The sequence below is a fragment of the Pseudomonas sp. WS 5532 genome (assembly GCF_012985445.1).
Classification (GTDB): Bacteria; Pseudomonadota; Gammaproteobacteria; order Pseudomonadales; family Pseudomonadaceae; genus Aquipseudomonas; species Aquipseudomonas edaphica.
On the sequence record NZ_JAAQWK010000012.1, the window covers coordinates 57,672 to 115,342 of the forward strand.

Sequence of the window (57,671 nt, forward strand, 5' to 3'; positions counted from 1 at the left end):
TGCGATAGCGGTGGGCCAGCAACCAATCAATACCTGACACGCCGCCATCGCAGGCAAGCCAGCTCCCACATTCCATCTGCGTCGCTTGGAATTCCGATAAATGGGATCCAATTCACAAAAACACCGCGAACTTTTCGCTATTCCCCTGCACTAACCTAACTCGGCAAGTAGTTGATGGCTAAATAATGGCATTTGCTAAATTGTTTGCCGAATTAATATCAAAAGAGTTGCCGCTGGTCGGAATAAAACTTCTAACGGCCGCCATTATCTCTTTGTGATAACTCTTTATTGTTAACAATCAATGTGTTGCGGATGTAATAAGCACGAATGTGCAACTGTCCCGGTTTCTTGGGCCAGCGCTAGTTCGATGGTAGTTTGCCGCCCCTTGATTTTCGATGGATCGAACATGTCTTTTTTATCGCCACGGACTCGGTACTTGCTGTGCACTTTCATGCTCGCCTGCCTGAGCCTGAATACGGCCACCGCCGCCCCCACGCCTGGGGATCAAGACCTGATCCGCGATCGGCAAAACCGCCTGCTGGAAGAGCAAAGCCGGCGCCTGCAAGAGCTTCAGGACCTGCCCGGCAAAGAAGCCAAGCCACAGGCACCGGCTACGCCTGCCGACACCCGCTGCTTCCCGATCAAAGACATCGAACTCAAAGGCGCCGACAGCCTGCCTGCCGGCGACCGCACGCTGCTGCTCAAACCCTATATAGGCCAATGCCTGGGCGTCTCGCAGCTCAATGAGTTGCTCAAGGTCATCACCGATTATTACATCGCCAAAGGCCGCGTCACCAGCCGCGCCTACTTGCCGCAACAAGACCTCTCCAGTGGCCATCTGCAGGTGTTGGTGGTCGAAGGCAAACTTGAAGCGGTGCGCAGCGCCGAAGGCAGCAACGTCACCGAGCGTGAACTGGCCATGGCGTTTCCCGGCAAAGTCGGCGAGGCGCTGAACCTGCGCGAAGTCGAGCAACTGGTGGACCAGCTCAACCGGTTGCCGTCCAAACAGGCGCAAATGGAGCTGACGCCCGGCAAGCAAGTGGGCGGCAGCGACGTGGTGGTCAAGAACACCCTGCAAAAGCCCTGGCGCGCCAGCCTGTCGCGCAACAACGACGGGCAACGCAGCACCGGCGAGCAACAGTGGGGCGCCGGCCTGGAGTGGGACAGCCCGCTCGGCCTGGCTGACCAATTGGTATTGCGCGGCGGCCACGACGCCATCAGCGACCACCAGAAAACCTCGAAAAACACCCTGCTCTACTACAACGTGCCGTGGGGCTGGTGGAACTTCACTTACACCTACAGCGAGAGCGATTACCGCGCCCTCGGCTATACCGACACCTTCAAGTTCAAGCAATCGGGCGACAACCAGAACCACCAGTTGCGCGCCGAACGTGTGATCCACCGCGATGACGTCAGCAAAACCTCGCTCAACGTCGGCCTGGCTCACCTGCGCACCAACAACTACATCAACGACGCCCAGCTCGAAATCAGCAGCAACCGCCTCAGTGAGTTGCAGTTTGGTATCAACCACGGCCGACGCATCGGCAATGCCTTCGTCAACATCGACCTCGGCGTACAGAACGGCATCGGCGCCTTTGACGCCCAGCGCGACGACCAGCACCGCGACCAGTTCGGCAACCTCACGCCCACCCCGGATTACCGTAAATACACTGCCACGGTCAGCTATTTGCAGCCGTTTCGCCTGTGGGGCGAGTCGTTCAGTTTCACCAGCCTGGCCACCGGTCAACGCAGTGAAGACGTGCTGTTCTCGCCGCAGCGCATCAGCCTCGGCGGCTCGTCGTCGGTGCGCGGTTTGAAGGACCAGCAACTGTCTGGCGACAGCGGCGGCTACTGGCGCAACGAAGTGCGCTGGGCGCGCCCGGTCACCCTCGAATGGCTGCGCCCGGCCTTCGCCGAATACGGCACCAGCCTCGGTTACGACCAGGGCGTGATCCGCAACGACCGTTACAACGGTGACAACCACGGCCGCGTTTCAAGCAACTCCGTGGAACTGTTCGCCCGTGGCAAATACGTCAGCACCAGTGTGACGTTTGCCCACTCGTTAGAAAGACCTGGAGTGGTGACGGAGCGTGAAGCGCCGATCTACTTCCGCATGGATTTCTTCCTGTAATTCAACGCCCCGCTGCAACGAGAATTTGACCATGGATGTTCGCCACTTTGCCTTTCTGGCCCGCCAACCTTCTGCTGCCTTGAAGCGCCGCGACGCGTTCTTCGGCCTGCCCAAGCGCGGCCTGGTGCTGATCCTGGTCAACGCGCTGTTCTGGCAGCCGTTGCTGGCCCAGGCCGAAGGCATTGTGGTGAGCAACCCGGCCACCAGCGTCGGCCAGGCCGGCAATGGCGTGCCGGTGGTGAACATCGCCACCCCCAATGGCAGTGGCTTGTCCCATAACCAGTTCAAGGACTACAACGTCGGCCCCAACGGCGTGATCCTCAACAACGCCACTGGCGCGCTGCAGAACACCCAGCTGGGCGGTTACATCGTCGGCAACCCCAACCTCAAGGGCGGCGCGGCCAACGTTATCCTCAACGAAGTCAACGGCGGCAGCCCGAGCCAGCTGCGCGGTTACACCGAAGTAGCGGGGCAGTCGGCCAAAGTCATCGTCGCCAACCCTTACGGCATCACGTGCAGCGGCTGCGGGTTTATCAACACGCCCAACGTGACCCTGACCACCGGCAAGCCGATGATGGACAACGTCGGTCGCCTGGACCACTACCAGGTTGACGGCGGCGCCGTGACCATCGACGGCGAAGGCCTGAACGCCAGCAACGTCGACCGCTTCGAAATCATTACCCGCACGGCCAAGATCAACGCGCAGATCAACGCCCGTGAACTGGCCGTGGTCGCCGGGCGCAACGACGTCGACGCCAAAAGCCTGAAAGCCACCGCCCGTGCCGACGACGGCAGCGCCAAGCCCGAGCTGGCCATCGACTCCAGTGCCTTGGGCGGCATGTACGCCGGTGCGATCAAACTGGTGGGCACCGAAGCCGGTGTGGGCGTGAAGCTCGACGGCACGTTGGCGGCCAGTGGTGGTGATATCCAACTCGATGCCAATGGGCATTTGAGCATGGCGCAAACCGCCGCCAGCGGCGCGGTCAACATCAACGCCGCAAGCCTGGACGCCAAAGGGCCGGTGTATGCCGGTACAGCCCTTAACGTGAACACCCAGGGCGACCTCACTAACCGCCAGAGCCTGGCCGCCCGTGACCGCATTGCGCTGTCCAGCGGCGGCACGCTGACCAACGGCGACATCATCGAAGCCGGCGTCAACGCCGACAACACCCGCAACGCCACAGGCGATGTGAGCCTGCGCGGCAAGGCCGTCACCAACACCGGCGCCAGTGTGATTGCCAGCCGCGCGTTGAGCGTGGATGCCCAAGCGTTGAACAACCAGGGCGGCACACTGGGTGCCAAACAACACACCCAAATTACCGCCGCCACCGTCGATAACCAGAACAAAGGCCGCATTCTCAGCAACGGCGGCCTGGCCATCACGGCCGATCGCCTGCAGAACACCCAAGGTGGGTTGGTCACCAGCAACGCGCCGCTGACCGCCGTCGTCGGTGAGGTGAATAACCAGGGCGGTGAACTCTCAAGCCTCGACACCGCAACGCTCACGGTCGCGACCCTCGATAACGTCGCGGGCCTTATCACAGCGGGCAATGCGCTCAGCCTCAACGTCGGCAGCCTCAATAACCAAGCCGGGCTGGTCACCAGCCAAGGCACGGTAAGCGTGGCCGGTAATAGCCTCGATAACCGCCAAAAAGGCTTGGTCGCAGGCGTGGGTGGTGTGCAGGTCAATGTCGCCAACATCGACAATCGCAACGGCGAGCTGTCCAGCCGTGCGGGCGTGCAGGTGACCGCTACGCAACTGGATAACAGCGACGGCGGGCTGCTGATTGCTGGCGCCGGTGCAGGTTTGAATGTCGACCAACTGCTCAACCGCAACCAGGGTTTGATCAGCAGCGAAGGGCTGCTGAGCATCACCGCGCGCACGCTGGCCAACGGCGGCGGCACGCTCTCCAGCGCCGGCCCGCTGACCCTCAGCGCACTCGGCGCGGTGGACAACCGAGGCGGGCGGCTGGTCACCGATGGCAGCCTGATACTCAACGCCGCAAGCGTCGACAACAGCCAGAACGGCACCCTGAGTACGCGCCAGGCCCTGTCCCTCGGCACCGCCGACCTCAACAACCAGCAAGGCGGCCAGATCACCAGCGCAGAGGCGCTGACGCTGGACCTGCACCGTGGCGAGTTCAACAACCAGGGCGGGCTGATCAACGCGCCGCTGCTGATGCTCAACAACCTCAAGAACGTGCATAACCAGGGCGGCGAAATCTCCAGCAGCCAGGCGTTCACACTCACCGCCGATAACCTCGACAACAGCAGCGGCAAACTGCTGAGCAACGCCGCGCTGACCCTGCGCATCGGCCAGGCCCTGGCCAACGTCAAAGGCATGATCGCTGCCGCCTCGGTTGACGCCCACGCCACCGACCTCGACAACAGCGGCGGCACCCTCACCAGCCGTGGCGACACGCTGCTCAACGTGGCTGGCCACCTGACCAACCGCGACCAGGGCCTGCTCAACGCGAGCAATACGCTGACGCTCAACAGCGCCGCGCTGGACAACCAGAACGGCTCGCTGCTCGGCAGCGCAATTGCCCTGGACTTCGGCACCGCCACCGGCGACCTCAACAACGCGGGTGGCCTGATCACTACCGCCGGCAACCTCACCATCAACCACCTGCGTGACCTCAACAACCAGGGTGGCGAACTCTCCAGCGCGCAAACCCTGAACCTTAGCGGCCGCACGTTGAACAACAGCAACGGCAAGCTGATCAGCAATAACCTGCTGGTGCTCAATGCCGAAAACCTGATCAACCAGAATGGCCTGATGTCCGGCTGGCAGGGCCTCACCGTCAGCGGCGCGAACCTCGACAACCGCAACAGCGGCACCTTGTCCAGCCGATACGGCGACCTTAATGCCACGCTGACCGCCAGCCTGCTCAACAGCGCAGGCGGGGCACTGGTGAGCCAGAAAGCGCTGACCGTTAATGCCGGCGAACTGGATAACAGCAACAAAGGCGTACTCTCCAGCGCGGCCGGGCAGACGCTTACCGTCGGCGGCTTGCTGAACAACGCCCAGGGCGGCGTGATCGACAGCGGCGCGGCCCTGAGCCTGACTACGCAAAACCTGGACAACAGCGCCGGCAGCATCAGTGGCGGCACCGCCACCACCCTTGACCTGCTCGCGACCCTGACCAACACCAACGGCAAACTGGCCAGCGGCGGCCCGCTGCTGATCAGCCGCGCGGCGCAGATCAACAACCAGGGCGGCCAGATCGCCAGCCAAGGTTTGTTGACCCTGCTGACTGTCGGCCTGGATAACCGCAACCGTGGCACCCTGGCCGCCAACGACCGCTTGAGCCTCACCGCCAGCGGCCTGGTACAGAACGGCAACGACGGCTTGATCTACAGCCAGAACGCCGACCTGCTGCTCACCGCCAGCCGCTTGGACAATGGCAAAGGCACCGTGCAAAGCCAGGGTGGCATGACCGCCAACGTGGCCGACACGCTGGATAACCAGAGCGGCAAACTGATCGCCCAGGCCGGTGACCTCAGCGTCAACGCCGCCAGCCTCGACAACCGTGGCGGCACCCTCGCCAGCCTCAAGGCCGCGCTGCAAACCCAAGTGATCGGCGTGCTGCGCAACGGTTACGACCTCAACAACAACCGCCAGGGCGGCGTGATGCAGGGGCAAAGCCTCAACCTGCAAGCCGGCAGCGTAGACAACTATGGCGGGCGCATCGCGGCGCAGGGCGGCAACGCACTGGTCACCACCGGCAATTTCGACAACCGCAACGGCGGGCTGTATGCCAAAGGCCTGATGCGCGTGGTCGGGCATGACTTCGATAACAGCGGCGACAACGACGGCCAGATCGCCGGCCAACAGATCGACCTGGACCTCAGCGGCGCGCTCAACAACCGCCTGGGCATCATCGAAAGCGAAAGCACCCTCAAGGTGCGCGCGGCCAGCCTCGATAACCAGACCGGGCGCCTGCGTGCGCTGGGCACGGCGGGCACCACCGAATTCGCCATCGGTGGCCTGTTCGACAACCGCAACGGCGTGCTGGAAACCGCCAACAACGACCTGACCCTCAACGCCGGTAGCTTCCAGAACCTGGGCGGCAACGTACTGCACGTGGGCACCGGCAACTTCGGCATTGCCCCGGCCAACCTCAACGACGTGGGCGGCAGCCTGGTCACCCGTGGCGACCTGACCATCACCCAGGGCAACTGGACCAACAGCAGCGTGATCCAGGCCGGGCAACTCACCGTTAACGTCGACAGCCTCGACCAGACCGCCACCGGCCAACTGCTCGGCGCGCGACGCTTTATCGGCAATGGCGCCAACTGGACCACCCACGGCCTGATCGCCAGCGACGGCGCGCTCGACCTGACCTTGAGCGGCGCGCTCAACAGCAGCGGGCGCATCAGCAGCCTGGGCAACCTCAACCTCAATGCCGCACAAGCCAGCCTGAGCGACACGGCCAGCATTGCCGGCGGCGGCGTCACCACCGCCAACATCGCCGGCACGCTCAACAACCGCGGGCGCCTCACCGCCGCTACCGACCTGGTGGTCAACGCGGGCACACTCAACAACTACGCGACCCTGGGCAGCGGCCAACGACTGGTCGCCACCACCGGCGCCTTGCTCAATGACCACGGCCTGATCTTCAGCGGCGGCGACATGAGCCTGCGTGTGGACGCGCTGAACAACAGCTACGCCGACGTCTACAGCCTGGGCAACCTCAGCGTCGACCGTGACGGCAAGGGCGGCCTGGCCAGCAGCATCCTCAACAGCTCATCCACGATCCAGAGTGACGGCAACCTCAGCCTGTCCGCCAACTCGATCAAAAACGAACGGGCGGTACTCGACGTCAACGATGCGGGTGTCTACACCGCCTCCGCCACCCAAGGCACGTGCATCGAGTACGTCAACGCCGGTGACTGCCACGCCGGTGGCACACCGCGCAACTACGTGTGGGAACTGGTGACACGCGACAAACTGGAAGTGACCGCCGCCAGTGCCGGTTCGAGCATCACCTCGGGCGGCAACATGACCCTGGCCGGCGGCGACCTGCTCAACAGCAGCAGCTCGATCGCGGCCGGCGGCAACTTCACCGCGCGCCTGAACAACCTGGTCAACATCGGCATTGAAACCGGCGAAACCGAGACCTATCGTCTTTTCACGTCAAAGCGCACCAAGCACCCTGAAGGCTGGTTCAGTGCCGCCGCCGCACTCACCAACAAATACTGGTACAAAAGCGCCGGTTACAACCCCAATGACCTCGGCGGCCTTGAAGCCACCGTGGCCAACTTCATCGGCATGATGGAGATCGAGCGCACCCAGTTCGGCAAAGTCACCAAAATTGCCAGCGATGACCAACGTTACGCCGCCGTGATTCAGGCAGGCGGCGCGGTAGACGTCAAAGCGCAAGCCGGCATCGACAACAGCGTGGTACGCCTGGGCTATAGCTACATCGGCGCAGGTGCCAAAACCACCACCGACGCCACCGGTGCCAGTGGCGCAGCCGGTTACTCCACCCGCGTGACCCTCAACCAGCAACTGCCGCCGGACCTGGCCCAACAGCAGATCAACCCGCTGAGCCTGCCCGGCTTCACCTTGCCCACCGGCCAGGGCGGGCTGTTCCGCCTCAGTGGCCAGAGCGCCAGCGCGCCTGCCAGCACCGGCCCGCAAGGCTGGACCTTGGGCGGCGGCAGCGTCGACCGCACGCCGGTTACCGGCCCGGTCGTGCCCGGCAGCGGCACCTCGGCCGACGGCGTGGTGATTAACCGCGTGCAAGGCCTGCCAGACAGCCAGTTCGTCTCCAACCCACAGAAATACCTGATCGAAACCAACCCGCTGCTGACCAACCTCAGCCAGTTCTTAAGCTCCGATTACATGCTGTCCAAACTGGGCTACGACCCGGACCAGGCACAAAAGCGCCTGGGTGACGGCCTGTATGAACAGCGCCTGATCCAGCAAGCCGTGATCGCCCGTACCGGCCAGCGCTTCATCGATGGCCAGACCAGCGACACAGCGATGTTCAAGTACCTGATGGACAACGCCATCGGAACCAAACAGGCGCTTAACCTGGCCGTAGGCGTGAGCCTCACCGCCGAGCAAGTGGCGGCCCTGACCCACGACATCGTGTGGATGGAAAACGCCACCGTCGCCGGCCAGCAAGTGCTGGTGCCCGTGCTCTACCTGGCCCAGGCCAACAACCGCCTGGCGCCCAACGGCGCACTCATCACCGGCAGCGACCTGAACCTGGTCAGCGGCACCGACCTCAACAACGTCGGCACCCTGCGCGCCACCAACAACCTCGCTGCCAGCGCCGGGCGCAACATGGTCAACGGCGGCCTCGTGCAAGCGGGCAACCGCCTCGACCTGCTCGCCGGCAACACCCTCACCAACCGCGCCGGCGGCATCATCGCCGGGCGCGACGTCAGCGTGCGCGCGGTAAATGGCGATGTGCTCAACGAACGCACCGTCACCAGCCACCAGAGCAGCAGCGGCTACCGCACCGAGCGCACCGACTTCGTTGACAACGCTGCGCGCATCGAGGCCGCCAACAGCCTGACCCTGCAAGCCGGCCGCGACGTCAACAGCACCGGCGGCGCCTTCAAAAGCGGCGCCGACCTGGGCGTTCAAGCCGGGCGCGATGTAAACCTGGCCACCGCCGAACAACGCAACGCCAATGCCGTCAGCACCTACATGCGCAGCAGCAGCGCAACCCAGTACGGCACCGAGATCGAGGCCGGTCGCGACTTCCAGGTGGTGGCTGCGCGGGACATCAGCGCCATTGGCAGCCAGTTGAATGCCACGCGTGATCTGGCGCTGGTAGCCAAGGGCAATGTGAACCTGGCGTCGGCGGCGAATGAACAGCATTCGGCGTTTAATTCCAAGAAGGTCACCAGTGTTGAAGACCATGTTCAGCAGGTATCGACCGTGCTCAAGGCTGGCGGTGACGCCACCCTGAGCGCCGGGCAGAACCTGCAACTGGTGGCCAGCCAAGTGGACGCGGGCAAAGAAGCGTACCTGGTTGCGGGTAACGACCTTGCCCTCAAGGCGGCTGAAAATCAGGACTACAGCTTCTACAGCAAAACCAAGAAGACCTCGTCCGGGAAGAAATTCCGTCTGGATGAGACATCCGCCATCAACAATGTCGGCAGCCTGGTCAGCGCGGGCACCAACAGCACCGTCGTGGCGGGTGCAAACCTGTTGCTGGCCGGCAGCGCCGTCACTGCCGACAAAGGCGCTGCGCAACTGGTCGCAGGCCAGGACGTCAGCATTCTTGCGGTCACTAACTCCGACAGCGCCCGTCACGAACGCAAAGAAAGCAAAAGCAGTTGGGGCGGCCTGAAGTCGAGCAAGGTTCAGGACAAAGTCGACGAAAAACGCACCACCGCCCTAGGCAGCATGGTCTCCGGCGAAACCGTCACCATCGCCGCCAATCGCGACGCCACAGTCACCGGTTCCAACCTTGTCAGCACCGGCGACCTCGCCATCCAGGCCGGCCGCGACCTGACCATCGACGCGGCGCAAAACACCTTCGCCCGCACCGACATGCACAAGGAGAAGAATCGCGACCTCACCGGCGTGCTGACCGGCAACAAGCTCGGTCTGGACGATGTGACAGGCAACCAGAAGCTGTACATCAACAGCTCGAAGCACAATGGCACGGCCAATGAAATGACCTTGACCGGCAGCACTATTGGCTCGAGTGCGGGCAATGTGTCGTTGACAGCGGGGCGTGAGTTGAAGGTGGTGGCCAGTGATCTGGTGAGCACCAAGAACATGGAGTTGAGTGGGGCTGATGTCACCGTTACTTCGGGGATGGAGACGGCCAGTCAGACCAGTAAGGACAGCTCCAAGAGCTTGGCGGTTGGGCGGGTGATCGCGGGCTCGGTGGTGGACACCGCCACCAGCATGCGCGATGCCGTCAAAGCGGCCCGTAGTGCTGATGACCCACGCCTCAAGGCAGTCAAAATCGCCCAGGCTGCCCTCGCCGCCTACAACCTGAACGGCCAGGCTTCGGACGCCAATGCGCAAAGCTCCGGTTTCAAAAATAAAGTCGGCGGCACGCCCGGCAACGGTTCGCTGATCAAAATCGGCACCGAACTGGCCAATAACCGCAGCAAGAACAGCATCGAATTCAACAGCGTCACCGCCAAGCAGAGCACGCTCAACGCAGGGCAAGACTTGTCGATCGTTGCCACGGGCGCTGCGGCGGGTACTCAGGGTGATATCCAGATCACCGGCAGCCGCTTGAAAGCCGCCAACACGTTGTTGTTAGCCAAAAACGATGTGTTGATGCAAAGCGCACAAAACACCACCGACCGCAAAAACGAAGGGTCGAAAAATAAAACCGCCATCGGAGCCAGCTTCAATATTGGCGAGCAAAACGGCTTCACCCTCGACCTCGGTGCGCAGGGTGCCAAGAACAATGGCAACGGTAACTCCGTCACTCAGGTCAATAGCACCCTCGATACGGGCAGCCTGTTGTTACAAAGCGGTGGCGATACCACCCTCAAAGGCGCCCAGGTTCGTGCGGACCGTATCAAGGCAGATATTGGCGGCAACCTCAATATCATCTCCCTCCAAGACACCGAGTCGTCGCGCAGCAAACAGAGCAGCGCAGGCTTCGGCGCGAGTATTTGCATCCCGCCGTTCTGCTACGGCTCTACCGTAGCGGGCTCGGCGAACCTTGCCGCCGCGAATATGAACAGCGACTACAAGGGCGTGACCGACCAGAGCGGTTTGTATGCGGGCACGGGCGGCTACGACATCAATGTCGGCAAGAACACCACCCTGCAAGGCGCGGTGATTGCCAGTGAGGCGTCAGCTGATAAGAACCACCTAAGCACTGACCGCCTGATCGTCAGCGACATCAAGAATGTCAGCGAAATCAAAAGTCAATCTGCCGGTATTTCGGTGTCTTCCAGCAGTACCAGCGGTGCGTCGATGGGCGGCAGCATCCCGATAGCGCTCAAGGAGAAAGACCATAGCTACACCCGTAGCGCGGTCAGCGAAGGCACGATTGTGGTTCGCAATGCCGAAGGTGCCAATGACCTGGTGGGGCTAAATCGCGATACCGACAACGCCAATCAGAAACTTGACCGGCCTGATGAAAAGGCGATGCAAGAGCGTATTGACCTGATCCAAAGCTCGGCGCAGTTGGCCAGTGGGGTGATCAGTGCGGTGGGGAAGGCGAAGGCGGATGAGGCGAAAGCACTGGCCGATAAAGCCAAAACCCAGACCGAAGCCGGTTCGCCGGATGCCACTGGAACGGTGCTCGCAGCGAATGCCGCTTATACGGAAGCCCAGCGCTGGCAGGTCGGTGGCGACAAACGCTTAATGGCCGATATCGCGTCCGGACTAATCGCCGCAGGGCTGGGTGGCGCGCCTGTAGGAACGACGGTTGGTATTGTCGCCAACACGGCCTCCAGCGATATCTTCAACAAGATTGGCGATTATGCCCAGTCGCGTGCGACTGATCCTAAGTCGGATGCGGCCACTCGGGCGGCTTGGGCTGAAGGCGGTGCGGCACGTGTGATGTTGCACGCGTTGGCGGGGGCGGCTATTGGGTTGTCCAGTGGCAATGTGCAAAGCGGCGCGTTGGGCGCGGGAACATCGGCTGCCTTGATGCCGACCATTGCCGACGCGCTGGGGAAAAATGGCATCAAGGGTGTGGATCAAGATGCAATGGCCGCCTTGATCGCGGCAGGCGCCGGGGCCGTGGTTGGCTCTGGGCGAGGTACCTCAGGTGCTGTTGTCGCGGGAGGAAACGCGATGTCGGTGGACGTCTATAATCGAGCAGCTCATGAGGCGGAGGTGGCGGCGATCAAGGCTGAGGCTCAGAAAGGTGACTTCACGGAAGCGAACCTGGAAAAGGCCATGTGTTACATCATCAAGTGCTGGGCTCATCTGGAGCGAGGGACCAAGGAGTATCACGATGCATACTTGAGTGAAGCCGATATGGTCGGGCTGAGTAATGAGCTTGAATGGGCAGATGCGCAGAGGGATAAAGGCCTGTTTAACTATTCGCTCACTGACTCGGTTTTTGATGCGGGAACGCGTGATGTCATTCCTGTGGTAGCTAACACCGCCAAGACTGTCACGGGAGGGGCAAGTGTTTACTCGGGGGGCACTCTATGCGGCACAGTGGCCGGGTGCTTTTTCGGTGGGCCTATGATTGTATTCGGATTAGGGAATATTGAGGAGGGCACCTCAGCCCTTTATAACCATGTTAATAATGAAGAGGGCAGTTATAATCATGTTAAACAAACTTTTGATCAGATTCCTGGCGGATATGGGCCGGTGATATATAGTGCCGCAGATTTCGCGTTATCAATTGGTTCGGGGTTTGTAAAGGTGCCTCTGAAGATGGGGTTGGCTGATGGTTTGAACAAGAAAAAATCAATATTTGATGTGACGGTCAGAAAGTTTGATAATAACCAATTTATTCTTGGTAAAAAGGCGCCGTATGGCGGTGCAATGTTGCTATATTTTCTGTCCGTGGGCGCGAAAGGCAATAGCCTTTACAATGAGGCGGTCGATGCGAGCAAGTAAACTTATAAATACCCTGCTGCTGATAGTTTCATTGTTGGCGGTGGTGTGTGGGGTGAGTACGTTTTTCGGCATGATGGTCGCCATAGTGGTTGGTATACTGCTTCGCACAGATTCGAACTGGGTGTTCATCTGGATTGGATTTCCCTTGTCAGGAATATTTGCTGTGTACTGGATAGTTACACGGTGGGATTATGTGAAATCCTTTATGTCCGGGCGTGGTGGGTGGTAGAGCGGGTAATCGAGGTCAGATCACGTTTGTATGTGGTCTTACTCCTGGCTGCGCTACTCAATGGCTTTCTACGATTTGACGGTAGCTGGAAGCGCTTTTTCCTCATGGTGCTGGTGCAGTTGTGGTTTGGCCAGGCGGTCTACAGCTATGCGCGAGGCGCCAGGGTGGCCATCGCGCCGGGCGGCATGAGTAAGGATGCCGACCCGGAGTGGCGAGCGGCGTTGGCCGGCTTCGCCCTGTTTTTATACGGGGTCGTATTTTTTTTGAGTTTTTGAACCTTGCATAGCCCATGTATGTATACGGAAAACCCTTATGAGAAAAGTTGCCTTTATCCTCTCGGCCCTGATCCTCGCGGGCTGTCACTCCAATGCGCGCGACTCGTCGTCCAGCCTGCTCAAAGACGGCGTGCAGTTGCAGCAGAACAAGGTCGTGGCCGATGCCGAGCAAGCCAAGGTGATCATGCGGGCCACCGGTTTTACCTACCCTGTGCAGTTCTCCGTGCGCCGTGGCGGTGATGCGGATCAGCGGCCGGAGATCCTCGGCACGGTGGTAGATTCAGGCCGTGGCAAGGTGTTCGGCTGGATCGCCAAGATGAGTGAGGTTGCCAACAGTGCGGCGGTCAAGCGCTTCCCGCAGTTGGAAGTGTTGGCCGATCCGGGGCAGACAATCGAGGTATTGGGCGAGTCGCGGGTGTATGACTCGAACTACTACCGCTACGCCGAAAAAATTGTCTACGCCTGCGGCCCTATGAGCTCGGCGTTCAAGCCGCAGAAGCAGAAGGTTTACCTGGTGGAGTTCGTAATCGTCGGCGCGGGCTGTGAGCAGCATGTGTATGACATCACCGATCCCGCGCAGCGTATTCCCGTCCTCGAGTGAAATAGGGGTCATGAAATAGGCAGAAATAGGGGTCAGACCACGTTTTTGTTTTTTAGAGTTGAGCAGAGTTGCTCTTTAAAAACATGATTTATTTTTTGTAATTATTCCACTCTGTTGGCCTGTTGAAGGGCGGCTAAGCTGTAAGCTCTTATCCAGTTAGGGGTTTATATGGCTCGCCGTCCTAGGGTTTTACTGCCGGATATCCCGTTGCATATTATTCAGCGGGGAAACAATCGGTCTGCGTGTTTTTACTCAGATGAAGACTATATTTTTTACATTGATACATTAGCCGTGCTTGCTGAATTGTATGGCTGTAAAGTTCACGCATTGTGCTTGATGACAAATCATGTTCATTTGTTGTTGACTCCCACCTGCTGCGCAGGGGCCGGCCTGCTTATGAAGGGACTGGGGCAGCGCTACGTTCAATATGTCAATCGAACATATCAACGAACGGGCACGTTGTGGGAAGGCCGTTTCCGCTCCTGTTTGGTTCAACAAGACAACTATGTTTTAGCTTGCTATCGATATATCGAAATGAACCCGGTCAGAGCCGGTATGGTTGCTCATCCGGGCGACTATCGCTGGACCAGCTATAGGGCAAACGCACAGGGCGAGCTATCAGGCTTTATAAGCCCGCATGCGGTTTATAGCGAATTAGGTAGCGGCACCGCGCAACGAGCCGAAGCTTACCGGTCTATATTCAATGATCGACTTTCACCTGGGCTGATAGAACAAATCCGATCTTCTACAAACGGTAATTATGTTTTGGGCGATCAGAAGTTTGCGTCCGAGATCGCGCAGGCATTAGGTAAAAGAGTTTCGCAGGGCGTGTCAGGACGCCCAAAAAAGTATGAGTTAAAAGAATAGTGGTCTGACCCCTATTTTCTGCCCTATGCCCACCCGATAAAGGAGGCTGGTGAAAAAGGTGGTGTCAAACTGGCTAGTGTTGAGGTCGATGTGACCAAAGCCAGTAAAGGAACACCTGAATACAAAATACTGAATGAGCCCCCACCAAATAGCCAAGTCAAGCTGAGCAACGGCACTGAATTTAAGACCAATTCAAGCGGTTACGTTGATGAAATTACCTACAGTCCGTCGTTGGATAAAGGCGTCCGTGATGCACGCCAAACGGCAGTTGGCAAAGAGGGATTGCCAACGGATGTGGGGGGGCACATCCAGGGTTGTCAGCTTGGTGGTACCTGTGACAGATTCAACCTCTTTCCGCAGGATGGTAATTTCAATAACTCTGCCTATAAGCGGTGGGAAACAGAAATTAAGAAGGGGTTGAACAACGGTGATCAGGTCGGCGCCGTGACAGTGCGCTTTTCTAGAACGGATCCTGTGTCGGCAAGACCAGATTCATTAGTTATTGACTACTCAATCAATGGAATAAAAATGCGCAAGTCATTCAGGAATGAGGCCGGGCAATGAGCATTGAGCAACAAGTACAGGTCTTGAATGCGCTCACGCAGATCATGCATGACTCTGCGAATGGTCCGTACGAGGAAATGCGTTGTGAATTTGAGCATGAAGTTTATGACGGAGGGTGGTCTGTAGGTTCTAAATACTCATTCGTTCGCGATGGCTTGTTCTTCAGCGAGCTTTTGGATGACCCTGAAGATAGAGCTTCTAGTCACGTCCATAAGTTGCACGAGCTGATGAGATCGCACACAGGTGGTGATTGGAGAAAATTTGTACTGGTTATCGACCCTAGTGGAAAGGCTAATACCAAATTCATTTATTAAGTTGGTACAAAAGGTGGTGTCAAACTGGCTAGGGAAATGGGGGCAGACCACGTTTTGTGGACCACGTTTTGCGTTTTTTAGAGTTCAGTGAAGTTGTTATTTAAAAATATGGTTTATTTTTTGAAAAATAAGGTGGGCCACGATTTTGCTTTTTTAGAGTTTGGTAGAGTTGGTATTTTCAAAGCATAATTTATTTTTGTAATATTTTTATTTTGTCCGCCTAGTGATCGAAGGCTAAGCTGGGATCCCTCAGGGCCTGACCCCTGTTTTCACTATTTCATCGAATGCGTTGAAACAAAATCCCGGTATCAAAGCCGTTTTTGAATTTCCAAGTCAAAAAGCGGCTGAGAGAGCAACTGATATTTTGATTGAGCAAAATATCAGAAACGTTACTGCGAGGGTTGCACCCTAATGACTACGCATAAGCTTGAATTTCGTCATAGGCCAAAATTTTCAGAGTCTATTGAAAAACGGCACGAAAATATTATCGAAAGGTTGTCCGGCTTAGGTGCGCCATGGAATTTGGCCGGTGCTGTAGATGTTCCCGATATTGAAGGCGAGCTTGTTGTTTCTGTTTCTTTGGATAAATTCCTTCCAAAGGGAATAAAAGGTCGAATTGCATATTCTCTTAGAAGTGAGAAATATCTAGAAGATGATGCTCAATTTGATGACTCTCTATTCATTGAGTTTTCGAATGCTAAAATTGATTATTTGGACTTGTTGAAACGAATTTTCCCTGCGTACGTAGAGGCTTTTGGTGCCTATAGAGCTGCACTGCATGATTGGTCTGTCACTAGAAGCGACTGGCCGGCAGTAGTAGCTGCATGCGATGCTACAAAAAAAGATGTTAACGGGAGAGAGGGTGTTTTTCGTATAAATGCGGCTAATTATTTTGATGAGAAATTATGCCTTCGTGCATTTGGGAAAAGCCCTCAACAGATTATTAACTGTCTCAAGGGGCACGTTGAGGAGACCTCGGAATTGGCCGGAGGTGTGTTGATTGTTGTTAGCTATACGCCGCTGACCACCAGCGAGATAGCTACTGCTGGAGAGCGATTAAAAGAACTTTTGGTTGGGTGATGCGAGGGGAGGCTAGGTCCAGAAGAGCCGGGGCCAACTGGCGCACTCCCAACAATGACGACTTGTTGCCCTGCCTGCTGTCCGCACGTGACCTCCACGCTTGGCAAACTGGTAAGACAACTCGAGACCAGTCGACCAAGATTAAAGGATGTTTCAAGGGAAATAGGGGTCAGACCACGGTTTTCGTTTTTTAGAGTTCAGCAGAGTTGCTCTTTAAAAACATGATTTATTTTTTGTAATTATTCCAATCTGTTGGCCTGTTGAAGGGCGGCTAAGCTGTAAGCTCCTATCCAGTTAGGGGTTTATATGGCTCGCCGTCCTAGGGTTTTACTGCCGGATATCCCGTTGCATATTATTCAGCCGGGAAACAATCGGTCTGCGTGTTTTTATTCAGATAAAGACTATATTTTTTACATTGATACATTAGCCGTGCTTGCTGAATTGTATGGCTGTAAAGTTCACGCATTGTGCTTGATGACAAATCATGTTCACTTGTTGTTGACTCCCACCTGCTGCGCGGGGGCTGGCCTGCTTATGAAGGGGCTGGGGCAGCGCTACGTTCAATATGTCAATCGAACATGTCAACGTACGGGCACGTTGTGGGAAGGCCGTTTCCGCTCCTGTTTGGTTCAACAAGACAACTATGTTTTAGCTTGCTATCGATATATCGTGAAATAGGGGTCAGACCACGGTTTTGTTTTTTAGAGTTGAGCAGAGTTGCTCTTTAAAAACATGATTTATTTTTTGTAATTATTCCACTCTGTTGGCCTGTTGAAGGGCGGCTAAGCTGTAAGCTCTTATCCAGTTAGGGGTTTATATGGCTCGCCGTCCTAGGGTTTTACTGCCGGATATCCCGTTGCATATTATTCAACGGGGAAACAATCGGTCTGCGTGTTTTTACTCAGATGAAGACTATATTTTTTACATTGATACATTAGCCATGCTTGCTGAATTTTATGGCTGTAAAGTTCACGCATTGTGCTTGATGACAAATCATGTTCATTTGTTGTTGACTCCCACCTGCTGCGCAGGGGCTGGGCTGCTTATGAAGGGGCTTGGGCAGCGCTACGTTCAATATGTCAATCGAACATATCAACGAACGGGTACGTTGTGGGAAGGCCGTTTCCGTTCCTGTTTGGTTCAACAAGAAAACTATGTTTTAGCTTGCTATCGATATATCGAAATGAACCCGGTTAGAGCCGGTATGGTTATTCATCCGGGCGACTATCGCTGGACCAGCTATAGGGCAAACGCACAGGGCGAGCTGTCAGGCTTTATAAGCCCGCATGCGGCTTATAGCGAATTAGGTAGCGGCAGCGCGCAACGAGCCGAAGCTTACCGGTCTTTATTCAATGATCGACTTTCACCTGGGCTGATAGAACAAATCCGATCTTCTACAAACGGTAATTATGTTTTGGGCGATCAGAAGTTTGCGTCCGAGATCGCGCACGCATTAGGTAAAAGAGTTTCGCAGGGTGTGTCAGGACGCCCAAAAAAGTATGAGTTAAAAGAATAGTGGTCTGACCCCTATTTTCGCAAAAAAGTATGAGTTAAAAGAATAGTGGTCTGACCCCTATTTTCTGCATGCGGTTTATAGCGAATTAGGTAGCGGCAGCGCGCAACGAGCCGAAGCTTACCGGTCTATATTCAATGATCGACTTTCACCTGGGCTGATAGAACAAATCCGATCTTCTACAAACGGTAATTATGTTTTGGGCGATCAGAAGTTTGCGTCCGAGATCGCGCAGGCATTAGGTAAAAGAGTTTCGCAGGGCGTGTCAGGACGCCCAAAAAAGTATGAGTTAAAAGAATAGTGGTCTGACCCCTATTTTCCCTAGAACTTCCGAAAGTATGGGATTCCTTGCTTGAGAAGCACTCATCAAATGCACGAGTATTGACGCAGGAGGAGTTTTTTCATGAGTTTGGACGCTAAGCTTAGCGCATTAGAAAGTGAGCTGTTTGAAGGGCGCAAATCAATTGCTCTGTTTGTTTTGAAAGAGCAACATTATTATGTTGTGGATGATAAGTCCAATTACTGTATCGATGTCCGGCCGGATTATTTGTCGTATATTGAAACAGGCCGGCTAAAGCAGGAAGATTATGAAAAAGCTCTTGGGCTCTTTCGCGGTGGAATCTCAGTTTTAGGAGCTGATAATTTTCATCAGTACATTGATAGTGCCGAAGCAGAAGTGATAAGTTTTACGATGATGCGAGATTTTTTTTTCAAAGGCTTAACTTTGGAGAGTGTTAAGAGTTTTTATAAGGATGTAGAGCGGTTCTTATCTTATGGAGGAGAAATGGATTTGCGAAAATGGAATTTTTTGTGTATGAAATTGCCGAGCTTTTACATAAATTTCGACCGCGGGATTTACCGACATACCGACTATGGTCGGTTGCATGAGGAATTGGCGTTGCCAAAAACACAGTGGGATGCTCGTTGTAGTAGCGATTTTGGATTGCTCATCCCTGACGATGTTCAATACTGGATCGTAGATAGAATGAATTTTTTTAAGCTTTATGGCGGTTGAAATATTCAAGGAAAAATGGGGGGCAGACTCTGAGGGATCCCTGACACTTAAATACCTGCGGAGAAAGGGGGCGGATTTATTTAATTTTTCGAGTTCTTTTTTACTTAAATAAATCTGTCCCCTTTTTGCTCCCTTTTTGCTCAAGAAAAGCGAGTGCTTTCATTGTGGCGACTAGGCTTGGAGTACTGGCGAAGCTGCACAGATTTTGGAGGCCGAGGACACTGGGAAATATTGGAACGGGCTCTGCGTGATGAGGCAAGCCATCAAGCGCAGAGCTTAAGGTAAATTTGTGGGGATCCCTCAGGGTCAGACCCCTATTTCCTTCCTATTTTCTCCATCTATTAGAACCCGCTTGTACTACCAAGAACGGTGTCCCAATACTTAGTCCACCAAGAGTTTTCTTTATATTCTGGTTTTTTATCTTGAGGTTTTACGTAGGGTTTCCACGTCATCATTAGTTCAAACCGACGGATTGTGCCTGGCACCTCATCAATAACTACCATGCGGTAGAATTGGTTCTCGGATAAGTTTTTTGACACGTGCTGCAAATATTGCTCTAGTGTGGTCGTTAAGTTTTCGCTTCCGCCAGGTTCCATTGAGAGCAGCCACAAACGGCTATCTCCAGTTGTTACTATTTGTGCATTACGCCTCCAACCACTTTCATGCCTCTTCTGTGGGTCGTCGGCAAGGTCCGTATTTACTTTTCTAATGAATGAAATAGCTTCCGGCAACAACGTGAACGATTCTTCGCCAAAGTACTTGTCCATTTATGAGTCCTCATATCTACTATGTTTGCTATCCGGCTCACCGGTGTCGTATGAAAGACTATGGAACTCTGCGTTTTTATAAACCTGTGAGAATTGACAGTTTTTTAGAATTTTTTGTTATAGCTGTTATACAAGAACTGTCGCGAAAATCTTGATGTAAAAAATTGGTTGGTCAAGAAAGCTCCCACGCCTATATCCGCAAGCCGGGCGGCATGCGAGCCGCCCGGTTGTTACTCAGGATGGATCGGCATTGAGCCTGCGAATAATGACATCCAGCAAATCACACCCATCCCGCAGCGGTATAGCCAGTAGTTGGGCGAAGTCTTGAAGCACCACAGCATCGCTGCTGAGCTGTTCGCGGAAGGCCAGGTTTTCCAACAGTTGCGTGACGGCGCGAATCCGGTACGCGGCGGCGTCGTGGAGTACGTCGAGGGGCGCGCTGGTGTCGATAAGCAGAGCGGGGACGGTGCAGTCGTGGCCCGTTAGGGGCATGTATTGGTTCATGGTGAAACCTCGGTCAGTAGAGTGAAGCTGTCACCTATCGTCGCCAAACGAATGGGTGACAGCTGTACGCAGGTTGGCGAACCGGGACCGAGTTCCGGCAGACCCGAAGGTCTCCCGCGCACAGCTGCCATAAAGCAGCGATGCGGGTACGGAAGCCCCTGCAAGCAAGCAGAAAGCTTTCGCATACGGTCAACGGATCGCCAAATCCGATCGCCCTTGTTGGGCGACGGGCCGGACTATAAGCCCCCCACCCAAACCCACGCAAGGCACCAACGCCCTGACTCAACCCCCTTTCGCCGATCCCCAACCCCACCACCCCCAACGCATTCCGCCGTCCGCTCACGGATATCAGGCAAACCCTCGGTAGTTTGGGGAAGCGTCCTACCGCAAAAGGAACCATTTCCCTCAAGTCCGGGTCTTTACCCCGCCCACCCGCAACCGGTCGGGCTGCATGGACTGCAGCGTTTTAAAACGACATTAAGGATTAATGTGAACTTCGCCTCCCCATTCCCTTGTCTGCCACCACCGGCTGCGGTGCGATTGCTCGCGCCTGCAGTTCAGCAGGGCGCCTTGGGGGAATGCATTCGGATCATCTGATCCTTCGCTCAGCACACCTACAGCCGCCGGGCGTATTGGCGGCTTTGACTGTAGTTCATGGAGTTTGAAATGAAGCGTAAGCCGTTCCAGAAAACCCTGCTGGCCCTGATGGTCAGCGCAGGCGCCGCGCATGTTGCTGCGGTGGAATTCGACGTGAGCAGCGGCCAGAACAAGTGGAAAGGCCAGGTGTTCAACGAGCCTGTCACCTTGGTCGGGTCGCGCAATGTGGTGGCCACCCAGCGTAATGTCGATGGGGCCAGTGTTGCCGAGACCAATGTTCAGGGTTCGCTGATCAACCGCGCCGACTACAACATCGATGGCAGTGGCCTCAACATCCGTGGTTTTGTAGTGGATGGCGCGCTGGACTCTGATCTGCGGGCCCGTGGCGGCACGATCACCGGTGATGTCATCCAGGCCGGTACGATCAGGCTCACCAACCAGACCTGGGCCGAAGGTTTTGAGGTGGGCGCAGCGAACATCGGCGGCAGCGTGATCAACTCCGGAACTATCGTCACCGTTGACGTGCCGGGGTCGGACAGTGACGGCGAGGGCATGTACCTCAATGGCACGACCGTCGGTGGTGACGTGATCAACTCCGGCCTGATTGATGTCACTTCCATCTACGGCTACGGCCTGATCCTGGACACCCATAACAATATGCCGGTGACCGTCGGCGGCAAAATCCTCAACTCCGGCACCATCCGCGTCACGGGCGAAGAGGCGTTGGGCATTGAAGTTGAAACCGACACTAGTGACCTGCGTATAGAAAACAGCGGTGTGGTGACGGTCAACGGTGGTATGGCCAGGGCCGTACAGTTCAACTCCGGCACCTTCGATTACTTGCTCAACACCGGCACGATTGAAGCCAACGGCGCCAATGCGGTGGCTGTGCATCTGACTGGGGCGACCTTTACCCAGAACCCGCAGTCGGGCGCGCGCGGCGTTATCAACCGTGGCCTGATCAGTGCCGACAGCACCGCGATCCTGGTCGATGCCCGTGACCAGACTTCGCCGTTCGAGATCAACCAGCAAGCAGGCGAGATCCGCAGCAAATCCGGCACGGCCATCGACGCCGCCAACCTTGCCACGTTGAACTGGACGGGCGGCAAAATCACCGGTGACTTGCTCAACCTGAGTGCGGTGAATGTCGCCGGCCAAGCTGATTTTGCCGGCCAGCGCATCATCGCGCCGGTCTCGATTAATTCCGGCTCGTTGAACCTGGCCGCGCCCGGTACCACGATCAGCGGCAACCTTAACGTCGCCAGCGGTGCGGGCATTGATATGCACCTGGCCGACAGCGTGGTGCCGACCACGCCGTATCTGTCGGTCAACGGTACGGCTAATTTCGCCCAGGCGTCGAAGCTCACGGTGAGTGCGCAGCCAGGCGACTTTGCGCGCACCAATAACGGCACTCAATACACCCTGTTGCAGGCCACCAGTGTGCAGAACAACGGCCTGTCGGTTGCCAGTTCGTCATCGCTGCTCAACGTGCTGAGCTACTCGGCGGATGCGCAAACGGTCAAGGCTGTCGTCGCAGTTAAAGACAACCAGCAAGTGCAGCAGGAACTTGCCGGTGCAGGTGCCAGCGCCGCAGCGGCCACGGCGGTGAATACGTTCAAGAACGATGTGCTCGGCGGGCTCAACCAGGACGACCCAGTGTTCCAGTCCCTCGCCAACGCCGGGACTGCGCAACAGCTTGCTCAAGTGAGCGAGCAGCTCAAGCCGGACGTCAACCGTGGCGCGCTGGATGTGGCGTTGTCGGGGCAGACTGTTATCAATGGCGCAATCTTCAACCGCCTTACCGACCAGCGCGAAGGCCATCAAACCGGCGGCGTGTGGGTGCAGGGTTTGAGCAGCAACATGGACCAGGATGGGCGCGGCGGTAACAACGGTTACTCGGCCAACAGCAGCGGCATGGCCGTGGGTGTGGACGGGCGTTTGAACGACACCACCACCCTGGGCGTGGCTTACAGCTACCTTAATTCCAACATCCATTCGGACCTGGGCAACAAGACCGATGTGGAGGGCCACGCGCTGTCGCTGTATGGCAACTGGGCGCTGCAAAACTGGTTTGTGGATGGCAGCCTCAGCTACGGTCATAACGACAACGACAGCAAGCGCCATGTGGCGGGCACCACGGCCAAGGGCAGTTACGACAGCAACGTGTTGGCAGCCAGCGTAATCGGCGGCTACAGCTTCAAGCCATCGCAGGCGGTGGTGATCGAACCGCGTGTGGCGGCGCGTTATGCCAACGTGCGCATGGACGGCTACGACGAGAAGGGTTCTTCGGCGGCGCTGAGCACGCGTTCGCAGCGTTATGAAGTGGGTGAGTTGGGTGCCGGTGTGCGTTTGGCCGGCAACTTGCCGATGGGCGCAGGCAGCCTGCAACCGGAAGCGACCTTGATGGCGTATCACGACCTGATGGGTGATCGCGTCGCGCAAACCTCCAACTTTGTGGCGGGTGGTGCGGCGTTCACCACCACCGGCGCGTCGGTGGCGCGTGACAGCTACGAGGCGAGTGTGGGCGTGAACTACCAGGTGTCGGACTTCACCGTGGGCGCCAGCTACACCCGCCAAGCGCGCAGTGGCTTTGACGCCGATGGCGTGATGCTCAAAGCGCGTTACGCGTTCTAAGCCCCAGCGCTGATCGTTCCCACGCTCCGCGTGGGAATGCCGCCCTGGACGCTCTGCGTCTGCTTTTGAGGCCGTGACGCAGAGCGTCACCGGATGCATTCCCACGCGGAGCGTGGGAACGATCGGTAACACCACCAAACCCCTGTGGGAGCGGGCTTGCCCGCGATGGCGGTGGGTCAGTGAATAAATCCAGTGACTGACACACTGCTATCGCGGGCAAGCCCGCTCCCACATTTGGTGTTGTGTTTGTCAGAACAACTTGCGCTGCACAGCTTCATCCAGCGTGCTGCGGGTCAGTGCTTCAACCACTTCTCCAGTATTGGCCTGGAACGGGATGCCTACGATCAGCACCAGGTGCATCCACGTGCGCACCGATTCGCTTTTCTTGACCCGGCCCAACTCTTTGCCGTCCTTGTCCTTGAACACGGTTTCCAGGGTGAAGGTGTTCTTCGCGGTGGACGGGATGATGAAGAACGTAACGCCAGTGATGATCGCCGAGGCCATGCTGAACTGTTCGTTGTTGTACAGCGTGGCGTCGGCGTAGATGTCCGAGTCGACCTTGTCGGTGCTCACCCGTGCAAAGCGGTTGGACTGGCGGAACCCATCGGCCACGGTTTTTTCCCACAGCGCCGCCGGTGCGCCGGCCGTGGTATTGCCGGGGCCGCCGTTGACTTGGCTCAGCGCCGTGGTGCGCACGTAGGCGGTGGGTTTCTGTGCCGGTGTGCTGGCGGTCGGCGGCCAGGTTTGCACGGCCGGCAATTCGTGTTGCGAGTAGGACACGCAACCGGTCAACAAGACGGCGGCGAGGACCAGGCTGTGTTTGATCAACCCTTTCATGTGTTGCTCCCTGAAATTACGGTTTGGCCAGTTTGGCAGTGGCGGTATCGAGCAGTTGCGCGACCAGTTCGTTCAACTGTTTGGCGCCCATGGTCGGGGCCCAGTATTCGCGGCCGTAGAGGCCCACGTTGCGTTCAAACTTGACCTCTTGCTTGGCGCTCGCCAGTTCCTTGCCGTCGCGGTCGACAATCACCAGGTCGCCGGCCACGTCGAAGGTGTCGACGAAAATCGGGCCGTTGACCCAGATCCAGATCGTCAGCGTCAGCAGGGCACCAGGCACGTAGGCGGGGTGAACGCCACGGTGGCCTTTGAGGGAGGTCATGTTGAATTTCAGCGCGACATCGTTTTCGCCAAGGCGCACCGGGTACTCAGTGACCTGCTTGAAGTAACCCGCCGTGCGCACGTACTGGTTGAGTTGGGCCGTGAGCGAACGGCTGATCGCAGTTTTATTGGCGTCGTTGACGTCGGCGGCGCTCACTGTCACATCAGCGACTTGCGCACTGCGCGGGCTGCTGACGGGGGCCGGGTGGAGCGGGGCGCCGATGGGGCCGGTGACGGTGTAAGAGACGCAGCCGGTCATCGACAGCGTCGCGAGCAGGGCCGCAGCCCCAAGGAGGGTTTTCAACACGCAATATCCCTATTTAATGAACAAGCCAAGCCAATGTCTCGACCGATGGCTGTGTAACTTGAGGCGGGCGCGCAGCGTAACAGAATGCCGTTGAGCGGCGAACGCCCCCGCAGCAGCGAAACCGCTTGAGTACACAGGGCAACCCCGTAAAATGCCGCGCACTGGATACAAGGCATTTTTCAAGGATGAATCAAGCAATGCGCCTCTCTGCTTTTCTCCCGGCCACCCGCCTCACCGCGGGCCGCACGTTTCAACCGCACTGCTGCGAGGCAGTCACCCTTCCTGATATCGCTATTGGCGGGCTCGACACTTTCCATGTTGAGGCTGCGGGCAAACGCGCGCGCGTTTTCAGCAAAATCTGATTGCCGCGACTTCGTTGATAACTTACATAACAGCCCTTTGCGCTGGTTTCACCTCTAGGAGCACTCTGTGAAAACACTGTCCAAAATCCTGCTGTCGGGCCTCACCGCCGCAGCGCTGCTGAGCGTGGCCGGTTGCGCCACCGAGAGCAACCGTGCGATGCCGGTGGAGCAAGTTGCCAGCGCCAGCGTGGCCTATTCCGGCGTACGTGTACCGATTGCCGTAGGCAAGTTCGATAACCGCTCCAGCTACATGCGCGGCATCTTCTCCGACGGCGTTGACCGCCTTGGCGGCCAGGCCAAGACCATCCTGATCACCCACCTGCAGCAGACCAACCGCTTCAGTGTGCTGGACCGCGACAACATGGGCGAAATCTCCCAGGAAGCCGCGATCAAAGGCACCGTGCAAAAGCTTAAAGGTGCTGACTACGTGGTGACGGGCGACGTGACCGAGTTCGGCCGCAAAGAGACCGGCGACCGCCAGTTGTTCGGCATTCTCGGCCGTGGCAAAACCCAAGTGGCCTACGCCAAAGTCGCGTTGAATATCGTCAACATCAGCACCTCCGAAGTGGTGTATTCCACCCAGGGCGCCGGTGAGTACGCGCTCTCCAACCGTGAAGTCATCGGTTTTGGCGGCACTGCCAGCTACGACTCCACGCTCAATGGCAAGGTTCTGGACCTGGCCATGCGCGAAGCGATCAACCGCCTGGTAGACGGCATCAACGCCGGCGCCTGGAACCCGCGCAACTAATCACAACAACGCCAAGGAGCACTACACGGATGAGCAAGGCAGTTAAGTTGGCGCTGATGCTGACAGCAATCGCGACGGTCGCCGGGTGCCACACGGCGCCCCAACCCCTGTATCAATGGGAAAGCTACCAGCCGCAGGTTTACGAGTACTTCAAGGGCGAGCCCAAGGAAGCGCAGGTGGAAGCCCTGGAACGCGATCTGCAAAAGATCAACGCCAGCGGCCGCAAGGCCCCGCCGGGTTACCACGCGCACCTGGGCATGCTGTACCTGAGCATGGGCAAGGATGACCAGATGGTGCAGGAGTTCCGCACCGAGAAGGCATTGTTCCCTGAGTCCGCTGCGTACATGGACTTTTTGCTGAAAAACGCCAAGGCTGGAGTTGCCACTAAATGAACCTGTTAAAACTCACCGGCGCCTTGCTGGCCCTGGCATTGCTCGGCGGCTGCGCGGCGCCCAAGACCATTGATTACACAGCGTTCAAACAGGCTCGGCCGAAGTCGATCCTGGTACTGCCACCCATCAATGAGTCGCCGGAAGTGCAGGCCTCCTACAGCCTGGTTTCGCAGGTCACCTACCCGTTGGCCGAAGCCGGTTACTACGTGTTGCCGATTGCCCTGGTGGACGAAACTTTCCGCCAGAACGGCCTGACCACCGCCAACGATATCCAGGGCGTGGCGCCGGGCAAGCTGCATGACATTTTTGGTGCGGACGCGGCGCTGTACATCACCATCAGCGACTACGGCACCAAGTACATGCTGATATCCAGCGACACCTCCGTGACGGCCTCGGCCAAGCTGGTGGACCTGCGCACCGGCACCACGTTGTGGACCGGCTCGGCACGCGCTTCCAGCGAGGAAGGCAACAACAATGGCGGCGGCCTGGTGGGCATGCTGGTCTCGGCAGCGGTCAAGCAGGTGATCAACAGCTCCACCGATGCGGCGCACCCGATTGCCGGTATTGCCAGTGTCCGCCTGCTGTCGGCCGGGCAGCGCACCGGCATTTTGTATGGCCCGCGTAACCCGAAATACGGCACCGACTAAGTATCTGTTCAACCGTGAACAGCCTTTGCTGACCGCTCGGGTCTGCAAAGGCTTCGCGGGTTGGGTGTCACGCGTTGCCGTCAGTTTACAAGCACATCCGGTGGCCTGATCACTTGCGTACTGGTCACCACGAAGTCTGCTGTGCGGTTGCCGGTCAAGTCGATGGCGATGAAGTGGCGCTGGGTCTGCGGGTTGAAGCCCACGATCGCGTCGCCGATACGCCCGCTGAACACCTGGACGGGCTTGAATCGCGTGTTGGACCTTCGCTCCAGCCCGCGCAGGTCAATCTTGTCGGTGCCGCTGGTGAAATCCATGATGACATCGGGGTTTGCAGGCGTGGAGTCGCTGGCGTGGTTATAGACGAAACTGTCGGCGCCGCCGCCGCCGCGCATGCGGTCCGCACCCGCCCCACCGGTGAGCCGGTTATCGGCGGCGTTGCCGATCAGCACATCGTGGCCTGAGCCACCGATAGCGTTTTCGATGAGGCAGTTGCGGGCGATAGAGACGTTGCCCTGATAACCACCTACGTCGGAAAACGAGCCATCTCTCAGATTGATCGTTTGGTTATTGCCGTAACCCGAGAAGTCCAGCGTGTCATTTCCGGCGCCATCCCATACGCAAAAAATAGCGGCGTCCTGATGGCTTCTCAGGGAGTAGTGGTCCCTGCCGGTGTTGGAGTTGAAACCGTAGATGTTGTTTTCTCGGCGGGTTTGATAGTTGGCGCCGTACTGGTGCTGGATAGCACTGATGTCATCCATCATGGGAGCCAGCGGCCTGCCCTCGAAGTGTTTGCCACTGCTTTGGGCAGGGTAATAGCTCATGACGGTATGGGCTTTAGAGTCTTGGGCATAAAACCGTTTGGCGTCGTCTTTTTGGCCGTTGTAAGTACCGGGGTGATTCAGGCCGAGCGTGTGACCGATTTCGTGGGTTACGGTGGGGCGTGTCACAAAGCCCGGTTGATAGCGGGTATCGCCAGCGATGCCGTTTTTGTCGTTGCTATAGGGGTAGTAGCCGTCTGCAACTATCACATTATTGGAAATACGGAAGGCCAGCCGTCCTTCTGCCGGGCCGCCGTTTTCAGTGAACGTCAGGTTCGCCACATCGCCCCAGGACTGGATGGCGCGCCGTGCTTCTTGTTTCTCGTAGTCGTTGAATCCAAGACCCTGTTCATAAGTGAAGTTGTAGGAAATCTCGGTCCTGTTGTTTTGGTTTCGGTCCTGCCATTTCAACCTGCCACCCGTCAGTTGCTCAACGGCCTGACGCTGATTAAATGACGGCCTGTCGGCTCTACTTGTGTAGGGATCATCCGAGCGTTGAGTCGGGTCATAGTCACCCCCATTGCCGCTGAGAGAACGGGCCACCGGGGCGTCCCAGCGGCGGTGTGCAGGGCTTTGGGCTGACTGAGCGCTGCTCGAATAAGGCTTGTACATCGGCGTTACAGGATTAATTCTCAAGGTCGTTATTCTCACGGGGTATTGGTACTTTTCCTTCTTGGTGAGGCAGGCAGGTTCCCTTTTGCTAGGTGTGAAGTTGCCAGTGTTGGCGTCACTTTCCAAAGCCCGATGTGTGTCCGAGTAAGTCGTTTTTCTTGCAGGTAAAGTGTTCCTACACAGGGTTAAGCCAATGCCCAGTCCTGGGCTGAATTTTCGCCCTGCATCAGAAAAAACGGCCACCGCGAATGACCGTTTTTCACACGTGTTCAGGGACGACTTTGAACCCTGGTGCGACAGTGCGTTTATCCGAATATAGGCCGTGAGGTCATCAGCCCACTGATATCCTGGGGCCTTATCAACCGCGTGCTTTTCAGCAGGAAGTCCGTCTGGCCGTTTCCGGTCAGGTCAATGGCGACAAAGTACCGATTACTGTAGGCGTTGAACCTCACCATCGTGTCGCCCGCGCGGCCGGAGTAGGTGTGGACCAGTCGCAGCTGAGTGCGGGTGCTCTGGCTCAGCCCGGTAAGGTCGATCCTGTCTCGGCCGCTGACAAAATCGGTGATCAGGTCAGCACCCGCAGCGGTTGAATCGCTGGCCTTGTCGTAGACAAAAACATCCGCGCCGCCGCCGCCCCTCAACGTGTCTGCGCCGCCCCCGCCCTTGAGGCGGTTGTTGGCGTTGTTGCCGATCAACGTATCGTCATGGCTGCCGCCAATGGCATTTTCCACGGTCACGCCCTTGGCAATGGAAACGTTGCCTTTCATACCGCCCACATCAGAGAAGGCTTCGGCGTTCAAGTTGATGGTTTGTTTCTGATTGAAACCGGAACAGTCCAACGTATCGTTGCCACCGCCATCCCATATGCAAAAAACCGGTGCGTCCCGCGAGGACTTCAGGCTGAAATAATCACGCTCGGTATTGGAGTTGAAACCGTAAACGGTATCGCCGCGACGGGTCTGGTAGTTGGCGCCGTAGGCGGCCTGTATAGCTGCAATGTCATGCATCAGGGGCGCCACCGAGTAATGGGTCCACTGTGCGTCTTTTGAGAAGTTCTGACCACTTCTGATCTCGGGGTTGTAACTCATCACGCTGTAGGCTTGAGTGTCCTCCAAGTAGTCGCGCGTGGCGGGTTGCTGGGTATAGTCACCGGTATGGTCAAGGCCCAGGGTATGCCCAATTTCGTGAGCCATGACATGTTGGTCGTAACGGTCGGTCCTGGGTTGTGCATGCCCTGAGTCCAGCCATGCCTCGCCTCCTTTTTTGAAGCTCTTGGGAAAGGGCAGGGTCGCATAGGATTCCTCGTTACCCTCGTAAAGACCCAGGGTCAGCCGGCCCTCGGTACTCGCGCCTTTATGTGAGAACTTTATACGGGTCACATCCGCCCAGGCTTGCATCGACATAAGCGCCCGTTTCTTTTGTTGTTCATTTAACTCACGGGCACCCTTGGGTACATGACTGACCCTGTGTGGCTCATCCGGCGTGAAGAACTCGTAGGCAATATCAATGACGCCGTCGCGGTTGTGGTCTTGCCATTTCAATCCCATTTCCCGGCTGGTGCGCAGCAGGTGCCTGGCGGCGCGGTCGGTGGTGTAGGACGCCAATGGCTGGTCCTTTACAGCACCCGGTTGTTGATGGGCAGGCTCAAATAATGCAAGCGCCGTATAAGGCTTGTTATCAACAGAGAGCATCTACTTGAATCCTTTTAATAGGCGAGCGGAGGTGTGAACGTTAACGCTCATGGGAACACGCGATGGTGTCAGGGGTTGATAGGGTTAAACCTTCGAGGTGACTACCTGCGAGAAAATACCCTGGCTTGGCTTTGGAAGTTTGCAGTCAAACCCATAATGTCCTCGGGTTTTATTAGTTGAGTGCTTTTGACCAGAAAGTCGGTCTGGCGATTACCCGTAAAGTCCACGCCCACAAAGTATCGACCACTGCGTGAATTTAACTTAACAACGGTATCGCCAATGCGGCCTGTATAGTTATCGACAAGCCGCAGCGGTGTGCCGGTATTCTTGGCCAAGGCAGTGAGATTGATCTTGTCTTTGCCACTGACAAAGTCCTCAATCAAGTCGGCATTCTGATAGGACGAGTTACTGACCTTTTCGTAAGTGTGTGTCATTGAACGGTGGGAGGGGCGGGTGGGTGTGAGTGTGGATCGAGTAGTGGGGGTCTCAGGCTGTTGATGATGGGCTGTGGTGTTTGCGGAGGCGACAATATCGTCTGCTTTGACTTGCCCATAAGTGCGGATCAGCAGGTCGGCTTTGCCGTCGCCCGTCAGGTCAATCGCCACGCTGCCCTTGCCGCTTTGTTGATCGTAGGTGAGCACGGTCTGACCGGCCTTGCCTGTCATCTCACTGACGAAGGCCAGGGCGGCGACATTGGCGTTTTTCATGGCCACGGATACATTGATTTTGTCGGTGCCGCTGACAAAATCCATAAGCGTGTCGGGGTTTTCGGGCGTGGAGTCACTGGCACTGTTGTAGTCAAACGTATCCGCGCCGCTGCCTCCGCGCAGCCGGTCACCACCCGCGCCGCCGGTGAGCCGGTTATCGGCATCGTTGCCGATCAGCGCGTCATCGCCTGAGCCGCCGATGGCGTTTTCCATGACCACACCGCGAGCGATGGAAACATTGCCCCTGAGCCCGCCGACATCGGAGTACGAGCCGGCCTTGAGATTAATGGTCTGGTTGGAACGGTAGCCGGAAACGTCCAGGGTATCGTTGCCACCGCCGTCCCATATGCAGAACACGGCAGTGTCCCGGTTGGAATTGAGGGTGTAGTAATCGCGCTGGCTGTTGGAATTGAACCCGTAGGTGGTGTTGTCCTGACGGATTTGACGATTGACGCCATAAAGCGCCTGGATGGCGGAAATATCATCCATCATGGCTGATGCTGGTTGGGCGCCGCCATGGCTTTTGCCGCTCAGTGCCGCCCCGAAATAGCTCATGACGCTATGAGCCTGGGAATCCTGTACGTGACTCCTTCGGTTCTCGTCATAGCCGCCATCGTAGTTGCCGGTATGCGACAACCCCAGGGCGTGACCCGTTTCATGAATCAAGTCGTGGCGCGTGACCCTGGTGGGGTTATACAGGGTGTTGCCTCCTTGGTAATGGTTGCTTGGGTAATAGCCTACGGCGGTGCCGACGGCGTTCGATATGCCAAATGACATTTTGCCCTCTGTGCGTGGCCCATTCTCTTCAAAGGAGAGATTGGACACATCGCTCCATGACTGCATGGCACGTCGTGCCATTTCTCTCTGGCGACCATCGAATTGCCAGGCGGCGCTGTTGAACGAGTAGGAAACAGAGACCTTGCCGTCGGCATTGTTGTCATGCCACTTAAGGTTTCCCCGAGTGAGATTGTTGGTTGCCTGGCGCTCATCGAAAGAGCGCACATTGAGGTTAGCCGCGTAGGGGTCGTTGGCGCGCAGAGTTGGATCTTTGCCGTCCCAGTAGCGTTTGGTGGCGGTGTCGAATGTCGTCGGGTTGGTTGTTGTGGTTGGATTAAATGGCCGCCGTGTGGGTGGCTGAGTAAAGGGCTGTACGAACTTACGCACGAAGGGGTGTTTGAGAAATGGCTGCACGAAAGGTCTGAAGACCGGGTGGTTGAGATAGGGTTGGGCAAAAGGCTGAATAAGCGGGCGCAGAAAATGTTGGCTGTAGTTGGGTTGCTGGAAAACAGACGGGCGCAAGTCGATTCTCATAAGAGTAATCCATGTTCTTGTTGTTGGCCTATTCCTTGTGTAGGGAAGTGCATGTCCGTGTGCTGGAAATACCTTCGCACCCTATAAGTTAATTTCCAATAGAGTATTTATTTCTAGTGTGTGTCAACAGGCCGGTGTGACATGGTTTGCAACGGCTGTTATGTTTATCCGAATTTTAAATTTCGTGTCAAAGAGTCGGGTTCCCCAAGCATTACTCGTCTTGTTGAAAGCTGATATGTCGTTTGTGTTTAACGTGTTTTTTTTGGAAATATAGAATTGCTTACAGTGTGAGTATTTTCGTTAAGAGCATTCTGGAGTTTCTCGGTAATCGTAAGTTGTTTCGGGCTCGGCATCGTTGAGTGACCTACAGGGCTCGATGCTTCCAGCTGACGCCCAATGGCTTGGTACTCTGTAGGGCAAGCGTGTTGTATGCGTAAATTCCGGGATTTAACCCGAACCCGAAGTGCTTTGCGTCTGAACCTATGAACGGATTATTTACTGTTGAGGTTCAACGCCATGTCACATGCTCGTTTAGTGCTGCGTCCCCTTGTCTGCAGCGTTGCGGTTGCCGTACTGGCTTCGCTGGCCGGCTGTGGGCTTTCATCGTCCAGAGAGGTGGCCAAGCCTCCCGCGCCCGCCGAGCCTCAGGCTGAGGGTGCCTTGAGCAAGCAGGCAGCGATGCCTGTGCTGATGGCCGCGCCAATGGCCATGCGCGACGCCGCGGCTTTGGCCTATCGGGCCGAGCCTCACGAACGCTACCAGAACCTGCCCGACAACCCGGTCTACAGCGTTGCACAAACCCCGGTCTCGACCTTCAGCGCCGACGTCGACACCGGCAGCTACGCCAATGTGAGACGTTTCCTCAACCAAGGGCGGCTGCCACCTGACGGCGCCGTTCGACTCGAGGAAATGCTCAATTATTTCCCCTATGACTACACGCTGCCCACTGATGGCTCGCCCTTTGGCGTGACCACCGAAGTCGCCGCCACACCGTGGAACCCGCACACGCGATTGCTGCGCATCGGCATCAAAGCGTCCGACCGCGCGGTGGCAGACCTTGCGCCAGCCAACCTGGTGTTTCTGGTGGATGTGTCGGGCTCCATGGACCGCCGTGAAGGCTTGCCGCTGGTGAAAAGCACGCTGAAATTGCTGGTGGACCAATTGCGTGATCAAGACCGTGTGTCGCTGGTGGTCTACGCCGGTGAGTCGCGTGTGGTGCTTGAACCCACCAGCGGGCGCGACAAAACCAAGATCCGCAACGCCATCGACCAACTCACCGCCGGCGGCTCAACGGCAGGCGCCTCCGGCATCGAGCTGGCTTACCAGATGGCCCGTGCCGGCTTTATAGAGAAGGGCATCAACCGCATCCTGCTGGCCACCGACGGTGACTTCAATGTGGGCGTCAGCGACTTCGACAGCCTCAAGCAGATGGCCGTCGACCAGCGCAAAAGCGGCGTGTCCTTGACCACCCTGGGTTTCGGTGTGGATAACTACAACGAGCACCTGATGGAGCAGCTTGCCGACGCCGGCGACGGCAACTACGCCTACATCGACAACCTGCGCGAAGCCCGCAAAGTGCTGGTAGACCAGCTCAGCTCGACCCTGGCGGTGGTGGCGCGGGATGTAAAGTTGCAGGTGGAATTCAACCCCGCCCAGGTCAGCGAATACCGCTTGTTGGGTTATGAAAACCGCGCACTCAAACGTGAGGATTTCAACAACGACAAGGTCGACGCCGGTGAAATTGGCGCCGGGCACACCGTGACCGCGCTGTACGAAATTGTGCCCAAGGGCGAGAAGGGCTGGTTGGAGCCGTTGCGTTACGCCGCCGCGCCTGCGGCCGAAAACACCTCCGCTGAGCTGGCCATGCTGCGCGTACGCTACAAACCGGCGGCGGGCGGTGCCAGCCAACTGATTGAACGGCCCATCCGCAACGAAACCACCCAGGCCAGCGCCGACCTGCGCTTCGCGGCAGCGGTGGCCGCCTTCGCCCAACAGCTCAAGGGCGATGGCCGCTACACTGGCAGCATGAGCTTAAAAGACACCGCCGCACTGGCCCGCTCGGCCCGTGGCGATGACCCGTTCGGGTTGCGCAACGAGTTCGTGCAACTGGTGGAAATGGCGCAGAGCCTTAAACACTGATCCCGAACATGGCAACAACCAACAGTGGGAGCTGGCAAGCCAGCTCCCACAGTCAATGTGCATCGATCCATCAAAAGGAGTTCGCTACCTACATGGCCGTTCCCGATGACTCACCCAGCGACGAATCGCTGCTGGCCCGCTACCGAACCGGCGACGCTGCCGCGTTCGAGGTGTTGTACGCGCGGCACCGCCAGGGCCTTTACCGGTTCCTGGTGTCACTGAGCAACAAGGCCGAACTGGCCGAAGAGGTGTACCAGGAAACCTGGCTCAGCCTGATTCGCAGCGCCACCCAGCCACAGGGCCGGGCGAGTTTTCGTACATGGCTGTTCCAGATTGCCCGCAACCGCCTGATCGACCACTGGCGCAAGCACGGCATCCACAACCCGCTGCACGACAGCTACGACGAACAACTGCACGCCCAGGCCGACGACAGCGCCGGCCCTGAGCAGCAACTGAGCCTGAGCCGCGACCAGGCGCGCCTCGACGCCGCTTTGCAAGACCTGCCCGAAGACCAGCGCGAAGTCTTCCTGCTACGCCTGCACGGCGACCTCGAAGTGCCGCAAATCGCCGCCCTCACCGGCGCCCCGCTGGAAACCGTAAAAAGCCGCCTGCGTTACGCCCAGCAGAAACTGCGCCGCCTGCTGGCCGAGGAGATACTCGTATGAACCACTCCCCACACACACCTGACGACGAGCTGATCCAGCATTTTCGTCAACACAGCACCGGCGAACCGCCAGCGTCCCTCGACGCCTTCATCCTCGCCACCGCCCGCCGCGAAGCCCCGGCGCCGCAACCCAGCCTGTGGCAACGCTGGCTGCAAGCCTGCCGCCAACCGCGCTGGCAAATGGCATTCGCCACCGTCGCCGGTGTAGCACTGATGATCGGCGTAGTGATGCGCGTGCCCGAGTCGCAACCGGAGATATCCCCCGCGACATTTTCCGCGGCGCCAGCCCCACAGATGTATGCCGCACCTGCGCCCGCACCTATGGCGCGGATGGCAGCAGCGCCGAAAGTTGAGCATGCGCTGGTTCAGGCTGAAGCCATCGGTGCGTTTGCCGATCAGCCGGCAGAAAAACTCAGTAAGCGCGCACCGCTGGCTTTGCCGTCACTGGAGGAAGGGCTGCGGGAGATTGTGAGCCTGCGGTTGGCGGGGCAAGCCAAAGCGGCGGATGAAAAGCTGTTGACGCTGCATGAGCGCTTCCCCGAGGAAGACTTGCCAGCGCGGTTGGAGGCGTTGCAGAAGCGATAAATGCCTTCAAAGAAAGCCCGCCACCGACTACTCGGTGGTGGGCTTTTTAATGGAGTTTTGAAAGCAACTTGGCCAAAAATGTGGGAGCGGGCTTGCTCGCGAAGGCGGTGTATCAGTCATACATGTATTGGGTGACACTCCGTCTTTGCGAGCAAGCCCGCTCCGACATTTTGAGCATCGTTTGCCTGGAAAGGCGCTGGGGGGAAATGGGCAGAGATTTATTTACACCGCAGGTCGATTATTTGGAGGTTTTGGATACTTGAAACGCGAGGCATGCAAAAAATTGCCTACAAACAAGCCCTAGGTCTTTCGACTTGGGGCTTTTTTGTGTGTGTCTGGTGCCCCGGCGCCGTTTGAACCTAGGGGTGAAGTTCTCGTTTTTAAAGGGTTTGGTCGTCTGTTTCTTTCTAAGGGATACACCTGGGGATACACGGCGCCGGCTGCTGGGGTGTTTTCGGTCGGTTTTTCGCTGGCTGAAAAAGCCGTCGAGATTCGTTGCTCCACCCCCGACGAACGGTATCGTCATCGTGATAAAGCCGCCACAAGCGCAAAGGTATGGCCATCACCACCAATCCTTTAAGGGATCAGTCCAAAAGTGGCCCGATTATTACGTCCCTCACTTTTGAGAAGCAATCGCCACACTTTTGTGGCGATTGCGCTGGCGCCGTGTGGCGCTTCCCCTCACACAAAGGCGTTCCCTCCATTTCCCTGCGCCAGCACCACCCCGGATCAGGGTAGTGGTCATTCATGGGGTTAATTTCGCAAATCGTCGTTCAAGGCAAAAAGTGGTCGCGAGGAAGAGCTGACCTTCCATTTCGGTAGGGCAGGTTTCGCGTGTGGAGGCTGGCGGATCGGCGGAGTTTTCGCCGATCCCTGTCCTGGGGGCAGACTTAGGTGGCGACCTGGTCAGAATGAAAAAATACCACTTCGGTCTGGACTGCCATTCAATCTAGGAGCTCCCCCCTCGTGCTCTTTAATTATTTGGGTAGCGGAACGTTGTGCGTTCGAGCAAGATCGAACACCTTAGCCTCTACGTCTAGGTAGGAATCTAATATTTCTTGGGATACGTGACTGGCTTCTTTATTCATTATTGAAATAGCCAGTCCTTTGTCATCTTTGCGTTTAGTATTGAACGCAAAGAACGCTGTATACCGTTTAGGTGAAACACCTTCAAAGGTTTCGAAAATGATTTTGTTTTCTGCTGCGAGGTCGATGGAGATCGCGTCGGAGTGTAGAGCCATTGCTAAACTTTTTTCATATGGCTCGATATATACAACTCGATTGATTCCGGAGGCGATTATATGCCTAGCGCAGTTGTGGCAAGGGTAGGTTGTTGTATACATCACCCCATCCGTGGTACTGCCTGATGGTTTACGAGCGATATTTAAAATGGCTTCCATCTCAGCATGAATTGCACGGGAGTATTCAATTAAGGCTCCGGCAGGTGTTTCTTTCAATATTTTTTTTGAAATTTCTTCTGCGAGGTTTGGATCGATTTTTGCGGAGCTTTCCAGAATTCTGACAATACTTTCTACCAATCGACTTTTATGAAAGTCGTTGTAACATTTCCTTCCATGGTTGACACATCGTTGGTCATTCACATTATCGGCTGAATAAAGACCTCCACCGGCTTGTGGAACGTCATTCCAGCCTACCGAAAGAATATTACCGGATGAGTCAGTGATCGCAGCCCCAACCTGCCGGCTGAGGCAGGCAGACTTCAGCGAGGCTGAGTGGGCTGCATACATCCCCGACTCATCTCGAGTAGGAGTAATGCCATTTTGTCCGTGAACAAGTCCTACAAATCTGCCGCAAGGTTTGGATAGGTTTCCGATGCTGGTCAAATGATTTCTTATGAAGAAATCTGATTTTTGAACTGTCTTCTCTAATAACTGGCCATGATCAAGATTCTCGTTTCGATCTCTTTCAATTAGTTCTTGAGCAGCTACGGAGCTCATTCCTTCTTGCTTAAGTTGATCTATTCTTGAATGCTGAGGGCTCATTACGCCGACGAGATAAAATATATTTTTGTAAACTAATCTGAAGAGTTCTACTTCTGCGGGATTTTTAAGTTGGTCAATGATGTAAACAGTTCTCGGTGGGTCTTCTTCTTCGCTAGCGTTAATCTGAAGCTGCCGAGATATTGAAAGATTGTGAATGGCAAGGGTAGCTAAAGCATCATCCCCTAGTCGCTTGCGAATGCTATTGCCGAGATCTTGAAGTACACGGTAGCGCTCATCAACGCCGAGGCGATTTAAGTCTTTTCCAAAGTGCTCTGATGGGAGAGGGTGACTAGCAAAATATTCTTTGATTATTGTGCTGAGCTTGATGGTGATTACGTGGTAATTACACAAGCCAAACTGATTTTTTAGCTCTTCAACTACATCGGCTAGATTGCATCCAACAGCTCCACATACGCCAATTACAATTTCTTTTGTCAGTCGAGATTTTATGCGAGCTTGTATGTTTTTTTCTTTTTCTTCGTTAGCAGCAGTAGCCTCGCCCATGCTGGGCAAAGCTTTTACATTCCCTGTACTCATCTCATTCCTGCTTACCAGTCGGTTTTTTGAGCGCGCCTTGAAATTTGCTCGGCCGCAATCTCGTACTCATTTTTTTTCTTTTTAGCTGCAAAAGCATCGGTATAGATCACAGCGCCTTTCAGGTCATCCTGGGTTTTCAAGTCCGTCCGATCTGACCTTCCCGTTCTTTCCTGAATGTTCATATGCTATCCCTTATGGATCAATTAAAAGCCTTGCAATTTTCTATCTGTTTGTGCTAGGGCTTGCTTGGTGTAGCCCGCGTTGATGATAAACGGTATAGCTCAGAATTTGTTATTCGTTGGTCTGAATTCATAATTGTATTTTTCTACTGGAGAAGGGGTTTTTACTAAGAATACCCAGATCTTGTGGACGCTCTTGTGGGAATTTGGTCATCGGTGGCCTGCAAAGCCATTAATCCGAAATTGCCAGGATCATCATTAGCAATGAGTGCGCCCGGGGATCATCGTTCAATTTACGGGTAGGGGGTGACCCTAGGTGTGCCAGATCTTTGCCGTTCCCCCAATCTTTCCCCCAGATTAAAGAAGTGCTTCGATGCCCTAGGTAATACTTGACGAGCATCAAGCGCCAGCACCCCACCTTTAACGCTGGAAGCGGCGCGCTCCCTGGGTTGCAGGCAACTTGCCCGCGTTCTGTCGGCGAATATCCGTCTAGGGCCTGTCTAGTATTGCCTGGCGCGCTAAGCATTTTTCTGGCCCGGTATTTCACCACCCCATCTCACCAGGATATTGATCGAGCATCTACCTTGACGGCCGCCTCCCGAATTTTAGACGGGGCTGGTGCTGGCCAGGCAGCCCGAATGCTCGCAAAGCCCTGACCTGCGTGGCTATCAGCGCTCCAGCCGCTGGTGGTGGCAGATAAATCCGTCAAGACCTGTCAAGAATTTCGTCAAGGCTGGTCAAGGATAACGGTCGCGTTTGCCGGTTCGATCGTGTGCCACTTGTCCCGCAAGTGACTGTCTCGGCAAGCCCCTTTTTCTGGACGAGATAGCTATCCGGCCTCATGCCCGATCTGCCGCCAGCCTTTGCTGGCTTTGGCCCGCGGGTCGAGTCGGATGAGCTGCGGCGTCTCCAGCCGTCCAGAGCCTGTCTAGAATCCTGGCGAGTGTTATGCCTCGCCGAGGCTGCCGGCGACGGTCAGCTCAGCAATGCCCTGGCGAATGAACACCAAGTTCTCGTCGAGCGTCTCCAGTGCGCCGCGCACGTTGTTGGCAATGTCCGCCGATCCGCGCTGTTCGACCCAGTTGGAAAGCTCCTCCACTGCCGCGCCCAGTGCGAGCTGGTTTTGATTGAGGCAGTCGAACAGGCTGGCGATCAGTTTGGTATCCGTCATGGTGGTTCTCCGTGTTTCGAGAGAGCGTAGCACCGGCTCCGTGAATGCCTGAAGTCACCTTTACGTGGTTTGCGTCTGCCGGCGGCAAAGTGCCCTGGCGATGTGATACGGGATTTCCCCGCATCTAATGCGTGAGCCCCGCCCGCATTGGGCGATGCGCGCTCTCAGGCGGCCACGTTCGTCGACTCCGTCTCATGCCTGTCTCACATTCGCCAGCGATTCGGTAAATGCCGGGTAAAAGTAGGAGGGCCGAAAGCGCCGTATCCGTCTGGGGTCTGTCAGGGGTATCAGAGGCCACGGTGCGCTTGTTTGACGGGCTGGCCACGCGATAAGCCTCAGACGCTCACCTGGCGTGGTTTTGGTCTGATGCCTGTCTCGCATTCCGTCAAAGCGTGGTCAAAGTGCTGGAAGATCGATCAGATCCCGGGCAGGCCTCACAGCATAGCTAAGATCCGGTACAGCGCCCGATAGCAGAGAATCCATAAGCGCTTTGATCGACACGCGCTGAAGGCATAGATCCCCATCGTCTCCGTACTTAGCTAGCGCCCACATCTCTCCCTGGCCCAAATCAAAGACAACAGTGCGCCGGGACAAAAGCCACCCTTCCCGGGGATTCTTCCAAGACCACGCATGTTGGCCTCGGTACGAATTAGCTACGACACTTTCGAACGCCTTGCCGTGATGCAATTCATACATTGCACCGCGCGACGGGTCTGCGGCGATATCGCTCTTAAGAAAGTATCCAAAGGCGCTGCCGTCGTGACATGGTTCCCTTACGTGCTTGGACCATTTTGTATAGGTAGGCATCCCCAGTTTAAAATCACGCATCCGCTCATGATGTGGATCAGGCAACGAATCACTGATCCGGATGTGGTTCTTGAACTTCTCCCCGTTTACGATCCAGATCATGCGCTCCCCGTAGAACGCCTCGCGGCTGTTCATCTCCTCAATGCTCATCGAGGAGTTTTGGAGCTCAATCACTGTGCCGTCTGGGCGCTTTACATCAGCGATATGCTTCTCGCCAGCATGGTCATAGGCCACAACCTCTTGCCACTCGAACGGAAACAGAGCTTTCCAGGCGCGATGCCAGGGACCTTCGTTCTCCATCCATGGGTCGCAGTGCCTTCGGCCAGCGTGTGCCCAGTGCCAACGAATGATTGGCCCGCATTTCGCCTGAGCGGGTTTTCCGCACAACGGACACTTGCCTTTAAGGCCTGGCGCTGGCGCAGCACGCTCTCCGCCCACAAGAGCTACTTCCATTGATGGCATAGCCTTCTCCCTTCCTATGATGAGAAGGAATGTAGCTGAATAGACCGGGCGTGATCATTTACAGCGTGTTTCCCCAATTAGGGGACAACCCTTGCCGTTAGGGGTTTCCAGATAATGTGCCGATATTTCACAAGGCTGCCAGTCAAAACGCCTGCTCTTAGTGGAAACCATAGTGGAAACCTGTGCCTGGCAACCGTTCGCATTGGTAACCTTCCGTGGTGGCCATGGCCAGGTTCGCGCTAGTTCGCGTTGTAGGGTTCGGACTAAAGGTGCGAAGCTCAATATTCACAAGAAACGACTTGGGCGGACGAATTGTGAAGTTTGAGCCTACCCAGCCTGGTAACCCTCACCGTCTGACGATAGACCAGCATGTCTTCCCGAAAGCGAGCATCCAGCGCTTCACGAACCCGGGAGGCACCGTTGAAATCTTCGTTAAGAAGTTGAACCGTGTACTGAAACTGAAACCAAACAATTCGATCTTCTGCGCCAGGCGGGTTTGGGATCAGAAAACTGAGGCGGGGATTGGGAAGCACATCGAGGATCGTTTTCAAGCGTTGGCCTGTGCGATAGAAAAGGGCACAGTGACCACCATTGGGATTTTCGAGAAACGCATCATTGAGGAGTTTTTTTCGCTATGGCGAACGCGCCAGAAATTTAAGCTTCAAGGTCTGGAGGACGTCCGCCTCAATGGCATCAATGGTGACTCTCTTACCAAAGATGAGCAGGAAATCTTGGAACGGAATCACGTGATGTACGCCGTTGATGGCGTCATGAGGGGGAGGCTACTGGCAAGCGTCCACGTGTTTGGATATCAAGATCGATTTATCCACGATAACAAGTCAATGCGATGGGGTATTGCTCGATCCTGCTCTGACGAGTTCATCGTCCCTGATTGCTTCGACGATATGATGATAGTTCCAATCTCCCCCAAGATCGCGATCGTAGCTGATCTTCCCGATCTAACTCTGACCCATGATCAAGTTGTAGTAATCAACCAAGCCGCCATCGCGCGCGCGAGTGGCTACTACTTCGCGCGCCGGCTTGCAGTTAGCCCTGTTGTTCGCGAGATTAGTCCGCCGTTCGAGCGGTGCTTCGATGATAGGTCTTACTAAGCGTTGCGAGCGAATCGTGAATAGATGAATGATCTGGGAGCCCTTCATTATTGGTAGGCTGGTTCGCGGTTCGCGCCTTGGGGGTTGCGAACCTCAGTGCGAACCTGCTGCCAGTACGCACCCGAATGCGTGCCAACCGTGCGTACTGAACTGCGTACTTTCTGTGCGTAATTTGCGCAGGTACTGCGTATTTCGGGGGGGAGCCGTCGCTGAGGCCAAACCGGTTACAGACGGGCAGGGCACCACGCGGTCCAGTGCGTGAATATGCTGCGTGGAGGGTGCGTGAAACCTTACCTGAGGAGGGCTTCGCGCATTGACCAGGTGCGCGACGGGCGTGCGCGAATTACTGGGCGAAAATTACTTATGTCTGCGGTTATTGAATACCGCATTGGCGCAATGCGACCTCCAGCGATTGGTCCAGTACGTATTCACCGGTCGTAGACGCTGCCTGATTCAGTCCAACAGTGCGATAGATAAGCGTCTTGCCGGATCGCATCTCTTTGAGAATGGACTGAGCCTTCTCGCCTGTTGACGCGGTAAACGGTGACATGGACCGCGCTGTAGCTTCCATCGCAGTCTTGTAGGCGTTTTCCACTATTTGTTGCTGCTGGGGATCTTTCGGTGCGTAGGCTTGCATAGCTTTAAGCTGGCCCTCGGGCACATAGTCCAGCGGGGTTTCGCTGGTGCTGATCGTCCATGCCTTGTTCTGATCGACTCTAAGCTGGACGTCGCCGACCGGGATCAGGAAGCGGCCCCCGCTTTTTACACCTACCCGAAGGTCTCCGTTCACTATCTCAAGGTATGGGTAGTACTTGTTCGTCATGGTAAACACCCCACTAGAGGTGTACAGAGATCCAACAGTGACAGCGCAACTGGATACATCCGTAAAGCTATCGGTTTTAGAGTTAGCTACCCACTTCACTGAAGGCGCCGCACCGCCAGCTATACCGCCTGCACATCCGGCAAGGGCGATCGATAGGAGCATCAGGTATAAGGTTCTCATTGGGAACATTCCTTGTTTGAGAGATACGGCACGCAGGGAAAGGCGAATGTTATCAGTAGTCTCAAAGGTCGACCTCCATATACGTCGTCACCAATCACGCCCCCGCTGAAGGTGGCAGGCTCGGGTTGTGTCTAAACCGTGGATACCGGAGTGGATACCGGCCGATCTGTCGCTCGATTGTTGAAATCTCTAAGGGATGCCGCTATTGGTTACCTTCAACCCAAGCAGGAAGCGACGCATGCCCACAGAAACAATAGATCTCGTTGAAGCCCGAACAATGGCTGACGAGATACGCCGTTTGTACGAACATTTAGATGTCCTCATGCGTGAGGCAGGAGGTCGAAAGTCATTCTCCCCAGACGAGATTGCCTCGCTTCAATCTAGGTTGAAGTCGATCAAGGAAGAAATCAAAACTGCTGCCAAGCACGGAACCATGTCTCGGCGAAAACAAGCACAAACGCGTTTGGAAGAAATGTACTTTGGCCCAGGTCTTCGTGCCGCGTCGGCCAATTTCAGGCTCGCCGTTAATGCGAATCCAGCGAGTGATAAATGGGTTCGTGAGCTGTACGACCCGGCTGGGGATCTCTCGTATACGCTTCACAATCTCGAGGCTCATATTCTCGAAGAGGAGCAGTCCGAAACCTGACAAAACTTGACATCGGATCGAGTGCGCAAGCCTAGCTCCATGTTGAGAAATGTTGAGGCCAGGCCGGTCTGGAGCTGATGGCAAAGCTCGCTGTCTGTTAGCAAAAGTTAGTCCCTGAGGAAGTTGGCTAGCATGTCACTCTGTTAACAATTATCAAGTTTGGCGGGCGTCGGGCGACTCTGTGACGTCGATCCCGTGATGGATGGTAAACATGCGAGGTGGTTACTTTGGTGGTTACTCAGGCGGTTACCGCATCAGTTGGATGATTGGTAAGTCGTGAATGCCAGGGTGGATACCGCCTGATCTGATTACCACTAGCGAGTTGTCGCGTGCATCATCGACGAGCCTTCGTTGGCGCTAGACAGCATCAGTAGGCCGCCTGGCAATCACGCGGCCCAGGGCGTGAAAATTCTGCGTGAAACCTTGGTTGGGGGAATGCTTCGCGCACTTGCCATCCGCGCGACGGAGGGGCGCAGAACCCTGCGCGAAGCACTCCGATAAGTACTTGGCGCCGGCCTTCCATGGGCTTCTTTGCAAAGAGGGATTTGATGCGTCAGTGACGGGGGAAGTGGTTATCAATGGCGATCCTCGCAAATACTCACATACCCCATGTGTCCGCGCTGAATCTGCTCTATACGGTGGAGAGAAAGGTGGTTGCTGGGGGTTATCCACTCTGGTCTGGCGGTAGCTGCCAAGACTGGTATTTAGCGGGCTAGCTTTACAAATGGGCAGAGGGTGGCATTCTGATGGCCCGTCATGAAAGGAGTTCAATATGTGGAAGACTCATCTCAAACAAGCTTTTGGCATTGTTGATAAACGCTTCGCAGGCCATCCGATGGATCAAAAGAAAGCTCAAGAAGCGCGCAAGATCATCAAGCGTGACGGTGTTACGTGGGCAGAAATCGAAGCGGAGATAACACGCATTCTGCAGGGGGCTACGCTTGTGCATGTGCAAGAGCAGATGGCTGAAGCGCGTAAATACTTCAAGCTTTGAGGAAGGGAAAACACTGCTATACCAGGTTAACTCTAACTTTTGGGACGGTGGCATTTACATTGCTAACAAGGAGCGGCTCTTGCCTCTTTGAAGGCTGAGGATGCATGGCATAGCTGCTGAATTTGTGAGTTTAGGAAAACACATGGGATACAGCGAAGAGTGGAAGTCGGCTATTGAGCGGTCCGAACGCTACGGTTTGGCCGTGCCAAAGCAGACAGGAATGGCGCAGCAGCGGTATCTGACGAAAGAGATACACGATCGCTTTCCAGATGTAGTGAGGGACGCATTTGGCAACCTTGGCTACGAAGATGTGGTGGCTCAATGCATGTCGATTCACTATCGACTTCTCCCCGTAATGGAAGACCTGCTCGCGTGCCCGGTATTTTTTACCATCGGTTGGGTCGATGATGGGACCGCGAGAGGTATGTTCCGCTTCGATGAGGAATTCATTCAGGACAAGTTGCAAAAGCCGAGCTCGACTTTAGGCGGTCAGACAAACTTGCACGCGTGGTTGACGCTACCGAGCATGGAAGTTATCGACGTGTCGCTTGTGACAACGATCGTCGTGGTTCAGAACCTTAAGAAGGGACATGGAGGGGTACTCGCTGGTCCGGCTGACGACTTCAAAGGGTTTTCATATAAGCCCATGCTCGTTGGAGATGATTTCCTAAGAAAGGCAGGAATGCTTTTCGAGTTTAATTGACGAAACAAGCTCCGGCCTTAGCAGGTGAATAAGTGTCACCCAAGTAGCCTCATAACAAGTTCTGCGTTGTGTGGTGCTTGGGTGGTCACTATCCACGGTGTCCCTCTGGATCAGCGCAATATTGTGGATGCCGCCCATCAGGTTCACGCCGGCTACCTGTCAAAGCTTGATATCGGGACGGCACGGGGAGGGGCGGCGACCAAGCGCCTGGCCGAGCTAATCAATCCTCTCCATCTGTAACACCACCTTGCGCATGTCGAGCAAGGGCATCCCTGACCATTGCCAAAGTTTGGGATTCGGTTTCGTTCAGTTCGATTGAATCGAGCCGATCCACCCACTCAGCACAGCGCGCCAGTCCTAACAGATACTCTAACGAACTCGGCGAAATATACTCTGTACGAGTAGTGGTTGCGCCACTTTGCGAAGTGCTGACGCTAACCCGCCCTCGCGCGAACTGGAGGAACCGAGTCGGTGAGGTGACATGAGTCTCAATCCATCGGCGTCCCTCGTCACCACCCTCACTGTAGCGATTCATGTCAATGAGGTAAGACGCGTGATCCTCATCCCCTAGGAATGTATCCGGGTCGCGGTCAGCCATCTCACGCAAACTCTGCAAGTAGATGTTTTTCAAGTGCTCCAATCCGTCATCATCGAAGTAGCCGACATCGCCTTTACGGCGGAGTGCGAAGTCCGCCCCCAGTAACAGGTCTACGATGACCAGACCAGTGCCCGAGGCGAACGCCTCAATGACCAGATCGCTGCGGACGGCTTTCTGCTCATGACGCTCTAGGAATAATCGCAGTAGTCGGGCGACCTGCTGTCGCGGCGAAAAGTTAGTAAAAGACCCGTGGCGACCAACCCGTTCACCCGCGCACAGTAAGGTCTGCACCACCTCCAGTGACTGATCGACTGGGAATTCCTCCACCAATCCGAGTAAGCGCTGCAAAATTTCAGCTTGGTAGTCTTCCTTCTGGTTACTTAGCAGCGCTGTAAACGCTACGGGATCGGTAATTCGCCGGCCCAGTTCGTGCAAAAGTGAATTAGGCACATCCTGCTCGGGCAAAGATAGCTCGAAATAGCGATCAAACACCTGGTCGCAACACACCCGTGAGTTGATTAGCCAGCGAATGTGTATTGTTGAATCGTAACTGGTGTTTTCGAACACCCAGTCCAAGGTTGGGAACATTTCTCGCAGCAACTGTCGCGTGGCAGGTTGATGATGGGACGGGGCTAAACTAACCAGTTGGTCAATCACCTGATTAACACGGCTTCGCTGCGTCTCGTCCTTTCGCGCATAAGGCTCGCTGCTGGTAAGGAGCGCTTTGTGTCGCGGCATCTCCGCGTAGGTCTCTGGAGCAAAAACACGCAAACATTCCAGCGCGAACAGATCCACCGCGTTAACCTCAGCGACCTCTGTACCCCGCAACAACCGACAATGAAACTCCAAGGTCGATGCATATCGATAGACATGGCGTAGATTGCTAAAAAATGGCCGCATTCCTCGCTGGAACATCTGGCTCCAATAATCCTGTTCGAAGCGCTGCTGCAACTGCTGCTCATGAGTCAGAATTGCGTTTAACCTTTGGAACAGGACCACCTCTAACTGACTGCCTGAGATCGCTGGCACACTGAAGGGGGCTTGAATGATCTTTTCCAGGTAGGCCGTCCCATCGAATCCGACCTTGCTCAGTCCCTGCTCAACCGTGTCGCGTTGGAACAGCAGCAAAAACACCACATTGGCGAAATCCATGTGCGCCTTGACCAGCTGAAATGTTGCTTTCATCTGCTCGGCCGAAAGCCGGTCCAAATCGTCCAAAACGATCAGCAGCGGCTTGTCGCGCTTACTAAGTAACTTTTGTAGTTCCTCACGGAGTTGGTCGAGTGTTAAAGCGCTGTCTTTGGCTTCCTCATCTAATTTTTTGGCCCAGCTAGAAAGCCATGATCCGCCCCGCTTCAGAAGCAGTGCAAGGCCGCCTAACGCGCTGACGGCAGTAACTGCCAACCATGTTACTTGCGCAACTGTCCCCTGGGCCATGGTGCCGAGCAGGCTAGTTGCCAAGGTCGAAGCGAAGAGTAAAGGCAAGAGTTTCGCCGTGCCGTCAGCTAAGCTGGCTCCAGTATTTAGGCGACGACTATACGATCGCAGCGCCTTAGCCAGTTGCTTATCATCATCGGTAGGATCTTTGCGCTGTATAGCCCTAGAGATTTCCGCAAAAAAGGCGCTGCTCAAGCTATCTTGGCCTGCCCATTGCCACGGGTTGAACTCTATGACCTGAGATCCCTCGGTCGCCTCTAGGTGATCCAACGCCATGTTTTTGATTGAGGTTTTGCCGCTACCCCAGGCCCCTGTCAGGCTGATCACAAGGCTTTCCTGGTTTTTCCAGGAACTGATAGCCAGTGCTAGGCGCTGAGAAAACCCTGCGCGGTCGAGCAGGTCGTTTTGCTGCTTCTTGATCGGTAGATCATCGGTGAATTGCAAGTCATCGTTGGTCATTGGCTGCTTCCCGGCAGACTGGATATCAGATGATTAGGTGTGACCAGTTGATTCTGCTCGACAACACAAGTCGACGTTCCCAATCACGCTCAAAAGCCGCAGTTGAATGCTGACCATGCTGGGCAGTTACTGTTTGTGGTTACCGACATGGTTGCCAGCGGTCCTCGTAAAAACGACCAGCGAAACAGACGATTTGGTCTGAGTGAGACCATATCGTCTGTCTCGACCAGTCAGCTAAATGGAACTTGGGCGTATGTCCGTTCCATTCTGAGTACCCGAAATCCTGAATTTTTGGATTTCTCCTGAGCTGATCTCGGCTGCCGTTTCCTTCACGGGCTGACCGATCTGCATTGCACAGAGGCCGTTGCCTTCGTCATCGCCGGCGATGCCAACGATATGCCGACCTGGCTTGACCTTGAATTTCACCATTTCGCCGGTGTCGATGCGGGCGACCTTTTTTCCGTCGATAAGAACAGTGGCCAAGCAGCCGCCAGATGCCCAAAAACCGTTGTCTCGACTAACTATCAGTGTCGCACCACCAGGAACGTCTGACTGATAGGCGTAGACCCTGTCGTCAGGCACTCGCTCTGCAGAGCCAGGCGCTACTGGTGTGCTTGAACATCCAGCCAGTAGTGCGAAGATGACGGTGGCGAGCAAAATCCTGTGCATATTTCTTCCTCCGGGTTTGATGGATCACTTTACACCAGCACCCCTACATCTGGTCTTCGGCGTAGATAGCGGCACTGATGATCGCGCCTCCTACCCGCCGCTTGCCGTAGCAGAGCGGTACCGGGTTACCGGATGCCGTGGTGTTCTTGGCGCTGCCGAAGGCGTAGCCGGGCGTGTTCTCAGGCGCAGCGCTGGTCTTGAGGCCGCCGGCCTGGGGGCTGAGCATTTGGATAACACCACCAGCAGCGAGAGCAATCCCAGGGGCAAGCGTAGCCCCGTTGGTAAACGGACTGGCGACGATCAATACAATTCCAATGATGGTCTGAAGTATCCCAGCACGCTTGCTACCGGTGATCACGGGGACGACCCGTATCTCCCTGGCTCCGCCAAGTGTCAGCTCGGATTCGCCAACATTCTTCCTGTTGCGGAAAATTGCGAACTCCAGACCGATGGAGCGTGCTCGCGCGATATCGCTTAGGAACCCTGGGTGATTCACATCTATTGCCCTCAGCGCCTCCCTGGTGTCGCCATGGGCGGATAGGACATAGGTGTGTCTACGGCCGTACTTTTTGGCCAATGAACCACTGAGCAGAATGGTTGTGCGCGGTGAATATTCGATGGCAGTCATACCCTATCCTCAGCGTAAATAGCAGCGCTGATGATCGCGCCACCCCAGCGACGATGGCCGATGCAAAGAGGTACGGGCAAGCCAGATGCCACGGTGTTTTTTGCACTACCAAAGGCATAGCCAGGAGTGTTCTCGGGCGCGGCGCTGGACTTCAGGCCTTGAGCTTGCGGGCTCAACATCTGAATTACACCGCCGGCGGCCAGCGCGATACCCGGTGCAAGTGTTGCGCCATTTGTGAAAGGGCTCATGACGATCAGTACGGCCCCTATGATCGTTTGCAAGATACCTGCCCGCTTACTGCCGACGATCACGGGGGCGATAATGATGTCGCCATGGCCTTGATAATTGAGTTCACTCTCCCCGATGTTTTTCTTTCCTCGGAAAACAGCAAACACAAGTCCGCGCGACCTGGCGTTTGAGATGAATCGCTCAAGGCCGGGAATCTGCACGCACAGCGCTTTCAAGGCTTCCGCTGGAGTGCGCACGGCAAGGTCGTAGGACCTGCCGAACTGCCGGAGTTGTCCGTAAAGTTTGATGGTGGTCATAGGGGAGTTATCGAATGCGGTAGCGGCCATGTGGCCTCCTATACGGTGATCGAAGGGGCAGGTAGCCCAAGGCGAATGGCGAGCACTGCGCGCGACATATGCGCCTGGTCGATGGTCAGTTGTTCCTGGCGTGGGTCGTAGTTCCAGACCCGGTTGTAGATCGTTTCGCTTGCCCTGGCGCCGCGGAATGTTCCCCGCATCAGGTCCGCCGAAACCCGGGCTTCTCCCTCGGTGAAGTAGGGGCCGTCGATGGTCACTTGCTGGCCATTGCGGACGTGCTGAACCTCCCACACCAAGTAGCCTGCGTCCGGCCCCTGAATCAGCTCGTAGGGTTTGAATTTAAGTGTGTTGCATGCCTCGGTGAATCGCTCCTGATAGCTGGGCGTGTGGCCCGCGGTGTTGCTGTCTTGGTCTGTCATGGTTTCCTCTGTGCGCCGCTGGCGCTGGTCGTGGGCGGGTGCCCGGTGGTGTTGCTCGGTGTCGCGCCACGTTTTCGTGATTCGCAAAACGTGGCGCGGAAAATGGTCAGTCGCCGACGATGCTCAGGGCGGGCGGCAGCTTTGGGCCGAACGGCGCACCAGGGGCGAATGGGTCGGGTAGTTCGTCTTCTGGGCATTCCCTGATGAATCGGATCATGGCGGCGTGGCAGGCTTGATAAAGCGGGCCACCGGCGCCCCATTCGTCGCTCTTGCGGTCGGCGCTGTCCTCCAGTTGGGATAGGTAGGCCAGCCCGCGAAGGCTGGTGTCACCGTCGTCGCTGGCCTGTTGGCGATGTACTGGGTTGACGCCCAGCAGGTCGCACATCTGGTCGAAGCCCAGCGCCTGCGCCAGCCCCTCGCGATCGAACATCAGTGATTGGCCAAACCCTGCAAGTGCGCTCCACGCTCCGCTGCGGGTAGCCTCCTGGTGTTCGCTGGCCTGCTCCTCCAGTTCCGCAATGGTCTGCCGGGTGAATGGGAGAAACGCTTTCAGCTTTCCCGCTTGCCGGCGTAGGGCTCGCCGTTCACCGCGGATAACGTCGAGCTGGTCAGCAATGGCGCGGCATATTCGCCGGGTGGTGATGAGCTGCGTGGCGGCGCTGATGCCGGGTCTCATACCGATGTTGCACAAGCGGGTGATAAGGCTGGGCGTCATTGGTGCGTCTCCAAAGGTGTGGCGTCGTAGCTGGCGCGCAGGTGGGCGCCAGCCCTGCAATAGCGGCCGGTGGGCGCGTAGCAGCTCCGACAAACCATGATGTGTTTGAGGTAGCGGTCACGGGCGTGTCGCCATTCGGGTGTGGCAGTGGCGGCGCTTGCGTGTGGGCTTGTGATGAGCCGAGGAGTGCGCTCAACAGGGTTGGCCAGCACTAGGCGAGGGCGAGGTTCATGGCGACTCCGCAAATTTGTGGAGTCGGCACCTGCAATAGCTGACGGCATGTGATCGAGCAGGCCGGAAAGGAGGCTCATACCGTCACCTCGGCCTGATCGTTAGTAATCCATTGTTCCTGTGATTTCAAAAACACCGGCAACGGCGGCAACAATGGCAACAGCCCCGTAAACCGTGGCCTCCCGGCGTTGCCGCTGCTGCGAAACTGTTGCCACCGGTTTTTTACCGGCAACAGTGATAACCAAATGGAAGGAAAGTGCGGGTTTCTTATGTTGAAAATGAGGTGTGCGTTGCCAGTTGTTGCCACTTTTTTTATAGAGTGGCAACGGCTGTAAGCCACGCCCCACAAGGCCGTTGCCGGTGTTGCCACTGTTGCCAGTGATTCTAGGTTCCTGTGAACTTGGGCAATCTGGATTGCTGGTCTTTGAGTGACGTTCATACGCCACCGCTTTCACGATCCATGATGTCCGGATCGATCACGTAGAGACGAGCCTGGCCACCACCAGGGAGTCGGTAGTTTTTGGTTTTACGCTCGTTGTCACGGCGTGCGAGGACGTTAGCGCTCTCCAGAGCCTTGATGATGCGAGACAGGCCATAGCCGTGCGCCGCCTCGATGAGCGCCGGCTTGTTGAACAGGTACAGGCGGTTGGTGCCCACCAGCTCCCAGTAACCGGCCCGGTTGAAAACCTTGGTGTCAGGCGTTTGATCGTCGACATCTGAAAAGCGGCTGCTACCGTGGCGGTCGATAAAGTCCAGGATGCCGGCCAGGATCTGCCGGTCTTCCGCGTTGCCGCTGCCTACCCTGCTGAGCCATTCGCCGTACAGCAAACGGCAGTCGGCGATGGCGGTACCTGGCACCCAAGGCAGCAGTCCATACGCGATTGCCATTTCACCGGCCAGTGCGATTACCGCAAACCGGTCAGCTACGCGGCCGGCCTGGGCGTTGTCTTCCACAAAGCTGGCGCGTACCCCAGCGAAGTCTTCCAGTAGGCCCGTGCGGTCGTCGCTTTCGAGCAGCTTCTCGACAAAAGCTGGTCCAAGGTGGCCATGGTGGGCGCCGACGGCCACGGTGAGTTGTCGGTGAAAGTCCGCTCCCTCAAGCCCGTGCAATTCGTCAAAGGCCCGGTGTGTCCGGGTGCCGGCGTTCACGTCGACCATGCGCAACTCGGCGCCAGCGTGTGCAGCATTGCCGGATATGGCCGCGTGTTCAGAGAGTGAGCGCTCGCCGCTGGAGAGTGTCAGCAGGCGCCAGCTCAATTTGGCGCGGCCTTCGCGCTCGCGGGTCATGGTGCCTTTGCCCTGGCCGTTGGCGAGGGAATACGCCATTTCCTGTACGCGCTTGGGGTCGGCGCGCTTGATCTCATCCAAGGGCAGGATGGTGTCATTGCGGCTCGATGCCTCGATCTCCAGGCCGCCCTTTGTCATGTCCCAACTGGCGGCGAACACGCCCGGGTCACCCCATACCGACGATCCGATCAGTTGCGCCAGCGACTTACCGCTCGAGCTATCGCCCACAAGGTGAACACCACCGCCCAGCACGCCCACCAAACTCAGCAATGGGCCCGCCAGCGAGCAGCCGATCGCCAGAGTCAGTATCGGATTGCCCGCGCACTTGGCGGCCACCTCCGATTGCCAGAGCGCCAGCTCGCCGCGCCGGCTGAAAAGTACCTGAGCCTTATTGCTGGCCTGGTACCGCACATTGGCGCTGCCGATGGTTCGCCCAGGCAGCACGAACGCGCCCGACTCATGCCAGCCCGGCCGGCTGGTGGTGGCAAACACTTCTACAGGATGCTGGTCGAGCAGGTACTCCATGAACGTGCCGCGTTTCTTGAGGGCGATAATGACGCCCATCCCGAACAAGGCGCGCCTGGCGTCCTCGCCACTGCCGCCGAACACCTCCATGGCGATGATCCATTCTTTGATGCCGCCCTCTGTGACCAGGCGCAACAACCGGCCTTCGCTGCCATCGTCGCTGTTGGTGGTGCGGGCGACGACGGTGACGGGGCTGGAGATCCACTCATCGGTGATAGGCCGGTCGCCTGTATCGCCCTCGGCATCGTCCTGATCAGCGGCGGCGCGCTTGAAACTATGCCAATAGACGCCCGGGCGCAGCTTGCGGCCCTTCTCATTAATCACCCAATGCTCATACACCGCCCAGCAGGGGCGATCTGGCGCAATGGTCGCGGCGTCCGGCCGAAGGTTGATCACGTTTGTGTCAGGCTTGGACATGGGCGAGTTTCCAATTGGCGAGGTCGTTGAAGTCGGTGAGGTCATCGGGGGCGCCTTCGGGCCACTCGGGGAAAGCCACTTGGCCACCCACGGCCGCCGCCGCTGCGTTTGCCGCTGCGCGTCCCGGGTTGCCATCGGTGAGCCGGTCGTCGTCGCCGGCGATGACGATTGGTTGGCCCGGGTATCGAGCGCGAAGGGCCATCGCTGCCGGGATCAAGTTGCCCGCGTTCATGGCAGCGGCAACGACGTAGCCGCCGTGCTGGTGGAGGCTGGCGGCCGTCGCCCACCCTTCGCAGATGCAAAGCACAGAACCTGGCTCGATGATGCCCAGCGGCGAATAGGTGCCCTTGATCCGCCCGCCGAAAAGGAAGCGCTTGTCGCCGTCCGGTCCAATTCGTTGCAGGTTGACCAAGTGCCCATCCAGGTACAGCGGGATCAGCAGGTCATTGCCACGCTGGCGCAGGCCGTAGGATCGAACCGCCTTGGCTACCAGATACGGGTGGTCGGGTGAGGCGCGGCGCGCATTGCGCCACCAGTGGTTGGCCTTCTCGGCGGCCTGCTGCTGGCGCTGGTGTTGCTCGGCTTCGCGCTGGCGCCGGGCTTGGTCAACTCGCTCGCGGATCTGGGCCGCTTCGCGGGCGTCCACCGGTTCGCGACTACACCAGGTACTGGCGCCGCCGGCTTTCCAACTGCCGAACGCGCCGGATGCGATGCCGTCAGCAAACAACGTGTACCAGCCATTGAAGGAGCCGGCCTTGTCGCCAGGGACGTGGAAGCGGTGAATGATTCCGTCGTCTACGGGTAGCCAGTCGAGCGGGCCATAGACGGCCTGGAGCGCATCACGGAATAGGATCGTCACGTCTGTCATGCGGCCCCCTTGGGCGGGGTAAACCGCTTGGCCAAGCTCTCCAGTTTCTGAGTCAGACGTTCCAGCTCATTGCATTGGCGGCCTTGGTCGCCTTCCGAGATGCGCAGCTCCAGGAAGCCGACTAGGGTTTCCACCAGCAGGGCATAGCTGGTGCTGTCGATGTGAGCGCCCGTGGTGGGCGGCACGCTGCTGCCCTTGCGCTTGATTGGGGTCACGTTACCCATGGCCGACCTCCCGGTGATCCGCACGAGCAAAGGCTCGGCAGACCTGACCGTTGTTCACGCCGTGCCAGCGGGTAATGTCGTCAATTGCGTCAACCAGGCAGGCCGTCACCTGAGCGTCAGCACTACGCATAACAACGCGCCCACACTCAGCGTCGGCCTCGGTCAAGAACGGTCCCAGCAATGCCTTGCGAACCTTCGGATGCGTGACGTAAAACAGCTCGGTGGCTTTTTTCTGGCAAGCCGATCCCGTCGACGCAGGTGCGCCGTTTTGAATTTTCATGCTTAACCTCTTAGGTCAGGGCGTCGGCGCTTCGCGTGAGTACGCGGTGGCTTTGGACAAAATGTGGGGCTGATAAAAAGGATCGAATGTGAGCGCATGTGCTGGCTCATAGGGCGACCTCGCGGTATTGCTGAGCGCCGCCCAGGTCGTCCGATCCGAATAGGGCCTGATTGACGGCCTTCCGGCTTTCCAGCATCAGATCGTGTTCATCATGCGTGCCGACGCCCGCCGCCACCCAGTCAGGCAGTTCCTTGCGGCGCCGCATCTCGTTCAAGTGCGTCCACCAGCGGGTAGCGTGTGTGCGCTCGGCAGAAATCGCCTCGGCCACCTCGTTACTGCGCTGGTCCAGCAGGTAGTGCGGCAACGGCGCTGCGTTCTGCGCCTCGGCGTTCGCATCATCCAGCTCGTTTTCCATGCACTCACACCACTGGTAAACCTTGGTGTTCCAGTCGGTTATCTCGATAGTGCCCAACTGCGCGAAGGCGTGAGGCGTGCTGTCTTCGGGGAAGGTCTCAAGCATCAGCGTGAAGATTGCGCGCACGCTCTCGAGCGCACTGGTCACTTCGTACAGATCCTGGACGCCGGTCTCGGCTATTTCCTTGTAGGAGCGGCTCATAGCTCCCCCCCGGCGTTCAGGCCAGCGCACCCGGACAGAGCGGCGGAAATTGCCTCGCGGTTGCAGTCGGCGGTGTTGGCGCCGTCAGCGGCCAGGTTCCACGCGACATCTACCAGATTGCGGACGTGCTGACTTGTGCCCTTGTCTGCCAATGCGGCATAGAGAACGGCCTCAACCTTGCGCAGGGCGATCTGGGCGCTTTCGAGATCCTCAAGCGTGTCGTGGGCAATCTCTTGGATGGTGCGGGCGGGAGTATTCATTGCACACCCCCGGCAGACTCTAGGGAGCGGGCAATGCTCATGTGGTGCGAGTAACGCTTGAGGCGGGTTGCGAGGCTGGAGTTTGCGCGGAGGGCGCTCAGGGCCATGCGGCGGTGAGCAAATGCGCGAATTGCGGACGGAATGAGGGCGGACATAGGTGGCGCTCCAAGTTGAATTTTGGAACTGCCACGGTCCTTCCTACGGGATTGGGTGGCAGCCGTGCGTGGGGTAGGAATACCGGGAAACTTGGAACCCGGCCAGGCCGAAGCCTGCCCACACACGGCCGCCATAACACTTAACTGCGGGCGTAAAAAAAGACGCCAGCAATCGTAATGGGGGCGCCTGTGCGCCAAGTTTTCTGTTGGGTTCCTACACCCGATCATGGATTTTGCCATGACTTGGGGCGAACCATACCGATCACTTACGGCGCGTGCAACCAAAGCTATCGACCGTTTATCGCTGATCATGAGCATAGCTGTCATGCGGCACCACTCCTAAGGTGCTTGGCCGTAAGGCTTTGGACGTAGCGCAGTAGGGATGCTTTGCGGGCTGCGAAGTCTTTTCCCTGGCCAATCAGCAGCACGTCGCGGATCTCGATCAAGGTGACCAGCACCAGCTCATGGGCGCTGAGTTCGTCGCGATTGCGGCCGGCGAATTGTCCGGTGATTACCTGGTTGATTAGCTTGGCTTCATTGATGAAGTGGTGGCGCTGGGGAGTTTTACCGTTCTCTTCATAAGCGATTACCAGCGCATCACACAGGCCGCGATAGCCGACGGCCGATTGCTGTCGAGCCTGTTGCCATTTGGCCTGGCCACCACGTACCAGAGCGTCGATCTGCTCGTCGCACCAGATCTCAAATTCCACAGCGAGCCAGCGGGCGAACTTCACTGCCAGCTTTGGGTGCAGCCAGGTGCCGCTGGTGGAGGTGTTGCCACGCCGGGTCTTCACCAGAGTAATGTGTGATTTCCCCACATTACTTTTTTCCATCCGCTCAGACAGCCGCTCGATGTATTCCTTGGTCGAGTCGAGGCGTAACCATTGCGCAGGTTCTTTGCCAAAGCGCTCCGCTATCTCTGTCGCATGGAGCCAGCCATCACCATTGAAGCGCACTGCCTGGCCTTCATAGTCAAAGGGGATGATGCGGGCGCTCATGCTGTCACCCCCGCCGGCGGGTTGGTGCTGAGATAGTAGAGCGCCATGCCCTGGTGAGTGCGCCCTTGATCGTCGGTCAGGGTGAGCCGGTGAGTCAGGATCTTGTGGCCTAGGCCGCGCAGTTCATTGATGCGGGCGCCAGGGCGAACGATGTTCAGTTCGCGGATGGCGGTAAAGGTATCAATCGGGCCAGCTTGCAGGCGCTCCAAAAGGCGAGCGCGCTGTGCCGTTCCGCTGGGATTCTCGACGTGAGTATTTTTGTGGCTGGCCTGTTGGTCGGCCTTTTTTTTGTTCATTAGGCGGCTACCCCGCGCAACGCGATGCGCTGGCGCACCCAGGCGTGGACCTCGGCCAGCACAAAGCCAACTGGGGAACCGCGCGACTTGCTGTTGCTCAGCGGCACAGGGCGGGGGAACGTTGGGTCGTCTTTGAGACGTTTGTAGACGGTGGCACGGGCCAGGCCAGTGATGGCCTCGACCTCGGGAAAGCGAATGATTGTATAGGTAGGGTCGAACTGGGGAGTGGCGGTGCCTTGAATTGGGCTGATATTGCTCATGTCTGTATCCCGTTGTTTATGGCGACGGGATATAGGTTGATTGCCCAGCAATGGAAGCGACAGACCAGCCTGCGCGCAGACTGTACAGTTAGCGCGGATACCGTACTGTATGCGCGCAGAGTGTAAGGGCGGCTAGACTTTTCGTCGCTCGTGATCCGCGACCCACCCATAGAGCGTTCTTTCGGTGACACCGTAGTCTTTGTGTTTGTTTCGGGCGAACGCTGCCCGGCTACTGAAATTCGACCCTGTAGACCTCCAGCAAAGTAAGGCTTTAAATTTACTCTGGCTGGTTTCCTTGTGGCGAGCGCTGGCAGCTAGGCTCGCTGCTAGCGAAACCTTTTGCTTCGCGAGCTCTTCAATGCGTTCGGGAATTCCTTTTTCATTGTCGAGCAGGAAGAATTTGATCCTCT

Annotated in this window: 52 protein-coding genes (1 of these 52 only partly in view); 23 read left to right on the forward strand and 29 right to left on the reverse strand. The window is 56.7% G+C overall.

What is annotated here, in order from left to right; genetic code table 11:
- The first annotated feature begins 406 nt into the window (after positions 1–406).
- The 11 genes from HBO23_RS20285 to HBO23_RS20335 all read left to right on the forward strand — a co-directional run bounded on the left by HBO23_RS20285 (position 407) and on the right by HBO23_RS20335 (position 19,114).
- Entirely contained in the window at positions 407–2,131 is a 1,725-nt protein-coding gene (locus tag HBO23_RS20285; RefSeq protein ID WP_170039364.1) for a ShlB/FhaC/HecB family hemolysin secretion/activation protein, read from the forward strand.
- 31 nt (positions 2,132–2,162) lie between these two features.
- Positions 2,163–12,656, forward strand: a complete 10,494-nt coding sequence (locus HBO23_RS20290) for a hemagglutinin repeat-containing protein (protein ID WP_170039366.1) — start codon at positions 2,163–2,165, stop codon at positions 12,654–12,656.
- Positions 12,657–12,917: 261 nt separating this feature from the next.
- The gene (locus HBO23_RS20295) at positions 12,918–13,160 is read left to right on the forward strand and encodes a hypothetical protein (RefSeq protein WP_133257348.1); all 243 of its coding nucleotides are present in this window, start codon (positions 12,918–12,920) and stop codon (positions 13,158–13,160) included.
- A gap of 37 nt (positions 13,161–13,197) precedes the next feature.
- Positions 13,198–13,761: a hypothetical protein gene (locus HBO23_RS20300; protein WP_017135227.1), complete on the forward strand. Its 564-nt coding sequence runs from the start codon at positions 13,198–13,200 to the stop codon at positions 13,759–13,761.
- 168 nt (positions 13,762–13,929) lie between these two features.
- Positions 13,930–14,628, forward strand: a complete 699-nt coding sequence (locus HBO23_RS20305) for a transposase (protein ID WP_111452864.1) — start codon at positions 13,930–13,932, stop codon at positions 14,626–14,628.
- Between the two features lie 90 nt (positions 14,629–14,718).
- On the forward strand, positions 14,719–15,192 hold the full coding sequence (locus HBO23_RS20310; RefSeq protein ID WP_170039368.1) for a DNA/RNA non-specific endonuclease: 474 nt from the start codon (positions 14,719–14,721) through the stop codon (positions 15,190–15,192).
- On the forward strand, positions 15,189–15,506 hold the full coding sequence (locus HBO23_RS20315) for a hypothetical protein (protein WP_073637953.1): 318 nt from the start codon (positions 15,189–15,191) through the stop codon (positions 15,504–15,506). Before HBO23_RS20310 ends, HBO23_RS20315 begins: the two co-directional genes overlap by 4 nt.
- A gap of 411 nt (positions 15,507–15,917) precedes the next feature.
- Complete coding sequence (locus tag HBO23_RS20320) at positions 15,918–16,586, forward strand: hypothetical protein (RefSeq protein WP_080593756.1); 669 nt, start codon at positions 15,918–15,920, stop codon at positions 16,584–16,586.
- A 306-nt stretch (positions 16,587–16,892) separates the two neighbouring features.
- Positions 16,893–17,264 (forward strand): transposase, encoded by a 372-nt coding sequence (locus HBO23_RS20325; protein ID WP_262378202.1) that lies wholly within the window; start codon positions 16,893–16,895, stop codon positions 17,262–17,264.
- A gap of 139 nt (positions 17,265–17,403) precedes the next feature.
- Positions 17,404–18,102, forward strand: coding sequence for a transposase (locus tag HBO23_RS20330; protein ID WP_170039370.1), 699 nt, complete (start codon positions 17,404–17,406; stop codon positions 18,100–18,102).
- A gap of 400 nt (positions 18,103–18,502) precedes the next feature.
- A complete protein-coding gene (locus HBO23_RS20335) occupies positions 18,503–19,114 on the forward strand; it encodes a hypothetical protein (protein ID WP_170039372.1) in 612 nt (203 codons plus the stop codon).
- Positions 19,115–19,455: 341 nt separating this feature from the next.
- On the opposite strand, the gene HBO23_RS20340 is transcribed toward HBO23_RS20335, so the two are convergent.
- Positions 19,456–19,881: a hypothetical protein gene (locus HBO23_RS20340; RefSeq protein WP_170039374.1), complete on the reverse strand. Its 426-nt coding sequence runs from the start codon at positions 19,879–19,881 to the stop codon at positions 19,456–19,458.
- Between the two features lie 234 nt (positions 19,882–20,115).
- Positions 20,116–20,373 carry a hypothetical protein gene (locus HBO23_RS20345; protein ID WP_170039376.1) on the reverse strand — a complete coding sequence of 86 codons (258 nt, stop codon included), beginning with the start codon at positions 20,371–20,373 and terminating at the stop codon, positions 20,116–20,118.
- 678 nt (positions 20,374–21,051) lie between these two features.
- Here HBO23_RS20345 and HBO23_RS20350 point away from each other — a divergent pair.
- Entirely contained in the window at positions 21,052–23,616 is a 2,565-nt protein-coding gene (locus tag HBO23_RS20350; protein ID WP_170039378.1) for an autotransporter outer membrane beta-barrel domain-containing protein, read from the forward strand.
- 249 nt (positions 23,617–23,865) lie between these two features.
- Here HBO23_RS20350 and HBO23_RS20355 read toward each other — a convergent pair whose 3' ends face one another.
- On the reverse strand, positions 23,866–24,453 hold the full coding sequence (locus HBO23_RS20355; RefSeq protein WP_099549566.1) for a hypothetical protein: 588 nt from the start codon (positions 24,451–24,453) through the stop codon (positions 23,866–23,868).
- A 16-nt stretch (positions 24,454–24,469) separates the two neighbouring features.
- Complete coding sequence (locus HBO23_RS20360) at positions 24,470–25,081, reverse strand: hypothetical protein (protein WP_017136670.1); 612 nt, start codon at positions 25,079–25,081, stop codon at positions 24,470–24,472.
- A gap of 185 nt (positions 25,082–25,266) precedes the next feature.
- Between HBO23_RS20360 and HBO23_RS20365 the strand changes: the two genes are divergently transcribed.
- The 4 genes from HBO23_RS20365 to HBO23_RS20380 all read left to right on the forward strand — a co-directional run bounded on the left by HBO23_RS20365 (position 25,267) and on the right by HBO23_RS20380 (position 27,230).
- Entirely contained in the window at positions 25,267–25,443 is a 177-nt protein-coding gene (locus HBO23_RS20365; protein ID WP_170039380.1) for a hypothetical protein, read from the forward strand.
- Between the two features lie 67 nt (positions 25,444–25,510).
- Positions 25,511–26,191 (forward strand): CsgG/HfaB family protein, encoded by a 681-nt coding sequence (locus HBO23_RS20370; RefSeq protein ID WP_017136672.1) that lies wholly within the window; start codon positions 25,511–25,513, stop codon positions 26,189–26,191.
- A gap of 29 nt (positions 26,192–26,220) precedes the next feature.
- Positions 26,221–26,583, forward strand: a complete 363-nt coding sequence (locus HBO23_RS20375; RefSeq protein ID WP_017136673.1) for a DUF4810 domain-containing protein — start codon at positions 26,221–26,223, stop codon at positions 26,581–26,583.
- Positions 26,580–27,230: a DUF799 domain-containing protein gene (locus HBO23_RS20380; protein ID WP_017136674.1), complete on the forward strand. Its 651-nt coding sequence runs from the start codon at positions 26,580–26,582 to the stop codon at positions 27,228–27,230. The genes HBO23_RS20375 and HBO23_RS20380 overlap by 4 nt, the downstream gene beginning before the upstream one ends.
- 80 nt (positions 27,231–27,310) lie before the next feature.
- On the opposite strand, the gene HBO23_RS20385 is transcribed toward HBO23_RS20380, so the two are convergent.
- The 3 genes from HBO23_RS20385 to HBO23_RS20395 all read right to left on the reverse strand — a co-directional run bounded on the left by HBO23_RS20385 (position 27,311) and on the right by HBO23_RS20395 (position 32,369).
- Positions 27,311–28,591, reverse strand: coding sequence for a M10 family metallopeptidase C-terminal domain-containing protein (locus HBO23_RS20385; protein ID WP_346343061.1), 1,281 nt, complete (start codon positions 28,589–28,591; stop codon positions 27,311–27,313).
- A gap of 374 nt (positions 28,592–28,965) precedes the next feature.
- On the reverse strand, positions 28,966–30,351 hold the full coding sequence (locus HBO23_RS20390; RefSeq protein ID WP_262378203.1) for a M10 family metallopeptidase C-terminal domain-containing protein: 1,386 nt from the start codon (positions 30,349–30,351) through the stop codon (positions 28,966–28,968).
- A 101-nt stretch (positions 30,352–30,452) separates the two neighbouring features.
- A complete protein-coding gene (locus HBO23_RS20395; protein WP_262378204.1) occupies positions 30,453–32,369 on the reverse strand; it encodes a M10 family metallopeptidase C-terminal domain-containing protein in 1,917 nt (638 codons plus the stop codon).
- Positions 32,370–32,885: 516 nt separating this feature from the next.
- On the opposite strand from HBO23_RS20395, the gene HBO23_RS20400 reads away from it, so the two are divergent.
- From HBO23_RS20400 to HBO23_RS20410, 3 genes are all read left to right on the forward strand, one after another.
- Positions 32,886–34,508 (forward strand): VWA domain-containing protein, encoded by a 1,623-nt coding sequence (locus tag HBO23_RS20400; RefSeq protein ID WP_170039384.1) that lies wholly within the window; start codon positions 32,886–32,888, stop codon positions 34,506–34,508.
- Between the two features lie 92 nt (positions 34,509–34,600).
- Positions 34,601–35,173 carry an RNA polymerase sigma factor gene (locus tag HBO23_RS20405; RefSeq protein ID WP_170039386.1) on the forward strand — a complete coding sequence of 191 codons (573 nt, stop codon included), beginning with the start codon at positions 34,601–34,603 and terminating at the stop codon, positions 35,171–35,173.
- Positions 35,170–35,757 carry a hypothetical protein gene (locus tag HBO23_RS20410; RefSeq protein ID WP_170039388.1) on the forward strand — a complete coding sequence of 196 codons (588 nt, stop codon included), beginning with the start codon at positions 35,170–35,172 and terminating at the stop codon, positions 35,755–35,757. The genes HBO23_RS20405 and HBO23_RS20410 overlap by 4 nt, the downstream gene beginning before the upstream one ends.
- A gap of 977 nt (positions 35,758–36,734) precedes the next feature.
- On the opposite strand, the gene HBO23_RS20415 is transcribed toward HBO23_RS20410, so the two are convergent.
- From HBO23_RS20415 to HBO23_RS20430, 4 genes are all read right to left on the reverse strand, one after another.
- Complete coding sequence (locus tag HBO23_RS20415; protein ID WP_170039390.1) at positions 36,735–38,297, reverse strand: anti-phage dCTP deaminase; 1,563 nt, start codon at positions 38,295–38,297, stop codon at positions 36,735–36,737.
- An 11-nt stretch (positions 38,298–38,308) separates the two neighbouring features.
- Positions 38,309–38,479: a hypothetical protein gene (locus HBO23_RS20420; RefSeq protein WP_166742137.1), complete on the reverse strand. Its 171-nt coding sequence runs from the start codon at positions 38,477–38,479 to the stop codon at positions 38,309–38,311.
- Between the two features lie 943 nt (positions 38,480–39,422).
- Positions 39,423–39,647 (reverse strand): hypothetical protein, encoded by a 225-nt coding sequence (locus HBO23_RS20425; RefSeq protein WP_170039392.1) that lies wholly within the window; start codon positions 39,645–39,647, stop codon positions 39,423–39,425.
- A 396-nt stretch (positions 39,648–40,043) separates the two neighbouring features.
- Complete coding sequence (locus HBO23_RS20430) at positions 40,044–40,916, reverse strand: competence protein CoiA family protein (protein WP_346343062.1); 873 nt, start codon at positions 40,914–40,916, stop codon at positions 40,044–40,046.
- Between the two features lie 299 nt (positions 40,917–41,215).
- On the opposite strand from HBO23_RS20430, the gene HBO23_RS20435 reads away from it, so the two are divergent.
- Positions 41,216–42,028: a hypothetical protein gene (locus HBO23_RS20435; protein WP_170039394.1), complete on the forward strand. Its 813-nt coding sequence runs from the start codon at positions 41,216–41,218 to the stop codon at positions 42,026–42,028.
- A 373-nt stretch (positions 42,029–42,401) separates the two neighbouring features.
- Here HBO23_RS20435 and HBO23_RS20440 read toward each other — a convergent pair whose 3' ends face one another.
- Positions 42,402–43,031: a hypothetical protein gene (locus HBO23_RS20440; RefSeq protein WP_170039396.1), complete on the reverse strand. Its 630-nt coding sequence runs from the start codon at positions 43,029–43,031 to the stop codon at positions 42,402–42,404.
- A gap of 238 nt (positions 43,032–43,269) precedes the next feature.
- Here HBO23_RS20440 and HBO23_RS20445 point away from each other — a divergent pair, with 238 nt between their 5' ends.
- The 3 genes from HBO23_RS20445 (at position 43,270) to HBO23_RS20455 (ending at position 45,374) form a co-directional block, all read left to right on the forward strand.
- Positions 43,270–43,677, forward strand: coding sequence for a hypothetical protein (locus HBO23_RS20445; RefSeq protein WP_170039398.1), 408 nt, complete (start codon positions 43,270–43,272; stop codon positions 43,675–43,677).
- Between the two features lie 772 nt (positions 43,678–44,449).
- Complete coding sequence (locus HBO23_RS20450) at positions 44,450–44,671, forward strand: hypothetical protein (protein WP_170039400.1); 222 nt, start codon at positions 44,450–44,452, stop codon at positions 44,669–44,671.
- A 142-nt stretch (positions 44,672–44,813) separates the two neighbouring features.
- On the forward strand, positions 44,814–45,374 hold the full coding sequence (locus tag HBO23_RS20455) for a hypothetical protein (RefSeq protein WP_170039402.1): 561 nt from the start codon (positions 44,814–44,816) through the stop codon (positions 45,372–45,374).
- 220 nt (positions 45,375–45,594) lie between these two features.
- Here HBO23_RS20455 and HBO23_RS20460 read toward each other — a convergent pair whose 3' ends face one another.
- From HBO23_RS20460 to HBO23_RS20545, 17 genes are all read right to left on the reverse strand, one after another.
- The gene (locus HBO23_RS20460) at positions 45,595–47,868 is read right to left on the reverse strand and encodes a P-loop NTPase fold protein (protein ID WP_170039404.1); all 2,274 of its coding nucleotides are present in this window, start codon (positions 47,866–47,868) and stop codon (positions 45,595–45,597) included.
- A 234-nt stretch (positions 47,869–48,102) separates the two neighbouring features.
- Positions 48,103–48,537: a hypothetical protein gene (locus HBO23_RS20465; RefSeq protein ID WP_170039406.1), complete on the reverse strand. Its 435-nt coding sequence runs from the start codon at positions 48,535–48,537 to the stop codon at positions 48,103–48,105.
- A gap of 43 nt (positions 48,538–48,580) precedes the next feature.
- A complete protein-coding gene (locus tag HBO23_RS20470; protein WP_170039408.1) occupies positions 48,581–49,165 on the reverse strand; it encodes a tail assembly protein in 585 nt (194 codons plus the stop codon).
- Positions 49,162–49,740, reverse strand: coding sequence for a tail assembly protein (locus HBO23_RS20475; RefSeq protein ID WP_170039410.1), 579 nt, complete (start codon positions 49,738–49,740; stop codon positions 49,162–49,164). Before HBO23_RS20475 ends, HBO23_RS20470 begins: the two co-directional genes overlap by 4 nt.
- An 8-nt stretch (positions 49,741–49,748) precedes the next feature.
- On the reverse strand, positions 49,749–50,129 hold the full coding sequence (locus HBO23_RS20480) for a hypothetical protein (protein WP_170039412.1): 381 nt from the start codon (positions 50,127–50,129) through the stop codon (positions 49,749–49,751).
- A 106-nt stretch (positions 50,130–50,235) separates the two neighbouring features.
- Positions 50,236–50,844 (reverse strand): hypothetical protein, encoded by a 609-nt coding sequence (locus HBO23_RS20485; protein ID WP_170039414.1) that lies wholly within the window; start codon positions 50,842–50,844, stop codon positions 50,236–50,238.
- Positions 50,845–51,176: 332 nt separating this feature from the next.
- The gene (locus HBO23_RS20490) at positions 51,177–51,530 is read right to left on the reverse strand and encodes a hypothetical protein (protein ID WP_170039416.1); all 354 of its coding nucleotides are present in this window, start codon (positions 51,528–51,530) and stop codon (positions 51,177–51,179) included.
- A complete protein-coding gene (locus HBO23_RS20495; protein ID WP_170039418.1) occupies positions 51,511–53,304 on the reverse strand; it encodes a DUF927 domain-containing protein in 1,794 nt (597 codons plus the stop codon). The genes HBO23_RS20490 and HBO23_RS20495 overlap by 20 nt, the downstream gene beginning before the upstream one ends.
- Positions 53,291–54,172, reverse strand: coding sequence for a toprim domain-containing protein (locus tag HBO23_RS20500; RefSeq protein ID WP_170039420.1), 882 nt, complete (start codon positions 54,170–54,172; stop codon positions 53,291–53,293). Before HBO23_RS20500 ends, HBO23_RS20495 begins: the two co-directional genes overlap by 14 nt.
- Complete coding sequence (locus HBO23_RS20505; RefSeq protein ID WP_170039422.1) at positions 54,169–54,396, reverse strand: hypothetical protein; 228 nt, start codon at positions 54,394–54,396, stop codon at positions 54,169–54,171. Before HBO23_RS20505 ends, HBO23_RS20500 begins: the two co-directional genes overlap by 4 nt.
- Positions 54,389–54,676 (reverse strand): hypothetical protein, encoded by a 288-nt coding sequence (locus HBO23_RS20510; RefSeq protein WP_170039424.1) that lies wholly within the window; start codon positions 54,674–54,676, stop codon positions 54,389–54,391. Before HBO23_RS20510 ends, HBO23_RS20505 begins: the two co-directional genes overlap by 8 nt.
- 106 nt (positions 54,677–54,782) lie before the next feature.
- On the reverse strand, positions 54,783–55,292 hold the full coding sequence (locus HBO23_RS20515) for a hypothetical protein (RefSeq protein WP_170039426.1): 510 nt from the start codon (positions 55,290–55,292) through the stop codon (positions 54,783–54,785).
- Complete coding sequence (locus HBO23_RS20520; protein ID WP_170039428.1) at positions 55,289–55,552, reverse strand: hypothetical protein; 264 nt, start codon at positions 55,550–55,552, stop codon at positions 55,289–55,291. The genes HBO23_RS20515 and HBO23_RS20520 overlap by 4 nt, the downstream gene beginning before the upstream one ends.
- Before the next feature lie 478 nt (positions 55,553–56,030).
- Entirely contained in the window at positions 56,031–56,705 is a 675-nt protein-coding gene (locus HBO23_RS20530; RefSeq protein WP_170039432.1) for a KilA-N domain-containing protein, read from the reverse strand.
- Positions 56,702–57,001, reverse strand: a complete 300-nt coding sequence (locus HBO23_RS20535; protein ID WP_170039434.1) for a helix-turn-helix domain-containing protein — start codon at positions 56,999–57,001, stop codon at positions 56,702–56,704. The genes HBO23_RS20530 and HBO23_RS20535 overlap by 4 nt, the downstream gene beginning before the upstream one ends.
- Positions 57,001–57,261, reverse strand: coding sequence for an AlpA family phage regulatory protein (locus HBO23_RS20540; protein WP_170039436.1), 261 nt, complete (start codon positions 57,259–57,261; stop codon positions 57,001–57,003). The genes HBO23_RS20535 and HBO23_RS20540 overlap by 1 nt, the downstream gene beginning before the upstream one ends.
- A 132-nt stretch (positions 57,262–57,393) precedes the next feature.
- Positions 57,394–57,671, reverse strand: partial view of a hypothetical protein gene (locus HBO23_RS20545; RefSeq protein WP_105161461.1) — the end only. Its footprint extends 604 nt past the window's final position; the window shows 278 of its 882 coding nt (coding positions 605–882); the start codon falls outside the window, past its right edge — the gene reads right to left on this strand; its stop codon occupies positions 57,394–57,396.

Excerpts from the sequence above, each read along its gene's own strand:
- HBO23_RS20485 (WP_170039414.1), bottom strand. The coding sequence starts at position 50,844 with ATGACGCCCAGCCTTATCACCCGCTTGTGCAACATCGGTATGAGACCC.
- HBO23_RS20375 (WP_017136673.1), top strand. The coding sequence starts at position 26,221 with ATGAGCAAGGCAGTTAAGTTGGCGCTGATGCTGACAGCAATCGCGACG.
- HBO23_RS20330 (WP_170039370.1), top strand. The coding sequence starts at position 17,404 with ATGGCTCGCCGTCCTAGGGTTTTACTGCCGGATATCCCGTTGCATATT.
- HBO23_RS20285 (WP_170039364.1), top strand. The coding sequence starts at position 407 with ATGTCTTTTTTATCGCCACGGACTCGGTACTTGCTGTGCACTTTCATG.
- HBO23_RS20290 (WP_170039366.1), top strand. The coding sequence starts at position 2,163 with ATGGATGTTCGCCACTTTGCCTTTCTGGCCCGCCAACCTTCTGCTGCC.
- HBO23_RS20305 (WP_111452864.1), top strand. The coding sequence starts at position 13,930 with ATGGCTCGCCGTCCTAGGGTTTTACTGCCGGATATCCCGTTGCATATT.
- HBO23_RS20535 (WP_170039434.1), bottom strand. The coding sequence starts at position 57,001 with ATGAACAAAAAAAAGGCCGACCAACAGGCCAGCCACAAAAATACTCAC.
- HBO23_RS20480 (WP_170039412.1), bottom strand. The coding sequence starts at position 50,129 with ATGACAGACCAAGACAGCAACACCGCGGGCCACACGCCCAGCTATCAG.
- HBO23_RS20345 (WP_170039376.1), bottom strand. The coding sequence starts at position 20,373 with ATGCCCCTAACGGGCCACGACTGCACCGTCCCCGCTCTGCTTATCGAC.
- HBO23_RS20475 (WP_170039410.1), bottom strand. The coding sequence starts at position 49,740 with ATGGCCGCTACCGCATTCGATAACTCCCCTATGACCACCATCAAACTT.
- HBO23_RS20455 (WP_170039402.1), top strand. The coding sequence starts at position 44,814 with ATGGGATACAGCGAAGAGTGGAAGTCGGCTATTGAGCGGTCCGAACGC.
- HBO23_RS20405 (WP_170039386.1), top strand. The coding sequence starts at position 34,601 with ATGGCCGTTCCCGATGACTCACCCAGCGACGAATCGCTGCTGGCCCGC.
- HBO23_RS20520 (WP_170039428.1), bottom strand. The coding sequence starts at position 55,552 with ATGAATACTCCCGCCCGCACCATCCAAGAGATTGCCCACGACACGCTT.
- HBO23_RS20450 (WP_170039400.1), top strand. The coding sequence starts at position 44,450 with ATGTGGAAGACTCATCTCAAACAAGCTTTTGGCATTGTTGATAAACGC.
- HBO23_RS20335 (WP_170039372.1), top strand. The coding sequence starts at position 18,503 with ATGAGTTTGGACGCTAAGCTTAGCGCATTAGAAAGTGAGCTGTTTGAA.
- HBO23_RS20420 (WP_166742137.1), bottom strand. The coding sequence starts at position 38,479 with ATGAACATTCAGGAAAGAACGGGAAGGTCAGATCGGACGGACTTGAAA.
- HBO23_RS20505 (WP_170039422.1), bottom strand. The coding sequence starts at position 54,396 with ATGGGTAACGTGACCCCAATCAAGCGCAAGGGCAGCAGCGTGCCGCCC.
- HBO23_RS20470 (WP_170039408.1), bottom strand. The coding sequence starts at position 49,165 with ATGACTGCCATCGAATATTCACCGCGCACAACCATTCTGCTCAGTGGT.
- HBO23_RS20365 (WP_170039380.1), top strand. The coding sequence starts at position 25,267 with ATGAATCAAGCAATGCGCCTCTCTGCTTTTCTCCCGGCCACCCGCCTC.
- HBO23_RS20465 (WP_170039406.1), bottom strand. The coding sequence starts at position 48,537 with ATGCACAGGATTTTGCTCGCCACCGTCATCTTCGCACTACTGGCTGGA.
- HBO23_RS20510 (WP_170039424.1), bottom strand. The coding sequence starts at position 54,676 with ATGAAAATTCAAAACGGCGCACCTGCGTCGACGGGATCGGCTTGCCAG.
- HBO23_RS20540 (WP_170039436.1), bottom strand. The coding sequence starts at position 57,261 with ATGAGCAATATCAGCCCAATTCAAGGCACCGCCACTCCCCAGTTCGAC.
- HBO23_RS20445 (WP_170039398.1), top strand. The coding sequence starts at position 43,270 with ATGCCCACAGAAACAATAGATCTCGTTGAAGCCCGAACAATGGCTGAC.
- HBO23_RS20410 (WP_170039388.1), top strand. The coding sequence starts at position 35,170 with ATGAACCACTCCCCACACACACCTGACGACGAGCTGATCCAGCATTTT.
- HBO23_RS20395 (WP_262378204.1), bottom strand. The coding sequence starts at position 32,369 with ATGAGAATCGACTTGCGCCCGTCTGTTTTCCAGCAACCCAACTACAGC.
- HBO23_RS20460 (WP_170039404.1), bottom strand. The coding sequence starts at position 47,868 with ATGACCAACGATGACTTGCAATTCACCGATGATCTACCGATCAAGAAG.
- HBO23_RS20390 (WP_262378203.1), bottom strand. The coding sequence starts at position 30,351 with ATGCTCTCTGTTGATAACAAGCCTTATACGGCGCTTGCATTATTTGAG.
- HBO23_RS20530 (WP_170039432.1), bottom strand. The coding sequence starts at position 56,705 with ATGAGCGCCCGCATCATCCCCTTTGACTATGAAGGCCAGGCAGTGCGC.
- HBO23_RS20415 (WP_170039390.1), bottom strand. The coding sequence starts at position 38,297 with ATGAGTACAGGGAATGTAAAAGCTTTGCCCAGCATGGGCGAGGCTACT.
- HBO23_RS20440 (WP_170039396.1), bottom strand. The coding sequence starts at position 43,031 with ATGAGAACCTTATACCTGATGCTCCTATCGATCGCCCTTGCCGGATGT.
- HBO23_RS20400 (WP_170039384.1), top strand. The coding sequence starts at position 32,886 with ATGTCACATGCTCGTTTAGTGCTGCGTCCCCTTGTCTGCAGCGTTGCG.
- HBO23_RS20325 (WP_262378202.1), top strand. The coding sequence starts at position 16,893 with ATGGCTCGCCGTCCTAGGGTTTTACTGCCGGATATCCCGTTGCATATT.
- HBO23_RS20350 (WP_170039378.1), top strand. The coding sequence starts at position 21,052 with ATGAAGCGTAAGCCGTTCCAGAAAACCCTGCTGGCCCTGATGGTCAGC.
- HBO23_RS20430 (WP_346343062.1), bottom strand. The coding sequence starts at position 40,916 with ATGCCATCAATGGAAGTAGCTCTTGTGGGCGGAGAGCGTGCTGCGCCA.
- HBO23_RS20320 (WP_080593756.1), top strand. The coding sequence starts at position 15,918 with ATGACTACGCATAAGCTTGAATTTCGTCATAGGCCAAAATTTTCAGAG.
- HBO23_RS20315 (WP_073637953.1), top strand. The coding sequence starts at position 15,189 with ATGAGCATTGAGCAACAAGTACAGGTCTTGAATGCGCTCACGCAGATC.
- HBO23_RS20355 (WP_099549566.1), bottom strand. The coding sequence starts at position 24,453 with ATGAAAGGGTTGATCAAACACAGCCTGGTCCTCGCCGCCGTCTTGTTG.
- HBO23_RS20495 (WP_170039418.1), bottom strand. The coding sequence starts at position 53,304 with ATGTCCAAGCCTGACACAAACGTGATCAACCTTCGGCCGGACGCCGCG.
- HBO23_RS20380 (WP_017136674.1), top strand. The coding sequence starts at position 26,580 with ATGAACCTGTTAAAACTCACCGGCGCCTTGCTGGCCCTGGCATTGCTC.
- HBO23_RS20340 (WP_170039374.1), bottom strand. The coding sequence starts at position 19,881 with ATGGACAAGTACTTTGGCGAAGAATCGTTCACGTTGTTGCCGGAAGCT.
- HBO23_RS20515 (WP_170039426.1), bottom strand. The coding sequence starts at position 55,292 with ATGAGCCGCTCCTACAAGGAAATAGCCGAGACCGGCGTCCAGGATCTG.
- HBO23_RS20500 (WP_170039420.1), bottom strand. The coding sequence starts at position 54,172 with ATGACAGACGTGACGATCCTATTCCGTGATGCGCTCCAGGCCGTCTAT.
- HBO23_RS20425 (WP_170039392.1), bottom strand. The coding sequence starts at position 39,647 with ATGACGGATACCAAACTGATCGCCAGCCTGTTCGACTGCCTCAATCAA.
- HBO23_RS20300 (WP_017135227.1), top strand. The coding sequence starts at position 13,198 with ATGAGAAAAGTTGCCTTTATCCTCTCGGCCCTGATCCTCGCGGGCTGT.